We start from the raw sequence: 41,810 nt of genomic DNA on the forward strand, positions 1-41,810 counted from the left end.
CCGGCCTCGGCTTCACGTAGAAAGCCGATGATTTGTTCTTCGGTAAAGCGCTTTTTCACGTCCAATCTCCTTCAGGGTAGGGATTGGACTCCAAATCGCCGCGCTACTCAAAACCGGGGGGACGTCGGGTACACCACGCAGCTTGAACTTGAAACGACCGCAGGCGACTGACAGCTTGTTGTTGTACTCATACCAAGTGATCTTTCCGACCTGGCTCGTCGAAGCCACCACCCGATCCAGTGCGTCCTACGTCATCGTGATCCCTTGCCGGCGGTGCCGGCCACCGTCTTGATAATCTGTGACGATTCACCTTGCTCCGGAGCAACCACCATACACGCGCGTAAGATTGCGTCCGTCAGCACGGACAAGAATCGCGCTTCTCTCAAGTTTTCCGCACTCGCCAAAATGGCTATACAGGACGACTATGGATTCGCCCTCTTGAAAGGCTGAGTAAACACCTGCGGAACTGTCCTTCACCGCACGCACCACATAGAAATCACCCTCCATGCCGGACAAGCGTGGAACTTCGTTCGCCAATTGCTGTGCGTTTAACTTAATCACTGGCGCTGAATCCAAAAGCCTTAATAGATTAACCAATTCAGCTGAGTTTGGAATCACCATTCGAGAATCCTCGACTCGATTTTGCTCAGTCGGGACGATTTTTATCGACGGATCCACCCAATGACTTTCGCCAATCACTGTGGTGCTGCAGGCACTAGAAAGCATGCAGATAAGAAGTAGAAATTTTTTCATGATTCACCTCAATCACAGTCAAGTGCGGCCTTAATGGCATCCCGAACCCGATCGTCAACAGCACCCATGTAATCACCCATGATGTTTCCCTCCCAGCCAGGGACAGGGGTACTGGTTCGCGGATTAGTCGATGTGATGTCGTACATGTCGTAGCGCCCTTGGAACTTGAATTTCATCAAATGACCAGCCTCATGAGCATAAGTCCATGGATCGCTTGCGGTGTACCAAGTTCCCCTGCTGTCACCCACAACATGTGACACTCCCGTACCGGAAACGAGAGTGATCTTGTTTGCTCTCCAGCCTTTTGCTTGGGTGACTGTCACTTGGAAACCTGGAGCGGACCACGTGGATTCAATAGTCGAAATGATCGTGGCTACTATCTCAGGAGTTACAGCGTCTCCCTTAAACTCAATTGGTATGTTGATCGAAACGCCGTTGCCGGTGCATTCGCACTTTGCCTTTAGGCCAGCAGGATCTATCTTGCTGACCGGATTCCCGCCCACATAGGCGTAGGTATTCGCGCCGCCGGCTAGTCCGATCGGGTCGGACTGGATATAGCGACCGGTATACGGGTCATAGTCGCGGAAGCCATTTTGATGCAGCCCCGACTCGGCGTCATAGTACTGCCCAGGAAAGCGGATATTCAGGCTACCCACGCCCCCCAAGTCGTTCTGCGGGATACTCGTATCGAACGCGTAGTTGTTCGCCCGCCAGACCCGGACTTTATTCTGGGCGGTCACGTGTTCAGGCCGGCCCAGATGGTCGTTATGCACGTAGTGCTTGCTTGCAGCATCGTCGATAAACCCAAGGAGTTCCCCACCCAGCCAGACATAGTGCCGCCAATGATGCGTACCGCCGCTGGTTACACCGCCCTTCTCGGCCACCAACTGGCCGCCAGGCCCGTAGATGTAGAACGTATTCTTTGGCGCTCCTTGGGTCTTGTAGACCCTTTGGCCCAACGCGTTGAACACATAGGTCGTCTTGACGCCTCCCTTCGTCACCGTATCCAGTCGGTTGAATGCATCGTAGGTATAGGTACGGAAGCTGCCTTCCTGGATGATGTTGCCGTTGCCATCGTATTGCAGCGCAAGATTGCGCCCGCCCGATAGGTTCATCAGCCGATTGCTGGCAGTTTCTGTGGTGTGGCTGGTCAGCGCTCCATTGCGAACCTGGTCAAGCCGATTGCCATTGGGATCCCAACTGAAAGACTGGTTCGTACTCGGATTGCCTCCAACCGTAGTCAGAAGCCGCCCTACGGCGTCGTATGTCAGGCTTTGGGTTTGCCCGCTGATAAGGCCGTTGGTGATCTTGCTGATCCTTCCCACCTCGTCGTACAGATAGGTCAGCACATGTTCACTGGTGCTGCCATTCTGGGTGTACAGGCCGGTTAACCGGCCATCGGTGTCAAAAGTCCGGGTATGAGTTAGACCATTGCCATAGGTCAATCCAGCCATCGCGCCGAGCGGCCGGTAGTTGATATTGCTGGCCAGCGTGTGGGCGACACCGTTGATCGTCGCCGTCACCGCCTTGACTCGACCGTAGCTGTACCCATAACCGACCGACACGTTACCAGGGTAGCTGATCCCGGTCAGTCGGCCCATGTTGTCGTAGGCATAGCCCTGGTCGAAACCCGCGGTGCCGCCAATCCGCTGATGCTGGGTCGCGAGCAGCCCTTCAGGTGTGTAGGTGTAATCGAGTTGGCCGTACCAGTCCCACACTTGGCATAGGCGTCCCTTACCGTTGGTGCAGGTGTCGTAGGTAAACCGGTGCTCTTTGTCGTTGGTCGTCCGGTTCACCAGTCGGCCTAGGCTGTCGTAGCCGAACGTCGTGGCCACGCCATTCGCGCGCGTCATTTTCATCATCTGCCCGGCCGCATCGTACTCGAACATCGTGGTTCCCGTGTCCGGACTGTGCTGGGCCCAGATCTGCCCGAATCCATCACGAACGTATGTCGTCACGCGCCCACGAGGATCCGTCACCTTGGTCAGCTGCCCAGCCACGTTGTACTCAAAGCGGGTGATCTTTCCGACCTGGTCCGTCGAGGCTACCACCCGATCCAGCGCATCGTAGGTCAGCGTGACCTTCTTGCCGGCAGCATCGGTCACCGTCTTGATATTGCCGTTGTCGTCGTAGGTGTAGGTCGAGCTCGATCCATTGTTGCCCCGGGAAGCGCGTGGTCGGCTCAGCTCGTCGTAGTCGGTCAGGGCCTGGTACTTGAGCACGGGGGACACCACCCACACCTGCTCCGGGATGTACTCGGGCTCGTTGCACTCGCTCTGCGGCGCGCCCCTTGGATTCAGACACTCAAAACGGAACTGGGTTTCGTAGTGCCCCTCAGTAGCGTAGTCCTGCACCTTCGTGACGTTGCTCGCCAAGTCGTAGGTGTACCGGCGCTCTTCCTTGATGCCGTCGCCCGCCAGAATTCCGGACGAGTCGATATACGTCCTGGTCAGACGGCGGCTCCAATCGTACTCGGACTTGGTCTCCATACCGTCCGGCGTTTTAACAGTGATCAGGTCACCATTGCCGTTGTAAGTGTACAGGGTATCGGCGGCCACACCGTTGTAGTAAGTGCGCACTTTGGTGACGCGGTTGCGCGAGTCATAGGTGAAGTCCGTGACCGCACCATTGACGTCAGTAATGCGGCCTGGCTGCCCCAGACCATTGTGATTGCTGTAGCGCCGGATATGACCCAGGCTGTTCTTGACCCAAATGAGGTTGCCGACGCCGTCGTAGCCACTCACCACGGCATCGCCGGAGCCAGGGATCGGGCCGTCGACCGTGATGGTGGCGATCATCCCATTCGTGTGCTTGGTGTACGTGTACGTCGTGGTCCGGGATTGATTCGCCACGCCATTGGCGGACAGGTTGGTCACCGTGACCGAAGCCACCCGGTTGTCCGCTGTGTAGGTGTAGCTGGTGCGGACGTGATTGGTGCCCGAGGCAGTGCCGCTGACCGTCATGCTCGTGATGCGGTTCTTGGCCGCATCCCAGGCATAGGTCGTCTTGCGGGCCGCGGCAGTTCCGTAGCCCTCGACCTTCTGGGTCAACTGGCCCTTCGCGTTGTAGGTGAATGTCGTGTCGTTGCCGTTGAAGTCCGATTTGAGTTGCGGATAGCCGTTGCTGTCGTACGTCGTCTCCGAGTACATCGTGCTCGGACAGTAGGTACTGGGCTGCCCCGTAATGGTCCGCGGCCGGCCGTTCTCGAAGGTGTACGTCGTCTTCTTGCCGAGCGGGTTGGTCTCGACGACGGTCAGCAGGCCGTTCGCCCCGGCCGTGTAGCCGAACGTGAAGCGCTCGTTGGAACCATGCTTGCTCTGGGTGGCATATCCCGAGGAGTTGTAGGCGAAAGTCGAAAAGCGAACGCCATTGAAAGACTTGCCGGTCAAGGCGCCCGGGTACGTGGAGTACTCGTAGTGATAGGCCATGGTTGTGGCCGGCGTTCCCGGCCGGGCACTGGCCGCCAACCGATGCAGTCCGGTGCCGAACTGATTGGCCGTATAACTGTAGCCGTGCTGGTTGCCGGCCGGGTCACGCACCGCCGTCAGTTGGCCGTTGCTCCAGGTGAACTCGACGTAGCGCCCTGAAGTATGGGTCACCCGTGTCGGATAGGTGCCGTTGTAGGTGTAGGTCCATTTGATGCCATGCTCGCTGACAACCTCATGGATCCGCCCCGTGGTGCCGTAGGTCTCGACGAGATTGTCTTCCGCGTAGAGCGTGAAGCTGGAGCCGTTGTTGACGATCTTGGCGATCGGGCTGGGCTTGTCCTCGTAGAAGACGCCATCGGTTCCCTTGATGAATTTGATGATCCGGCCGTCCGGACGCCAGGCATAAATGACCGTATTGGTGCCGATCTGGCAGGCCCCACCGCCCGGGCGCGGGAAACAGGCGTTGATCGCAGTACTGCCAAACGTCAGGAAGTAATCGAAATTGCTGACCCAGTGCTTGCCGAACAGGCCCACGCCTTCCCAGTAATGGTTGTACGTGCGCTTGAGGTGCAGGGCCATCTCGCCACTGGTAGCAAAGTCTTGCTCGGGCTCGATCTTGTTCCCCGTTGAAAGCACGATGGGGTTGCCGCTGGTTATAGGTGCATCAGAGACCGCGGATTTGGGACAGGTCGTACCCGGTGCGGGCGCGACCGCCAGACCGTTGTCGTTTTTAATCCCACCATTCTGCTCGAGTTCGCTGCCGCCTCCTCCATGCCCGCCTTCGTTTCCTCCATGACCACGGCCACCACGGACACCACCGTCATAAGTGCGCTCGCACGAGCGCCCGTCAAAATAGGTGGCGATCTTATCGCCATTGCTGTAATAGTCGGAATAGTGCACATAGCAAGTAACACCGGCTTGTGCGACACCGCTTGGGAAGAAGCTCGCCAAAAAGAAGGCAGATACCGCAATGAACGCGCGGGCCGACATCGAAATTACTTTACTCCTTCTCATCCTTGTTCCTCTTTTCTTAGCTTACTTGTAATCGACCTCATGCCCACTTGAGTTGGCCCGCTCAGTAATGACGAGAAAATCGCGCCGAACTCAATACAAAAGCATGCAACTGCGGGATTCCGCTCTTCGGGCAACTCGATAGTTCGCCGCCAGGCCGATGGAATCAGTTCGGATACGGTGCTTCATTGAAAGGCTTCCCCATGTCGATGTTGAGCGGCCGCTACGCAGCGAAACGGCATGCGTTCGCAGCAGGCGCCGATAGGACATGACACGGCGCCGCACCGCAGGTGATGTTGATATTGACGGTGCCGGCGACGATGCTGCCGGACACGAATTGGCCGACAGCGACGCGGTACGTCACTTCTTCTTCCCCCCTTTTTTGCCGCCGACGTTGAACGTCAGAGGTGCGGTGATGGTCTGGCCGCCCTGCATCACATTGCCGATCTCACTGCTCTGGATGGCAAACGAGGGATCCGTCTCCTGGCTGACCGCCACGGTCCCTAACGCCGCCGCGACCGCTGTTCGCACTGCCGGCGGCGCCGCGCGATAGCGACGCAGCAGCTCGGCCTCATCGGTCTTGAGGGTTGGGGCCGGAACACCGGTCAGCACATACAACACATCCACGCCGATGCCCGCCAGCGCTGTGAGGTAGTCGGAGTCGGGCGCGCGTTCGCCCTTTTCGTAACGGATCTGTGCGGTCCGGTTCAGGCCAGCGGCGACCGCCATCTCTTCTTGCTTAAGCCCGAGGCGAGTGCGTTCTTCCCTAAGCCTCTCGGCCAAAGTTCCCATTTGAAATCAATACCCCTTGACAATGTTCTCAAACGGAGACATCATCTGTCCCGAATTGAACCATTTCACACTTTTTAGCCTATGCATCATGTGAAGAGCAATCGTGTCCGGTCAGCCGATGAGGTCCGCAAGGACTTCGAGCGGAAAGGCATCACGATCATGAGCTTTGCCCGTGATCACGGACTAAGCCCGGGCATCGTCTACCAGCTGCTGAGCGGCCAGAAGAAAGGTCGCCGCGGCGAAGCGCACCGCGCGGCGGTGCTGCTGGGCATGAAAGAAGGGGTGATCGAACAGGGGGCCGATGCATGAGCGCCGCGAAGGGGCCGGGCATGCGCTGCCCGCATTGCTAATCGCGCTGCGATATCCGCAGCAGTCGCGTCCTGACGCCGGTGTACCGCGAGGTCACCTACGCCTGCCGCAACTTTCACTGCGGTCACGTCTTCGTCTGCAACCTGGAGGCGGTCCGCACGCTTTCGCCGAGCGCGATCCCCGACCCCGAGGTGCAGCTCCCCCTGTCCTCCCACGTGCGCCGCGACATGCTCGCGCACCAGTTGCAGCACCACGTCGAGGCCGCCTATGAGCCCGCATGACCCCACGATCAGCGCCCGGGGCCTGATACGCCTGATCCGACATCACCGAATGGCCGCATCAATGGTACCGGAGGTGGGACTCGAACCCACAAGGTTTTTAGGCCGGCGGATTTTGAATCCGCTGCGTCTACCAGTTCCGCCACTCCGGCGCGGCCCGGCAGTATAGCCGAGTGCCGGTGGCGCGGGAACGTGGCGGATGCCGCCGTCCCCCACTACATCACCTCCCAGCGGTCATGGCTGCGCCGGTGTCGAGATGCAGGTGGAACGCGCCGGACAGGAGCCGTATCTGGCCGGACCGCCCGGATGGATGCGGGCGACCCGGCGCGGAACGGGCCCGGTGTGGCCACAGGGCCGGCAATGAGAAGACCCGGTCTCCCAAGTCTCCGTCGCTTGGTCGGCCGGGCCTTCTTGGCCGGGCAGGTTGCGCAGGCTTGTGCCTGTGTCAGGCTTTACCTGAGTCGCCGTCCTGTCCGGTGATCCGATCCTATGCCGCTCACGCCCGCCCATCGTTACAGTCCTGTGAATGAACGGGGACCGCTCGTCGGCCGGTTGCGGAGGCCGGCGTCCGCCCCCCGGCCATGCCGCACTGCCCTGCCGGCATCCCCGCCCCGTCCTCTGCACACGCGCGGCCGTGGCGGCTGGCTCGCGGCATCGATGCTGGCGACGCTGCTGCTCGCCGGCTGTCGTACGCTGGGCTACTACGCGCATGTCGGCCACGGCCAGCTCGCACTGATGGCACAACGCCAGCCGGTCGCAGCGCTGATCGCCGACGATGCCACCGACCCCGCCCTGCGCAGCCGCCTGGGGGAGCTGCACGATGCCCGGGCATTCGCATCCGACCGCCTCGGCCTGCCGCGCAATGGCAGCTACACAAGCTATGTCGTACTGCCGGGTCCCTACGTGACCTGGAACGTGTTCGCAGCGCCGGAGTTCTCGGTCGAGCCGGTGACCCACTGCTTTCCGGTGGCCGGTTGCGTGGCCTATCGCGGCTACTTCGACGCGGCGAAGGCACGGCGCGAGGCCGGGCGCCTGCAGAGGCTCGGCTACCAGACCTACATCGGCGGCGTGTCCGCCTACTCGACGCTGGGCTGGTTCGACGATCCGCTGCTGAGCAGCATGTTCGCGCCCGGCCAGGACGACCCGGTCGGCGTGATGTTCCACGAGTTGGTCCACCAGTGGCTGTACCTGCGCGACGACACCGCGTTCAACGAGTCGCTGGCCAGCTTCGTGCAGCGGCAGGGACTGCGCGAGTGGCGGCAGGCGCGCAACCAGCCGCCGCCCGACCCGGCACTGGGCGCGCACGAGAAGGCATTCATCGGCCGGGCGCTCGCACTGCGCGAGCGGCTGGCCGCGATCTACCGGCGGCCGATCACCCACGAGGCGATGCGCGAACGGCGCGCGGCGGCGATCGCGGCGTTCCGCCGGTGGCATGCGGAGGCGCGGCGGACGCATTGGCCGGACGACCCCCGCTTCGACCGCTGGGTGTCGGAGCCGATCGATAACGCCAAGCTGGTGCCGCTGGGGCTGTACGACCAGTGGGTGCCGGCGTTCGCGACGCTGTTCCGGCAGTCCGGCAGCGACTGGCAGGCGTTCAGGAGCCAGGTCGAGTCGCTGGCCGCGCAGCCCAGGGCCGCACGCGATGACGGACTGCAGGCCTTGCTGCCGGCCGCACCGGCAGACTGACGGGTTCTCGCCTACCATCGGCGCATGTGTCTGATCGCCGTGGCCTGGCAGGCCCACCCGAGGTACCGGCTGGCGTTGATCGCCAACCGCGACGAATTCCACGAGCGCCCGACCGCCGCCGCAGGTCCGGACCCGGTCGATCCCGATCTGTACGGCGGCCGCGACCTGCTGCAGGGGGGCAGCTGGCTGATGGTGTCGGCGCGACGCCGTCTGGCCGCGGTCACCAATGTCCGCACCGGCCCCGCCCCGGCCACCGCGCCGCGCTCGCGCGGGCGCCTGGTGCGCGAATTCGCCGCCACGCGAATGCCCGTCGACGGCTGGCTGGCCAGGCTGTCGATCGAAGCGCAGGACTATGGTCGATTCAACCTGATGATCTGGGATGGCGAAACCCTCGGCTTCGCCAGCAACCATCCCGCATTCGTCCGCGCGGACGTGACGTCCGGCCTGCACGCGATGTCGAACGGCGCGTTCGACGCGCCATGGCCGAAAAGCGGGCATGCGACACGGGCGCTGCAGGAGTGGCTGGATGGCCCGCTGGCGTTGTCGCGCGAGCGTCACGACGCCGACAGCCTGATGCCGCTGCTCGATGCGCTGGCCGAAACCACGCCGGCACCGGACGGGCAGCTGCCCGACACCGGCGTTGGCCTGGAACTGGAACGGATGCTGTCGCCGGCATTCGTCAGCGGCGATCGTTACGGCACCCGTTGCAGCACGGTGGTGCTGGTCGAGGACGACGCGATCACCTTCTTCGAGCGCCGATTCGGCCCGAACGGTAAGCGGCTGGGCGACACACTCGAGGTGCTGTAGCGGCACCGCACCGGGCGGCTCGCGCGCCGTCTGCGACATGGCGGCGACGACCGCGTCGGGGGGCCGGGGACCTCCGATCCATTCCCTTCCCCCAACGGGTCCATCGTTGGGGAAGCGCATAGGCCTTGCCGCTGTCCTTCAGCTCCTTGAAGAAAGACAACCGCCGCGCCAGTGCCTGCGGTCTCCGTCGCTTCGCTCCAGCCCTGTCCACGATCCCGACCAGGGACGGCGGAGCCGGCCAGAACTCTCCCTAGCGCCGGCCGCTCCCGTCCCCGCGCGACCACGGCCACCAGCCGCGGCCGCTGCGCGCGTACCGGTCGGCGGCACGTTCGAAGCGGTTGCGCACGCTGACGCCGCCGCACAGTAGATAGAGCGGCAGGAACAGCGGGCCGAGCACCATGTACTGGTATACGTGGGCGCGCTCGTGGTCGGCCAGGACGATCCCCGGCTCGTCGCCGTGGCCGGCACGATGAGCGTAGGTCAGGCAGCCGCTATCGAGGCTGGTGCCGGTATGCAGGATCACGTTGCCGAGGGTCAGCGCCCCGCCCGGCCCCCAGGGCCAGCACTGGAACACCAGCGCGCAATCGCGCGGACGCAGGCGGGCATGGGCGCCGAATGCCAGCCCGACCGCGCCGGCCAGCAGGCCCAGTACGGTGTTGGGCGCGGTCCAGACGACGCCCAGGACCAGCAGCAACGTTCGGACGCAAGGCTTCAGTCGGTTTCTTCCGGCATCAGCAGCCACAGGATCAGATACACGATGATGCCGGGGAACGCGGCGGATGCGATCGAGACGATCACGAACACGATCCGCAGCAGGGTCGCGTTCCAGCCGAAGCGCCGGGCGATACCGCCCATGACGCCGGCGATCATCCTGTCGTGTCGGGACCGCGTGAACGGTCGCGCTTTGTCGGTCATGACTGGGGGCTCCTTGGTACTCCGAGTGGCGCGAGTCTCGGACTGTCAACGTGACGACGGCGTTCGTTTGCGGATCGCGTCGAGCGCCCGTTGCAACCAGCTCGCGGAGGGTTCGGCTTCCTTGCCCGGACAGCGGACCTGGTAGGCACGTCCGCTGATACTGCTCTGGGTTCCGGCGCGCACGATGAACTGCTCGGCCGACGCGATCATGTCACGCTCGACCAACCAGTCCAGCTTGCGACGCAGGTGCGACTGCGCGCGCTCCGGACCGTACCAGCGGCCATTGCGCTGGAACTGGCAACCGGAGGCGCCAAGCACGGCGATGAGTCGTTCGATCTCGGCCGCGCTTGCCGGCGACAATGCGGCCGCGGCGGGCAACGGCGCAAGCATCGCCACACACGCCAGTGCGGCGATCCGCAAGCGCCTGCTCCTCGTGCGTCCGCCGGTCAAGGCCCGCGTGCCTGCAGCCAGTCGTGGACCGAGTCCGGCACCTCGCGCTGGGCGCGGCTGGAAACATAGATGCCGATATGGCCGCCGCGGAAGGAATGCTCGGTGTAGTCGGCCGTTCCGACCAGTCCACCGAGCGCCTGCGACGCGGCTGGCGGCACCAGATGGTCCTGCTGGGCATAGATGTTCAGCACCGGCATGGTGATCCGCGCGAGGTCGACCTCGCGACCGCCGATGCGGATGCCGCCGTTCACGAACCCGTTGCCCTGGTAGAACATCTTGATGAACTGGCGGAATGCCTCGCCGGCGAGATCGGGCGAGTCGAAGATCCACTTCTCCATCCGCAGGAAGTCCTCGACCGCCTGCTTGTTGTCGAGGATGTCGACCAGGCCGACGTACTTCTGCACGAACAGCCGCCACGGCTTCAGCGTCAGGTAGCACCAGTTCATCAGGTCGGCCGGAACGTTGCCGAGGGTGTCGACGAACTGATCGACGTCGATGTTGCGGGTCCAGTGCGAGAGCATGTTGTCGTCGGTGTGGAAATCGACCGGCGTCACCATCGTCACCAGGTTGCGCACCTTGTCCGGGTTCAGCGACGCGTAGCACAGCGAGAACGCACCGCCCTGGCAGATCCCGAGCAGGTTGATCGCGTCCTGGCCGCTCGCCTGGCGCAGGTGGTCCACGGCGCCGCCGAGGAAGCGCTGGATGTAGTCCTCCAGCTCCAGGTAGCGATCGGAACGGTCCGGGTAGCCCCAATCGAGGATGTAGACGTCCTCGCCGCGTTCGAGCAGGCCGCGCACGATCGACTTGTCGGCCTGCAGGTCGGTCATGTAGGGCCTGTTGACCAGGGCGTAGACGATCAGCAGCGGCACCTTCGAGGTCGGCGGTTGCTCGCCGCGGAAGCGGTAGAGCACCACCCGGCCATCGCGCCAGACCTCCTCCTTGCCGGTCGCCCCGTAATTGACGTCCTCGACCTGGCGCAGCGTGTCGAGGCCGGCGCGCAGCTTGTTCTGCAGCTCCATCGCCTCCCTGGCCAGGGATTCGGCGGTGAAGTTCAACGGCGCATTGATGTCGATACGGCCCATCTCAGCGGCCTCCCTTGCTCGCGGTGCGGCTGGCCGGGGTCTTCTTCTTCGCGGCGGCCTTCCCGACCGGCGCCTTCTTCGCCGCAACCTTCCCTGCCGCCGTCTTCTTCGCGGGCGGCCGGGCCGCCCGGCCCGTCGATGACGCGCCCGCGACGTTGCGTGTCGTCGTCCCCTCCGCGGCAACGGATGCCGCCTCCGCTTGCCAGGCATCGCGCAGTCGCCGCAGCTCGCGCTCGAGCTGGACGATCTTGCGGTGCGCGGAGTCGATCTCGGTCCGCGACGGCATTCCGAACAGCCCGGCGACCAGTTCCACCTCGTGCTGGATCGCCGCGCGCAGGCGCATCTGCGCATTGACCATCTCGCCGAAGTCCTCGCGGTAGCGGGCCGACATCGCGACCTCGGCGTAGGCTTCCTCGGCGGCATCGATCCACAGGTCGAACAGCGCCCGTGCCGAACCCAGTTGGCGGCCGGGTTCGGCATGCGCCTCCAGCTTGCGCTCGAAGTGCCGGAAGGCACGCTGGCCGGCCTCGGCCATCAATGCGTTGCAGGCCTGGCTGCGCTGCTGGTAGTCCAGATGCAACCGGGCGATGCGCTGCCAACGCTGCTGATGCTCGCGGCTGAAGCCGAACGCGGGCATCCCCAGCCAGTTGCGGCCCTCGCCCTGCAGTGCGGCGATGAACGGCGCCGCCTGTTCCATCCACTGGTCGAAGCCCTGCTGGCCGCGTCCGCCCATGCTGGCGAACACGTCGGCGAACGGATTGGCCTGACCACCGCCGAGCATCTGCTTCCAGGTTTCCACGATCTCGGACACGGGCGGATTCTGGCCGGCGAAACCCGCGGCGAGCTGCTGGATGCGGCCGAACCAGTCGCGGGCCTGACGGTCGAAGCGCCCGACCGCGGCATTGGCGTCGGGCTGCGCACCGCGCGCCAGCTGCGACCACCAGCCGATCGCCTCGTCCCAGCCGGGAACGCCGGTCGGCGAGGCGGAGCCCGGCCGTGTCGACGCCCCGCCGTCGGGAACGGCCGCACCGGTGCGCATCATCTCGCCCCACTGGTTCCAGTACTGCTTCGCTAGCGACTCGAAATCGCCGCCGAACGGGTTGTTTGCCATGGCGCCCTCCAAGACTGGGGCCGATCATAGCAATCGCATGTTCATTCCACGTGCCAGCGCCATGCCGGCAGCGCGGGAACTGCCGGTTCAGGGCTTCGGGATGTGCAGGGTCTTGCTGATCATCAGCGAGCCCGACAGCGCGAACATCAGCACCAGCGGATGCAGCTGCCAGGGACCGAGCTGGACGACGCCCAGCCAGATGTCGGCGCCGGTCGCGCCCTGCCACGCGGCGATCGCCAGCACCACGACCAGCAGCAGACTGGTCGGAATCGGCGTGCCCTCGAAGTGACTGACCTTGTCGTCCTCGCCGGACAGCTGCTCGGCGGTGACGTTGTAGCGGGCCAGCCGGCTCACCCCGCAGCCGACGAAATAGCTCAGCACCAGCCAGTCCCAGCCCCCCTGCAGACCGCATGCATAGGCCAGTGCCGCCGGCGCGACGCCGAACGAGATGATGTCGGCCAGCGAGTCGAGTTCGCGCCCCAGGGTCGATGCCGACTTGCGCCAGCGCGCGATGCGGCCGTCGAGCGCATCGAACACGAACGCCAGCGGGATCAGCGCCATCCCGACCAGCAGATCACGCAACTGTCCGCTCTGCAGGTAGCGCATCGAGGCGAATACCGCGCCCGTGCCGCAGATCGCGTTGGAGAGCGTGAACCAGTCCGCGAGGTGGAACTCGCGGAGCATCGAGAAATGGCGCGGCATCGGGACCATCGTGCATGCGGCCGGATCGGCCCTCGGCGCCAGCGTGCCAAATGTTGCCGCAATGCTGCAAGACTCCTGCGATCCGTGGCTGGAAGCGGCGATCACCGCATCGCCAGGACGGTCAGATCATGTTCTGTGAAAGCCGGCACGGCGGGCCTGCCGGGCACCGCTATAGTCGCGGAGTCGGATACACGTTCACTGGGGAAACGCACCGATGTCCATGCTCGAGAAGGTCCTGCAGGGCCTGCGCGACGACCGCGCGCCCCGTCCGGACCGCGAACCGGCGGTCGCCGACGTCCGCCCTGCCATTCCCGCACCGTCGCCGTCGCCGTCGCCTGCACCGGCGCTCCGCGCGGACGCCGGATTCCTCGCCCGCCGCTATGGCGACGGTCTGCGGATCGCGACCCAGGCCCATCTGGGCGACAACGCCGGCGGTCCGACGTCGACCGCGGCGCCCTACGAGGGCCGTCGCAGGATCGCGCGCAGCTCGCCGCCGCAGCTGCTGACGCTGGCGCGGGCACCGTTCGCGGTGCGGATGCTGTCCAACCTCAGCTACGGCATCACGCCGCAGAGCCTGGCCGAGTTCAATGCGCTGGGCGACAACGATGCCGAGCGTCTGGCCAACTACGTCGACTGGCAGCTGGACTGGACCGCGATCGACGACAGCGCGCTGGAGAGCCGGCTCTCCGGCGCCGGCTACGGCACGCTCGACAAGCCGCTCACCCGGCTGTGGAGCGAACACGTGCTCGGCAATCCCGAATACTCGGTGCGCATGCGGCCCGCGTGGGAAGTGCAGCGCGCCGCTTTCGTGCGTGCGACCTATTCCAGGCGCCAGCTGCGCGAGGTCGTGGTCAACTTCTGGCACGACCACTTCAACGTCACCGCCGGCGACTATTCGGCGGGGCCGGTCTACGTGCACTACGACCGCGACGTGATCCGCCGGCATGCGCTGGGCAACTTCCGCGCGATGCTCGAAGCGGTCGCGACCAGCCCGGCGATGCTGTACTACCTCGACAATGTCTCCAACACCCGCGCCGGCCCGAACGAGAACTGGGCGCGCGAGCTGCTCGAACTGCACACGCTGGGCGCGGAGAACTACCTCGGTTTCATGGACCCGTTCCAGGTGCCGCCGGATCCGGTCGATCCCGATTATCCGTCCGGCTACACCGACATCGACGTCTACGAGACTTCCTCCGCCTTCACCGGCTGGAGCCTGAAGAACGGGCACTGGGAATTCCCCGACGACAACGACGGCACCTTCGTTTATCGCCAGTCCTGGCACGACGCCGGCCCCAAGTTCGTGCTCGGACGGCTGCTGAACCCGGAACAGCCGGCGATGAAGGACGGCCGCGACATCCTCGACCGGCTCGCCAGCCATCCGGCAGTCGCGCGCTTCGTCTGCGGCAAGCTGATCCGGCGCTTCGTCGACGACGACCCGCCCGCCTCGCTGGTGCACAGCGCCGCGCAGGTATTCCGCCAGCACTGGCGGTCCGCGGACCAGATCGAGCGGGTGCTGCGCCACGTCCTGACCTCGACCGCGATGTTCAACGCGTGGGGCCAGAAGAGCCGGCGCCCGTTCGAGGCGATCGTCGCGGCGATGCGCGCGACCGGCAGCGACTGGACGCTGCGCCTGGACAACGGCACGTCCGATACGTTCATGTGGCGGCTCGGCTTCACCGGTCACGAGCCCTACGCGTGGCCCGCGCCGAACGGCTACCCGGACACCGAGCTGGCCTGGTCGGGCGCCAACAGCCTGGCGATGGGATGGAAGCTGCTGAACTGGCTGACCGAGGCCAAGGACAACGACGCGCCGGTACTGCCGATCCTCGCGATCAGCCGCAGCCAGGTTTCGCAGTGGACCGCGACCCGGCTGGTCGACTACTGGTGCAACCGCCTGCTCGGACGCAGGCCGGGCAACGCGCGCCGGCAGACCCTGATCGGCTTCATGGCGCAGAACGGCGACCCAGCCAGCCACGTGATCGCCGATACCAATGCCTGGGCCGGCAACGACCTGAAGAACCACTACAACCAGGAACGGTTGCGCAGCATGGTCTCGCTGATCCTGATGTCCCCCGAGTTCCTGAGCCGTTGAGGAGGCGACGATGAATACGATCGAAGAAAGCCGTCGCCGTTTCCTCAAGGGCTGCGCCGCCGCCTCGGCGATCGGCGCGGTCGGACCGGGGCTGTTCTTCTCCGGCAGCGCGCATGCCGCCAACGGCCACGACACCGTGGTGTCGGTGTTCCTGCGCGGTGGCATGGACGGGCTCAACGTGGTGATCCCGGTCGCCGGCGAAGACCGCGTGCACTACGAGCAGGCGCGCCCGGACCTGGCGATCGCCGCCAGCGGCACATACGGCGCGCTGCCACTGACGCTCGCCACCGGCAGCGCCACCGGTTTCGGACTGCACCCCGCCGCCAGCGGCCTGCGCGACCTGTGGAACGACGGTCTGCTCGCGATCGTGCAGTGCTGCGGCCTGTTGACCTCGGTGACCCGCAGTCACTTCGACGCGCAACTGTCGATCGACCTAGGCACGCCGGGCCAGCAGGGCATCGGCAGCGGCTGGCTGGCGCGTGCGCTGGCCACCCAGCCCGGCATCGGCGGCACCCCGCCGCTGCCCGGACTGGCGGTGAACAGCCGTCAGCCGGCCAACTTCAACGGCAGCACCAGCGCGCTGACGATGAGCAGCCCGGGCGACTTCGAGCTCAATGCCGGCGCGTGGTCCTGGCAGCGGGCCCGCGACAACTCGCCGGCCGGGCTGGTCGGCGTCAATGACGTGCTGGAATCGATGTGGTCGCCAGGCGCGACCGGCCTGGAGCAGCACGGCGCCCGCGCCGAACGGGCGCTGCGGGTGATCGCCCAGCAGCCCTACGGCGCCCTGCCCGCCGACTGGCCGACGACCGCGTTCGCGCGCCAGCTGTGGACCGTCGCGCAGTCGATCCAGATGAATCTCGGCCTGCGCTACGCGACCGTCGACCTGGGCGGCTGGGACACGCACGAGGGCCAGGGCACCGCAGGCAGCGGCTATCACTATTTCCAGAACAAGATCCAGGAGCTGTCGCAGGCATTGAGCGCGTTCAACCGCACCCTCGCGGCGAGCGGTCACCTGTCGCGGGTGACCACGGTCGTGCAGTCGGAATTCGGTCGGCGCGTGCGCGAGAACGCCAACCGCGGCACCGACCACGGCTACGGCAACCCGATGCTGGTGATGGGCGGCACCGTCAACGGACGGCGCCTCTACGGCAACTGGCTCGGCCTGGATCCTCAGGTGCTGTCGCCCTACTACGGCGACGTACCGGTCACCACCGACCATCGCCGGGTGCTGTCGGAGATCCTGATCCGGCGGATGCGCAACCCGAACCTGGGTGCGGTTTTCCCCGGCTACGGCGGCTACACGCCATTGGGCCTGATGAAGGGCACCGATCTCGCCCCGGTCGGCATGGCCGTGGCCGCGGCGCCGGCGGCGGTGGCCGCTCCTGTCGCGGGAAGCCGCCCGCGACCGGCATCGCCGCGCCCGCCGCGGCCAGCATCGCCCCGGCCGGCTACGCCGCCTCCCTCGTCACGGCCCTCACCGTCTCAGCCGCGCCAGGAGCCTCCACGCGGCTGGAGCGGGCGGCTTCAGCGCGAGGTGATGCGCCTGCAGGGCCGACTGGAGCGCTGGTTGCGTGAAGTGATGCCTTGACGACACCGGCGGCGGCGCACGTTCCGGACCGCCAGGCCCTTCCCGGCTCACGGCGTCGCTGACGGCGCGGGTCGCCTCGATCGAACGACCGGAGCGGAAGGGCCGACCGGGGCGCCTGTCGTCTCGTTGGCGCCCGGCGACCCCGACCGGCCCTATCTCGGCATCGCCAGGTGCGCGGCGGTCAGCGGCTGGCCGGAACCCCGCGGCGTGGTTTCGATCAGCGCATCCGCCGGCAGTGGTGCGCCGCTCTCCAGATGCGCATCGACCCGATCCAGCGCCGCATGGACATAGGGCAGCAGCGGCACGTAGCGGGCCGCGTAATCCGGCAACCCGAGGAAGGCGTCGAAATGCTGTGCGTGGCGCACCCGCCAGAAGCGCACGTCGCGACCGGCCGCACGCGCCATCGCCACATAGGGGCGGCTGCTGAACGCCATCGGGATCAGGCCGTCGTCGGTGCCGTGGATCACGATCACCGGCAGGCCTGCGCGCGGGGCACCGGCGCGGATCTCGGCAACGCCCTTGCGCACGCGTCCGGCGGCGTCGCCGTCGCCCGTCCATAGCTTGCGCAGGCAGGTCAGTCCGGGCAGGTGCGGGTCGATCGCCGCGATCGACGTCTCGGCGATGCCGACACCGGCACCCGGCGGAATGCCGCTGCCGTCGGCCCACCACGCCGCACGCTCGGCATCGCTGGCCGGGCGTGGCGTCTGGCTGCCGTCGAGTGCGGCGAAAGCCAAGCCGCACGGATGCTCGCCGGGGGCATAACGGCCGTAGGCCGACGCATAGGTGACCGCGATCGCGCGCCACAGGTCGAAGCCGGCCGACGCCGCGCCCGCCCGCAGCGCCTCGTCGCTCCAGCCGCTGGCGTTGAGCCGGCGATGCGCATCGACCGCCTGGGCGCTGGGATCGGCACCGTCGACCAGCCCGGCGTCCTGCAGACGTCCGCAGCGCGCCAGTGCCGTAGCGCCGATCTGCGCCGCCAATGGCGGTTGCGGCAACGGGGCCAGCGCCGGATCCAGCAGCGCGCACGGCATCAGCAAAGCCGCCTCGGTCGCGAAGTCATACAGGCTGCGTCCACCCTCGGCGTCGATGTTCGGTTCGCCGGCGACGACCGCATCGAGCCAGCCATCGGAACCACTGCCATCGGCCTCGGCCGCGCGCAGCACCGCGCCGCCGCCGTTGGAGATGCCGACCGCGATCACCCGGGTGTTGTCGAAGGTGAACGGTCCCTCGCCCGGCCGCGCCTGGTCGAGCGCGTGCAACGCGAACTCGGCGGCCTGGCGGACATGGCGGCCCCAGTCGGCCTCGGGATTGTCCTGCGAGTGGGCGTGCTTGGCCGCGATCCCGCGCACTTCACCGGCGCCGGCGCCGGTAGCCGGCGCGTCCGGCGCGAACGCCAGCCCGGCGGCACCGGCCGCGGCCACGGTACCGTCCGCGCTCACACCCTGGCCGCTGTCGAGATCGAAGTAGTCGGTGCCGGCTCCCTTGTCGGTATAGGCGATCGCACATCCCTTCGGCAAACCCCACCCAGCGGCGACCGCGATCGCGCCGTAGATGCCGCGCGAGCCCGACGAGGCGGTCACCACCACGCAGCGCTTGCCGGCATCGAAACCGTCGGGGACCTGCACCAGCACGCGGTGCGGCTGGCGCGCGCCGTCGACGCGCGCGAATGCGCTGTACTCGCGCCCGGGCACGTCGGCGGTGCTGCCGTACAGCTCTCCGTAGCCGCCGCCCGGAGCCAGGTCGGCGATCCCGCGCCAGTTGCTCCAGATCGCGCGGCGACGCAGTTCGGCCGCGGTCGGGCGGGCCGGATCGGCGAACACCGGGGGCGCCATCGCACGCAATCCGCCGAGGCCCAGGCCGGCGGTGAGCAGGTCGTCGCCGTCACGGTGCTCGGTCACCCGCATTTCGCTGAAGGGGCTGGTCGCGGCAGTGGAGGCCGGCATGTTCGGATCCCGGTCGGAGGATGCGCCGGTCGTCGCGCAAGCGGACAGGGCCAGCGCGAGAGCCGACGTCTGCACGACGGCACGAAGTATGGGCATGTTCATGCCACTCAGCCTAGCAAGGGGCGACGCGGTTCCCATCGTACTTAGGTACGAGCGGATGCGACCTCCGGAAGACGCACCGGCCTGCTAGGCTGGCGGCGTTGCCGGGCCTGGCCCGGAGCCCGATCCGCCCCGATGTCCAGTTTGCTCATCGCCGACGACCACCCGCTGTTCCGGGCCGCGCTCCGCCAGGCCGCGGCCGATGCCGTCGCCGGCGCGCAGGTACGCGAGGCCGACACCCTAGAGGCGGTGCTGTCTGCGCTCGACGACGCTCCGGACACCGACCTGGTGCTGCTCGACCTGCACATGCCGGGCAATCACGGCCTGGCCGGACTGGCCGCGATCCGCGCCCAGTATCCGGGCGTCGCCGTGGTGGTGGTCTCGGCCAATGACGACCCTCGCGTTGTGCGGCGTGCGCTCGACCACGGTGCCGCCGGCTACCTGCCCAAAAGCGCCGGCCTGGACGAGCTGCGCGACGCGATCCGTGCGGTGCTGGCCTGCGAGCAGTGGCTGCCGGCGTCGCTGCGCGGGGCGGTCGCGCGCACCGAGAGCACCCGCGCCGACGCCGACCTCGCCGCGCGCCTGGCCAGCCTTTCGCCGCAGCAGTTCCGCGTGCTGACCCTGGTCGCGCAGGGCCTGCTCAACAAGCAGATCGCCGACCGTCTCGATGTCCAGGAACGCACGGTCAAGGCGCATCTTTCGGCGATCTTCGAGCGTCTGGGCGTGCGCAACCGCACCCAGGCCGGCGTCGTGCTCCGCGAACTGGAGCTGGCCGACCCGTCGCGACAGCTTCAGGACTGAGCAGCTGGCGATTTTTTCGCCAGACCGTCCGCAGCCTCGGCAGAGCCGGGCCTGCGGCCACTTGTCCACAGCTTTGCGAACCACCGGTCCACACCGGTTGTGGAAAAGCCTCGCTGGACACGGCGCGGCCGCGCGCCGATCATCAGCGGCCGGTCACCGACGGGAACGCACTTGACGCCCGAACAACTGGCGGCGCAACTGCGTTGTCCCAGCGGCGAGCATGCCGTGGAAGTCGCCGACCGCATGAACGAGGCCAACGGTCCACTGACCGTGAGGGCGATCGGCGTGCTCGACATCCAGTCCGGCGACGCAGTGCTGGAGATCGGTCCCGGCAATGCCGCCTTCGCGCCGGACGCCCTGCGCCGGCCCGGTACGCACTACACCGGCGTCGACTGGTCCGGCGACATGGTCGCTGCCGCGCAACGGCGCCATGCAGGGCTGGTCGCGCAGGGACGCGCCCGCTTCCTGCGTGGCAGCTCCGACGATCTGCCGTTCGCGCCGGGCAGTTTCGATCGCGCGCTGGCGGTGAACACGCTGTACTTCTGGGAACGGCCGCAACGCCACCTCGCGGCGATCAAGCGCATACTCAAGCCCGGCGGCAGCTTCTGCATCGTTTTCGGCGACCCCGGGTTCATGCGCGACCTGCCGTTCGTACCGTTCGGCTTCACCCTGTACGAGCGCGAAATGGTGGAGCGGTTGCTGGACATCGCCGGCTTCGTCGACGTCCAGGCCCACGACCACCACGAAACGGTCACCGGCAACAACGGCGAGACCGTCGCCCGACTTCCACCTGCTGTGCGGCCGTGCCGGCTGAGCCGGCCTGCTCCGGCCATCGAAGAGGGCCGGAGCCCTCCTAAAGATCGAACAGCCGGCGAGCGTTGCCGCTGCGGATCTTTGTCTTCTCCTCCTCGGTGAGATCCAGCTTCTCGAAGGCTTCCAGCGTCCGGGCCAGCGATATCTGTGGATAGTCCGACCCCAGGATCAGGCTGTCGATGCCGACGTTGCGCAGGGTCCAGAGAAATTCCTTCTCGATCGGCGAGTCGGCGGCCAGCAGCACGGTCCCGGAGATGTCGAAATAGACGTTCTCGAGCTCCAGGCCCTCGGCGGTGCGCGCCAGCGGCAGGATGTTCCAGAAACGGAAGTTGAGGCCTCCGGCATGGGCGAACACGAACTTCGTCTGCTGCGCCCGTATTGCCAGGGTGAACAGGTTCTCGCTGTCGCCGGCGACGATGTTGGCGTTGTCCATCAGCACGACCATGTCCAGCTCGCCGGCCTTGCGCACCAGCGCCAGCAACCGCGGATCGGTCACGTCGAACTGCTGGGTATGGGCATGCAGCTTGATCACTTTGACGCCACGACCGGCGATCCGCTCCAGCTCGTCCAGTGCCGCCTGGCCGTCGTAGGGATGCACGGTGCCGATCGGCATCGCCCCCGGGTGCTCGGCCGCCAGCTCGATCAGCGCGTCGTTGCGCGCGCGGATGTCGTCGGGGTCGCCCGCCGGCGCCTGGTTCGGACCGCCGAACCACATCACTCCGATCCCCGCCAGCTCCACTCGGGCCGATTCGGCATCGGCCTTGTACGCGCGCAGCGACTCGCCACCGTCGTGCAGATGGACGTGGATGTCGAACACGGGCCGTGCCGCCGGTGCCGGCGCGGTTTCCTGTGCGAAGGCGCCGCAGGAAAACAACAGCAGGGCCATCAGTGCACGCTTCATCGGTCGGTTCTTCCGGTGTGGACTGGCGGTCGAGTCTAGCGGGAATGCGTGCGGCTCACAGGGCATCTGACTTACTCGGTCGATGGAGAACGACGACAGCGTTGCCGCAGGAGGAAGCGACGGCTCGCCGTTTCCGGACGTCATCGACGCCCCGGCATCGATCGGGTGGCAGGTGCCCGGCAGCCCGCGCGACGATGACGCAGCGGAGGGGACAAGGTGCAGGCGGATTCGCTACCCCGGACGCAGGCCCTTCGGGCAAGCGGCTAGACCGCCGGCACCCGCGCACCGCGTGCGGCCAGCAACCGGTCCAGTACCGATTTCAATGCCAGCGGCTTGATCGGCTTGGCGATCAACGGCAACCCGGCCTCGTGCACGGCGCGGCGTACCTCGCCGCCGCCATCGGCGCTGAGGATCAGGGTCGGGCGGGTGCCGAAGCGCTGGCCCAGACGCTCGGCCAGGGCCACGCCGGTATCGCCGTCGTCGAGGTGATAGTCGAACAGCCACAGCGACGGCGTGCGGCTCCGCAGCATCGCCGCCGCGGTTTCACCATCGCCCGCGGCGCAGACCCGGTACCCCCAGCCGTCGAGCACCTTGGACAGTGCGGCCAATGCCTGCGGATCGTTGTCGACGACCAGCACTTCCAATCCCGCCCTGCCGGCGCCATCGGCAACGACCGCGCCGCCGGCGTTGGCGGGCCCCGCGACCCGCATCACCCGCACCGAGAACACCGCGCCGCGCCCCGGCGTGCTGCGCAGGCCGAGCGGCACGTGCAGCAGCTGCGCGATGCGGTCGGCGATCGACAGCCCGAGCCCGAGTCCCTGCCCCGGCGCGTCGGCACCGCGGCGGAACTCCTCGAAGATCACCCGCTGCTGCGATGGCGCGATGCCGGGGCCGGTGTCGTGCACCTCGACGCGCAGGCCATCGCGATCGCGGCGCACGCCCAGCAGCACGCTGCCGGTGGCGGTGTAGCGGACCGCGTTGGCGAGGAAGTTCTGCAGCACCCGCCGCAACAGCTGCGGGTCGCTGTGCACCCAGGCGTCGCTGCCGACGAAGCGGAAGCGCAGGTCACGGTCGGCCGCGATCGCGCCGAACTCCGATGCCAGCGGCTCCAGCACCTCGGACAGCGGGAAATCGCGTGGCTGTGGCACCAGCCCGCCGGCTTCCAGCTTCGACATGTCGAGCAGCCCGGTCAGCAGGTCGCCGGTGGAATCCAGTGCACCGATGATCTGGCGTGCGGTTTCGCGCCGGGCCGGTTCCAATTGCTGCTCGAGCGCGTCGGCGAACAGCTGCGCGGCATGCAGCGGCTGCATCAGGTCGTGGCCGACCGCGGCGAGGAAGCGGCTCTTGGCCTCGTTCGCGCGCTCGGCGTCGCGCTTCGCCGCCTCCAGGTCGGTGGTGCGTTCGGCCACGCGCTGCTCGAGGGTCTCGTTGGCCTGGATCAGGCCGGCCTCGGCGCGGCGGAACGCGGTGACATCGGTGAACGTCGCGACGAAGCCGCCGCCGGGCATCGGGTTGCCGCGGATCTCGATGATCGTGTCCTCGGCGGGGCCACCTCCCGGAAGCACGCGCTCGCTCAGGTGCACGGTACCGGCCCGCATGTAGGCCAGCCGCCGTTCCAGCGCACGCTCGAGGTCGCCTTCCGGCGGCACCTGCTTCATCGCCCAGCGGGCAAGGTCGGCGATCGGCCGGCCGACCTGCAGCAGTTCGTCGGGAAAGCCGAACAGCTCGGCATAGCGGCGGTTCCAGGCGACCAGCCGCAGGTCGGCATCGACGACGCTGATGCCCTGGCTCATGTTGTGCAGCGCAGCCTCGAGCACGCGCTGGTTGAAGCGCAGGTCGGCCGAGGCCTCGCCGACGATCTGGGCGACGGTGTCGAGCGCACGGCCGGCCTCACGGCGGGCGGCGTCGAGCAGCACGCGCGCCGAGGCCGAACCCAGCACCGCGGCGAGCTCGCGCTCCAGGTCCGCTTCGACTCCGGCCGGCACCGCGCCGGTCGCAGGGGCGTCGCCCAGCAACTGCTCGACGCGCTCGCGCGGCAGGAAACGCAGACCGGCATCGCGAAGGGTCTTGGCATCCAGTCCACGCCGGGTCGAGCGCGGCGCCTCGCGGCGCAGCACCGCGGCCAGCAGGGTAGCCAGCGTGCCGGCGAACAGGCTGGCGCCGACAGCGCGCGCGAGCCGGCTCCATCCGGTCAGTCCGAACAGCCCGTCCGGCGACAGCCAGCGCCAACCCAGCGGGCCCGTCTCGAGCCAGCCGGGCGACAATCCGCGCGCGGACAGGAACATCGGCACCAGCAGCACCCAGGCCCAGACCGCGAACCCGGAAAGCACGCCGACGACCGCCGCACGCGGCGGCGTCTGCGGCCGCCACACCGCGAACGCGAGCGCCGGCGCCAGCGTGGCCAGCGCCGAGAACGACACCGCGCCGACGTCGGCCAGCGCGTCGCTGCTGGCGACCAGCCGGCTGTAGCCCCAGGCCAGCAGCATGATCACCACGATGCCGATCCGGCGCAGCGCCAGCACCCGGCCGCGCAGGTCGCTGCCGTCGTTGCGCGACCAGGCGCCGCGCAGCAGGCCCGGCGCGAACCAGTGGTTGCCGATCATCAGGCTCAGAGTCAGGGTACTGACCACGACCATGCCGGTGGCCGCGCTGAGCCCGCCCAGGAAGGCGACCAGCGCCAGCCCGTGCTGCCCCTGCGACAACGGCAACGCCAGCACGTACAAATCCGACGGCACTCCGCTGCCGCCCAGCAGGGCCGCTCCGGCCCGGGCCAGCGGCAGCACCGGCAGCGCGATCAGCACCAGGTACAGCGGAAACAGCCAGCGCGCGGTGTGCACGTCGCGCTCGTTGCGGCACTCGACCACGCCGACGTGGAACTGGTGCGGCAGGATGAACATCGCCAGCGCGCCAAGCAGCACCAGCGGCACGAAACCGCCACCGGGCGAGGCTTCGGGGACCGGCACCGGCGCCGCCGGCAGCGCCTCGGGCCAGCCGTCCAGCCCGAACCAGACGAAGGCGCCGATCGCCAGCATCGCCGCCAGCTTGAACAGCGACTCGAACGCCATCGCCAGCACCAGCCCGCGGTTGTGCTCGGCCGCGCTCGCCCGGCGGGTACCGAACAGCATCGCGAACAGCGCCATAGCCAGTGCGACGTACAGCGCGCTGTCCTGCCAGGCCGGCAGCGTCGAGGCGTCCGGCGCACGTATGGTCAGCATGGAGAAGCTCATCGCGACCGCCTTCAGCTGCAACGCGATGTACGGCACCAGCCCGAGCGCCGCGACCAGGGTCACGGTCGCTGCCAGCCACGCGTCCTTGCCCAGCCGCGTCGCGATCAGGTCGGCCAGCGAGGTCGCGTTGGTCTCGCGCGCCAGCCGGACCAGCCTGACCATGAAGCCGACCGCAAGCGCGTAGAACAGGATCGCGCCGAGGAACGTCGGCGGCAGCGGCCAGCCATAGCGCGCGGCCTGGGTGACGGTGCCGTAGAACGTCCAGGACGTACAGTGCACCGCCAGCGACAACGCGTAGACGTGGCGCCAGTGGCGGGCCCATGCGGTGGGCCGGCGCTCGGCATACAGCGCGGCCCCGAACATCAACGCCAGCCAGGCCAGGCTGGCGATCGCGACCGTGGTCAGGCTCAGCATGGGAAGGACATCGGCCGCATCGTGCGGCAGCATAGCGCAGCGCGGAGGGGGCCCGTCCCTGAACCCGTCCCGCGCCAATCAGCCGGGCGCCACCCGCCCCATACGGTGTCCGGCGGGGCGGCAGCGGCCGCCCGGATCAGAAGTCGTAGCGGGCGGTCAGCCAGTACTCTCGCGGCGGTCCGTAGAAACCGGTGAGCACGCCGAGAACGCCGATGTTGTAGCCGGTCGTGCGGTACTCCTCGTCGAGCAGGTTCTTGCCCTGCAGAGAGAAGCTCCAGGCGTCGTCCATCCGCCAGTTGACGCCGGCGTCGAGCAGACCGTAGCCCTCCTGCCTGATCGCTTCCGACAGGTCGGTGGTCGGATAGACCTCGCTCTGGTAGCTGTAGCCGACCCGCGCCGAGAAGTCGCCGCCGTTGGCCAGCGGCATCCGGTACTCGACGTTGATCGCACCGGAGAACTCCGGCGCATTGGTGAACTTCTGGTCGCCGGCGACGTTGACGCCATTGGTGATGAACTCGTCGTACCCGGCATCCAGCCAGGCCAGGTTGCCGTTGATCGCCCAGTTCGGGCTCGGCAGCCACTGGTACTCGATCTCGACGCCGTCGACGGTGCCGGCGCCGGCATTGGTGAAGTCGCCGAAGAACGCATCGTCGACGCCGTCGCCATCGGAATCGTAGGCGGTGAAAACCGACAGCTGGATGTCCTTGTACTCGTTGTGGAACGCCGCGAAGTTCAGGAACAGGGTCTGGCCCAGCAGCGCCATCTTGCTGCCGATCTCGTAGCTGTCGACGATCTCGTCGTCGAACGGCTCGGCCGAACGCGGCACCGCGGTGGCATTGGCGCGGATGTTGAAGCCGCCGGACTTGAAGCCACGCGACGCCGAACCGTAGACCATGATGTCCGGCGTGACCTGGTAGTCCAGCGAGACCTTCGGCGAGGTGTTCTTGAAGTTGATGGTCTTGTCGAAGTCCGCGACCACCGCTATCGGCGTGGAGTAAGTGCCGTCGCTGTAGCTGCGGTTGAGCACCACCGCGTGCTTGTCCTCGTCGGTGTAGCGGGCGCCGACATCGAGCTTGAGGCGGTCGGTCAGGTCGAAGGTCCAGTCGGCGTACAGGGCGATGCTCTCGGTGTAGACCGTGCCCTGGGTGTCGCCGAACAGGCTGTTGATGAAGTTGTTCAGCACCTGGCCGCCGGCCTCGCCGTCGAACCAGTACAGGCCCATCACACCGCGGGCGCGACCGCCGCCGTCGTAGTTGACCTGCAGTTCGTTGCTGACCTGCTGGTCGCGGTAGAACGCCTTGACATCGACGATCGGCGCGGTGGTCAGGTCGAAGTCGATGTTGGTCTCGGTATCGGACTCGCGCTTGGCGATCACGTACTTCAGCGACCAGTCGTCGTTGACGCGCCAGTTGGCGGTCGCCGACAGCCCCTTCATCGAGGTGTCGTTGACGTTGGGCATGCCGTTGCGGACGTCGTAGCGGTCGTCCAGCGGCGGGAACGCGCCGTACTGGGGGAACAACAGCGCGTTGAACGGGTTCGGCGCCAGCATCCGCGCGCCGCGCACGCCGGACTGGTCGTCCATCCAGTCGTAGGCGAACTGGATGTTGAAGTCGTCGCTGACATAGGCGCCGAGCTGGCCGCGCAGCGCCAGGATCTCCTTGTCGCTGACCTTCTGTCCGGTGACGAGGTTCTCGCCATAGCCGTCGCTGTTGAGGCTGGCGACCGAGATGCGGCCGCGCAGCGCATCGTTGCCGGCCAGCGAGCCGCCGAGCGCGGCCTTGACGTCGAGCTTGCCGTGGCTGCCGACGGTGACCGAGGCGAAACCGTCGGTCTCGGTCGGCAGGCCGCGCGAGATGTACTTGATCGCGCCGCCGATGGTGTTCTTGCCGTACAGGGTGCCCTGCGGGCCGCGCAGCACCTCGACCCGCTCGACGTCGAACACGTCCAGCAGCGCGCCCTGCGGACGTGCGATGTAGACGTCGTCCAAATAGATGCCGACGCCCGGATCCACGCCCCACAGCGGGTCGGCCTGGCCGACGCCGCGGATGTAGGCGGTGACCGTGCTGCTGGAACCGCGCGCGGCGTAGATGGTCAGGTTCGGCACCTCCGCATCGAGATCGGAGATGTCCTCCACGCCGAGCTTGTCGAGCGCATCGGCGGTGAATGCGGTCACCGCGACCGGCACTTCCTGGAGGGTCTCCTCGCGCTTGCGGGCGGTGACCGTCACCGCATCGAGGGTGGCTGCGGCACGCTCTCCCTGCGCGGCCCCTTCATCGGCATCCTGTGCCCAGGCGCTGGGCGCCAGCAGCGCGCAGGCAATCGCGATGCTCAGGTGTCTGCGGTTCATGTCGTGTCCTCTCCCCAGGGTACAAGTACGGGCCGGTGACGGCGTGGTCGGTTCGTGGCGGCGCAACCCGCCATGCCGCCACAGACTAGGTTCGGTGCCGGGCGCGGACAGCTGTACCTTCGGACAATGCCGGGTCGTGATCGGCTTGCCGAGACTCTTGCGAAACGAGCTTCCGTCATTCCGGCACGCGTCGCCGCGTCCGGTACCCGTCCGCGGGGATGGAGGTCCATGGGACAGGCGGCCTTGCCGTCTCCCGCATACCGGGGATTCTCGATGTCATTCCTGATCGTTCTGGCCGCACTGTGCTTCCTGATGTTCGTCGCCTACCGCGGCTACAGCGTGATCCTGTTCGCGCCGGTCGCCGCGCTGGGCGCAGTGCTCCTGACCGACCCGTCGCTGGTCGCGCCGATGTTCACCGGCCTGTTCATGGACAAGATGGTCGGCTTCATCAAGCTGTACTTCCCGGTATTCCTGCTCGGCGCGATCTTCGGCAAGCTGATCGAGATTTCCGGCTTCTCCAAGGCGATCGTCGCCTCGACCATCAAGCTGCTCGGCGCGCAGCGGGCGATGCTGTCGATCGTGGTCGTCTGTGCGCTGCTGACCTACGGTGGCGTCTCGCTGTTCGTGGTGGTGTTCGCGGTGTACCCGTTCGCCGCCGAACTGTTCCGGCAGAGCGACATTCCGAAACGGCTGATTCCCGGCACGATCGCGCTGGGCGCGTTCACCTTCACGATGGACGCGCTGCCCGGCACCCCACAGATCCAGAACATCATCCCGACCGCGTTCTTCGGCACCGATTCGTGGGCGGCGCCGGTGCTCGGCACGGCCGGCGGTGTGTTCATCCTGATCGTCGGCATGGCCTGGCTGGAAACGCGCCGACGCAAGGCCGCGCGCGCCGGCGAGGGCTACGGCGACCCGGCGACCCTGCTCAACGAACCCCCTGCGTTCACCGGCGGCAAGCTCGCCAATCCGTTCCTCGCGATCCTGCCTCTGGTGCTGGTGGGGATATCGAACAAGCTGTTCACGGTCTGGATACCGCAGCTCTACGGCGACAGCCACAGCTTCGACCCGGCGGTGGTCGGCAATGCCGCTCCGGTGGTGCAGGAAGTGTCGAAGATCGCGGCGATCTGGGCGGTCCAGGGCGCGCTGCTGGTCGGCATCGCCACGGTGATCGCGTTCGCCTGGAAACCGGTGATGGCGAGCTTCGCCGAAGGCACGAAGAGCGCGGTCGGCGGCGCCCTGCTCGCCTCGATGAACACCGCGTCGGAGTATGGCTTCGGCGCGGTGATCGCCGCCCTCCCCGGCTTCCTCGTCGTCGCCAACGCGCTGGGCTCGATCCCCAACCCGCTGGTCAACGAAGCGGTCACCGTGACCGCGCTGGCCGGCATCACCGGCTCGGCCTCCGGCGGCATGAGCATCGCACTGGCGGCGATGGCCGACACCTTCATCGCCAACGCCGATGCCGCGGCCATCCCGATGGAGGTCCTGCACCGCGTCGCGTCGATGGCCTCCGGCGGCATGGATACCCTGCCCCACAACGGTGCGGTGATCACCCTGCTCGCGGTCACCGGCCTGACCCACCGCCAGGCCTACAAGGACATCTTCGCGATCACCGTGATCAAGACGATGGCGGTGTTCGTGGTGATCGGCCTGTTCTACGCCACCGGCCTGACCTGAACGACACGTTGCGATGCTGACGTAACGATTACGTCCCGCTCACGCGACGCATCCCGCGCCCGCGGCAGAATCGGTGTCCGACACCGCTTCAGCCGCGGGCGCATGGCTTCGTTCAACGTTCTGACCGTCAATGCACACATGGGCTTCAACCTGCTCAACAGGCGCTTCGTGCTGCCCGAGCTCCGCGAAGCCATCCGCGACGTGTCAGCCGACGTGGTGTTCCTGCAAGAGGTGCTTGGCGAACACGTCCTCCATGCCGAACGCCACCCGGAATGGCCGCAGGCGACCCAGTACGAGTTCCTCGCCGACACCCTCTGGCCGCAGTTCGCCTACGGCCGCAACGCCGTTTATCCACACGGTCACCACGGCAATGCACTGTTGTCGAAATTTCCGATACTCCGTCACCGCAACCGCGACGTGTCCGTACGGGGGCACGAACAGCGGGGGCTGCTGTACGGCCTGCTGCAACTGCCCGGACTGTCGTTCAAGGTACACACTCTCTGTGTACACCTGGGACTGCGCGAACCGCACCGGCACAGGCAGCTGCGATTGCTGTGCGACATGGTCAACGAGGAGATTCCGGCCGATGCGCCGCTGATCGTCGCCGGCGACTTCAACGACTGGCGCGTGCGCGGCCACCCGCTGTTGCGGGACTGCCGGCTGCAGGAAGCGTTCGAGGTGACCACCGGCCGCGTCGCGCGCACCTTTCCGGCACGCTGGCCGCTGATGCCACTGGATCGCATCTACGTGCGCGGCCTGCGCATCCGCAGCGCCCGCGTCCCACGCGGACGGCCGTGGTCGCACCTGTCGGACCACCTGCCGCTGCTGGCGAAGGTCGCGCTGTGAGCGCCCTCGGGCGACCGGCATCAGCGGCGGCGCCCTGGCGCGCCGGCAACAGCGCGCGCCTGCTCGAGAACGGCGAGGCGTACTTTCCCGCGGCCTTCGCGGCGATCGACGCCGCCGCCCGCGAGATCCTGCTGGAAACGTTCATCTGGTTCGAGGACGAGGTCGGCTGGGAACTGCACCGACGGCTGCTCGAGGCGGCACAGCGCGGCGTGCGCGTGGAGGTACTGGTCGACGGCTATGGATCGCCCGGCTTCACGCCGCAGTTCCTGCAACCGCTGCTGGAGGCGGGCGTGCGGTTGCGCGTGTTCGATCACCGGCCGCGCCGGTTCGGCGTGCGCCTGCATGTGTTCCGGCGCATGCACCGCAAGCTGCTGGTGGTGGACGGCAGACGCGCCTTCATCGGTGGCATCAACTATGCCGCCGACCACCTGGCCCACTACGGCCCCGGAGCCAAGCAGGACTATGCGGTCGAGCTGGAAGGCCCCATCGTCGCCGACGTGCATTCGTTCGTCGAATGCGCGCTCGCCACGCACGGGATCGGCCATCCCTGGCGGCCGCAGCCGAAGATCGAAGTCCCTCAGGCGGGCGACGCCCGGATCATGTTCCTGCCACGGGACAACGACCATCGCAGCACCAGCATCGAGCACGAGTACCGGCGGGCGATACGCGCGGCGCGGCGTGAACTGATGCTGGCGAACGCCTATTTCTTTCCCGGCTACGGCTTTCTGCGCGATCTCCGTCAAGCCGCCCGCCGCGGCGTGCGGGTGACGCTGATCGTGCAGGGCGAACCCGATACGCCGATCGCGCTGACCGCGGCACGGGTGCTGTACGCGCACCTGCTCGATGCCGGCATCAGTGTCCACGAGTACTGCGAGCGCCCGTTCCACGGCAAGGTCGCCTATGTCGACGACGAGTGGTGCACCGTCGGCTCCAGCAATCTGGATCCGCTCAGCCTGTCGCTGAACCTGGAAGCGAACATCTTCATCCACGACCGCGCCTTCGTCGACGATCTGCGCACGCGCCTGCAGGCGCTGATCCGACAGCACTGCCGTGCGGTCGACCGGGCGAGCGTCCCCCGCCAGCGCTTCTGGCAGCCGCTGACGCGACCGCTGCTGTTCCATTGCCTGCGCCGCTTCCCCGACTGGGCCAGCCGCCTGCCGGCGCCGCCGCCGCGCACCGCGCTCATGCATCCGCCCGAAGCCCCGGGGCCGGAGAAAAGCTGATGACGCGGCGATCGCGGTGGCACCGTGTCCGTCGCTGGGCGTTCGCCGCCCTGCTGCTGGCCGCCGCGGTGCTGCTGGTGCGCTATGCGCGTGGTATCGACTGGCCGCAGGTCGGCGCCGCGCTCGCCGGCTACGCGCCGTCGACACTGCTGTCGGCTGCGGCGCTGGCTGCGCTGTCCTACCTGCTGTACGGCAGCTACGACCTGGTCGCCCGCGTCCACGCCGGCCATGCCCTGCCCGCGGGAAAGGTCCTGGCGATCGCCTTCACCTGCTATGCGTTCGGACTCAACATCGGCGCTCTGGTTGGCAGCACCGGACTGCGCTACCGGCTGTATTCCCACGCAGGACTGGGCGCCGGCTGCATCACGCGGATCGTGGTCTTCAGCACGGCCACCAACTGGCTGGGCTACCTGATGCTCGCGGGCGCCCTGCTGGCGATGGGCGCGATCGCGCCGCCGCCGCACTGGGGACCGGCCGGGGCCTCCTTGCGCTGGCTGGGCGCCGGAATGTTTGCCGCGGCCGCCGGCTACCTGCTCGCATGCCGCTTCGGCCACGGGCGCATGTTCCATCTGCGCAGTCACCACTTCCGCCTGCCGCCGCCATCGCTGGGCGCTCTGCAATTGCTGCTCGCGGGCACCAACTGGGCGCTGGCTGGCGCCGTGCTTCACGTGCTGATGCCGCCCGCGATCGGCTACTTCGATGCGCTCGGCGCACTGCTGATGTCGGCGCTGGCAACGCTGATCGTAAGGATTCCGGCAGGTCTCGGAGTGCTGGAGGCGGTGACGCTGGCCGCGCTGGGCCATCTGGAGTCGACGCCGCGACTGCTGGCCGCCGTGCTGGCGTTCCGCGCCTGCTATTACCTGCTGCCGCTGCTGGCAGGACTGGTCCTCTACACCGTCCTGGAGACACGGGCGCTGCGCGCGGTGCGGGAGTCCTGAGCCGGCCCAGGCAGGCGCCGATGGGCCAGCGCTGGCCTCGCATGCAGGCTGACGTTAGTATTTTGACTAACGCCCTGCCCGCACCACGTTCCGAGTGTCTCCGCCGCTCCGCAAGATCCTGCACATCGACATGGACGCGTTCTACGCGTCGGTGGAGCAGCGCGACGATCCGGGCCTGCGCGGCAGGCCGGTGGTCGTGGCATGGCGTGGTGCGCGCTCGGTGGTCTGCGCGGCCAGCTACGAGGCGCGCAAGTTCGGCGTGCGTTCGGCGATGCCGGCGCTGCGGGCGGAGCGGCTGTGTCCGCATGCGGTGTTCGTCGCGCCGGATTTCCCCCGTTACAAGGCGGTATCGCGACAGGTCCGCGGAATCTTCGCCCGCCACACCGAGCTGATCGAGCCGCTGTCGCTCGACGAGGCCTACCTCGACGTCACCGAGACCAGGACCGGCTTGCCGTCGGCGACCGCGACCGCCGAGGCGATCCGTGCCGCGATCCGCGAGGAAACCGGTCTGACTGCATCCGCGGGGGTCGCACCGAACAAGTTCCTTGCCAAGATCGCGTCCGACTGGCGCAAACCCGACGGCCTGTTCGTGCTCAAGCCGCACCAGGTCGAGGCGTTCCTCACCCCGCTGCCGGTAGGACGCCTGCCCGGCGTCGGCAAGGTCACCGAACGCCGGCTCGGCAAGCTCGGCATCGCCACCGTCGGCGATCTGCGCACGCTGGGGCAGGACCGGCTGGAAGCGATGTTCGGCCGTTGGGGTGCGCGTCTGCACCGGCTTTCGCACGGGATCGACGACAACCCGGTGCAACCGGAGCGGCCGACCATGCAGGTGTCCTCCGAGGACACCTTTCCCGACGACCTTCCGCTGGACGCACTGGACACGCACATCCGGCGACTGGCGGAAAAGACCTGGGCCGGCTACCAGCGCGAGCGGGAACGCGACCCACAACGGATCGCGCGCACCGTGGTGCTGAAGCTGAAGACCGCCGACTTCCGCATCCTGACCCGCAGCCTGACCCTGCCTGCACTGCCCGCCGGCGCGCAGGCGTTGGCCGCTGTGGCGTGCGGGCTGCGCGAACGCGTCGACCTGCCGGCGGACACGCTGTACCGGCTGGTCGGCGTCGGCATTTCCGGCTTCACCGGGACCGAGGACGCCGTCGCGCAGAGCGACCTGTTCGGCGCCGACGAACCTCCCCTGCCCTGAACCTCAGCGTCCGCCGCCCGTGGCTTCCGCGCCGAACAGCGCCGCGACCCGCAACGCGGTCGCATACGGCTCGGGATCGTTGCGATTGCTGAGCAGTACGACAGTGAGGCGTCGCTGCGGGAAACGGACCAGGACGTTGCGGAAGCCGATGCTTTCGCCCGAATGCCACAGGCTGTCGCCGGTGATCCGCCATCCGAAACCATAGGCGATATCCGGGTCATCGGTCGGCGTCGTCGCAGCGAACGCGAGCCGGCGCGAGGCGTCGCTCAACAGACGGTCGTCGTAGAGCGCGGCGTCCCACCGGGCCAGGTCGTCGATCGACGAATAGATGCCGCCGTCGCCCAGCACGGCGCTGGTCAGGCTCTGGTCGGTCCGGACCCAGCCGGAATCCGTCCGGCTGTAGCCGTAGGCGCGCTCCGGCACGGCCGGCCCTTCCCTGACGTAGGCGAGGGTCGCATCCATGCCCAGCGGCGCGAAGATGCGCTGGCGGAGGAACTCCGGGTAATCGACGCCGGAAGCGCGCTCCACGACCAGTGCGAGCAGCGCGTAGCCGCTGTTGCTGTAACGGTAACCGGTACCCGGTACGAAATAGGTTCGGTCCTGCCGTTCCAGAATCGTGAGCACATCGGCGTCGCGCAACTGGTCGGACAGGTCGGCGGGGTCGAGGTCGGCGGGCATCGCCTCCTCGTAGTCGACAAGACCCGAGGTATGGGTCAGCAAATGGCGGATGGTGACGGTATCCGTCGCAGCCGGCAGTGTCGGCAGCCAGCGCCTGACCGGGTCGTCCAGGTCGAGCCGGCGGTCCTCGGCCAGCAACAACACGGCCGCCGCGGTGAACTGCTTGCTGATCGAGGCCAGGCGGAAATTCGTCGCCGGCGTCACTGCACGACCGGTTTCCAGCTCGGCCAGGCCGTAGCCGCGGCGCACGACCGCCTCGCCGTCGCGGATCACCATCAGGGCCGCGCCGGGGACCTCGCCCTGGTAGCGCGCCATCAACGCATCGACGCCTGCATCGGTCGACGTACGGGGCGGCGGCGGCGCGGCCGGATCGAGTCCGCGACCGGCGCATGCGAGCAGGACGGCTGCGACGACGGCAAGCAGAACGGCGGCGAAAAGCCGCTGCCGTCCGGCCGGTCCCGCCGATGTGGGATCGGAACGCATCGGGCTATTCCACCGGCACGTCGTGGTAGGTCCGCGGCGACGGCTCGGGGTCGAGCGTGTAGTGCCACCATTCCTGCGGATAGTTGCGGAAACCGTGCCGTTCCATCGCCGCACGCAGACGATCGCGGTTGGCGCGTTGCTCCGCGGTGACCTGCGGCGAATCGGTGTTCGCACGCGGATCGAAGAAGTCGAACGGCGTGCCCATGTCGAGCGGACGGCAGGCGCGGTCGCGGTCGCATTCAAGCAGGGTCAGGTCCACCGTCGCGCCCCTGCTGTGCCCGGACAGCGGCGCGATGTACTCGCCGCGCAATGCGCTCTTGGGCAGGTTGGGGTGATAGCGGGTGCGGATGGCCGGGTCGGCATCCTCCTCGACCCAGCGCATGAAGCGGCGGACCGCGCGCACCGGCCGGTAGCAGTCGAATATACGCAACCGCAGCCCCTGCGCGCGCAGCTCTGATTCGACCGCGGCCAGCGCATCGGCCGCCGGCGCCAGAAGATAGCAACGCGGATGCCGATAGCCGTCCACCGGGGCACCGGTGAAGTTGTCATTGCCGGCATACCGGATGTCCAGGTCGATATCCGCCACCCGCTCGCGGATGTCGACCAGTCCGGCCTGTTGCGGCGTCGTGGCCATGGAAAACATCGGCGGGCTGGCTGCCGCGTCGTCGGCGGCACGCCCCGCGCAACCCGTCGCGGTCGCGGCAAGCAAGGCCGAGAGCATGGCCTGTCGAAACCCGCCGCGCACCGCCCTAGCCTCCACAACCGCCGACCCGTTCGAACGCCAGGTCCTCGTAGTCGGAGCTGAAGTCGCCATCGGGATCGACCTTGGCCATCGTCATCCGCGGCGGCGAAACGGGCGTGGCCCCGTGCAGGTCCATCCACGCCTCGGGATCGATGGTGTCATCGTCCCAGTCGACCAGCGCACGACCGTGCACCTGCATGACGCGACCGGACAGCCGCGGCGACCTGGCCGAGGCGAAACGTACGCCGCCGTCCGCATCGCACAGCGACACCTCGCCGAACCACGGGTCGCGATAGATGCCCAGGTAGGCCGCCATGTCGAGCGCGTGAGCCGGGGTGCGACCGGAAGTGTCGGGCATGCGCGAACGGCCTGCACCGTCGCGCTCCCGCTCCAGCCGATCGGCAAGCGCATCGACACGGGTGTCCGCCTCCGGCCGGACGAAGTAGTCGAGCAGGGCCGAGGTGATCACCGAGCGCGCGTCGCTGCCATCGCCGTTGATCATCACCACGAATCCGGAACGGCGGTCGGGCAGCAGCATCAACACCGAGTACATGCCCGCCAGGGTGCCGGTGTGCGAGATCGTCCACTCGCCGTGCACGTCGGCCAGGCGCCAGCCGTAGCCATAGGCGCGGATATGGGTGCCGTCCCATTCGCGGCTGCGCGCGGAAACCGGCAGGAGCGTATGCGCCGTCCACATCGCCGTACGCTGCTCCTGCGAAAGCCACTGCAGCTGCTCCGCCGTCGGCTGCAGCCAGTTGTGCGCCCACAGCAGCATGTCGTCGAGGCTGCAGCGTATTCCGCCGGCCGCAGCGGAGGTGATTGCCGGCACGACCTCGCCATCGGCACGGATCACCGCATTGCCCTGCTCCGTCCGCATGTGCGGCTGGGCAACGCTGCCGGCCCCGGTCCGCGTCCACTCGCCCACCCGGCAGCCGGATAATCCCAGCGGATCGAATACCTCCCGGCGCACGAGCGATTCGTACGATGCCCCGCCCGCTGCCGCGGCGACTTCGCCTGCGACCACGTACAGCAGGTTGTCGTAGGCATAGCCGGAACGGAAACTGCGCTCGGGCCTGAGATGGGCCAGCCCGGCGATGATGTCGGCGCGTCCGAAATCATTCGGCTCCGGCCACAGCATCAGGTCGCCGGCGCCCTCCGGCAGGCCACTGTTGTGGATCAGCAGGTCGCGCACCTGCATCTCGCGGGTGACCCAGTCCTCGTACATCCGGAACCGCGGCAGGTGCCGCGTGACCGGATCGTCCCAGCGCAGCTTCCCGGCGTCGACCAGCCGCGCCAGCACCGCAGCGGTCATCGCCTTGCTGTTCGACGCGATCTTGAACAACGTCGCGGAGGTCACCGGGTCGTCCGAACCGGCGGCGGTCTCGCCCCCGGTCCGGACATGGACGACCTCGCCGTCCTCGATCACGCCCATCGCCATTCCAGGAAGCCCGAACCGCATCATCGAGTCGTCGAAGATGCGGTCGAGGGCGGCGGGGTCGCGAGGCTCGGGCTGAACCGCCGCAGCCGGCATTGCGGCCAGGAGCAGCAGCAAAACCGCACATGCATGGGCGACCCGACCCAACCAGGATCGTCGCGGCGCAACGTGGCGCCGCGGCAAGTCTGCGGAGAGAACGCTCAGAAGCTCCACGATACGATCAGCTGCCCGTACCTCGGCGACTGCAGAAACCGTTCCTTGCCAAAGAACTCGTCGCGATCGCCGACGCCCGGTTCCAGTTCCTGATAGACCCACACTGGCTCCTGGCGGTTGAACAGGTTGTAGACGGAGAACTTCGCTTCGAGCTTGCCGGCGTCGAAGGTGCGTTCATACGCCAGACTCAGCCCAAGGTCGATCACCCACGGCATGCGCCCCGCGCCACCCCGTGGGGAGTGTTCAAAGACGCGATCGTCGGTACTCCAGGTATCGCCTTCCTGTGCATTCTCGGGCGGCGCGCAGTTCTCGACGCAGATGTAATAGCTGTGATAGCTCTTCCAGTTGTAGGGATTGCCCACCCCGAAAGCTGTAATCGGACCGCCCGAGCGCGCATCCAGCGTTGCGCCGACACGCCAGTTGTCATTGAAGGCATAGGTACCACGGAGCTTGAGCTGGTGCCGGTGATCGTTGGCCAGCGGGCCATCGCCCCGATAATTGACAAACGGATCGTCAAAGTTCTCGGTGCGGCCGGTATCGCCGAAGTTGGTGTCGGTATTGACCGGCCCTTCGGCATTACCCTCGTTCCAGGACAGCGTATAGGAAGCATTGAGGGCCCATCTTCCGTCCCAGGCACGATCGACCTGGAACTCAAGCGCCTTGTAGGTCCGATCCGGCTTCACCCAGCCACGCTGGCCGGTTGGCGTCGAGCCGACATATTCCCATTCTCCGTTGATGTACTCGTAGTTGTCGGCTTCGGTCCAGTAGCCTGCCTTTGAGGTATCGATGGTCAGATAGCCGTCATCGACTCCATCGCAATCGGTGTCACCCCAGACCGTGACGTCCTCTCCCGGATTCGCCATCACCCAGCGGCTGGGGATGCGGCCGCAGTGGGTGGCGGTGATGTTCATGTCGTCGATTGCATTCTCCAGCTTGCGGTATATACCGCGTACGCCCCACGACCAGGTCGCATTGATCTGCTGCTGGAAGCCGAGAATCAGCTCGTCCTGATAGACCGGATCCATATCCTTGTCGACCTCGGCGCGCAGATCGCCTACGGTCCCGTCGCCTTGGCTGTTGTCAAAACCGAACTCGGTGCCGAGGATCGGCACGGCATACTGGACGCCGTCGCGCTCGCGGATTTCCCAACCGTCGAAGCCGTAGTACGTGCGTTCGTCGAGCAGTGCACCGCCCTGCTTGATATTGATCACGTTGGCGACCGGCAGGAAATAGCGGCCAATATTGCCGAACAGCTTGGTCGTGGCATCTCCCTTCACGTCCCACGAGAATCCGACCCGTGGTGCCCACATGTCATCCATTTCGATGTAGGTACGTCCCTCGGCATCGCGGTTGTCGAAGCTCTCGTTACGGATACCAAGATTGAGCACGAGGTCGTCGCCGATCGACCAGCTGTCTTCCAGATAGAACGCCTCGTTGATGCTCTCGAACTCGCCGAATATCGAGTAGCGGCGGGCACGGACATAGGCGGTGTATCCAGGTGGAACGATGCCCGCACCCGGTATCTGGGCCCCCGGCGTCGTCGTATATACGTTGTATTGGATCCCACCGGGACCTGCATAGACCTGGTCCAGATCGGAAGTGTTGCTTTCCCTGTCGACGCCGAAGCGCAGCAGATGATTGCCCAGGGACCACTCGAAGTCGGCCCGGGTCTGCTCGCGCTGATCGTTGCGGTCGTAGATCGTCGAATTGTTGGTGCAGCCCAGCGGCACGCCAGGATCGGGCACTCCCGAAGCGCGGGTCACGTAATTGCAGTCGCCGTCATTGGGAGACGCGGTGATACTTTCGCGTTCACTGCTACCGTGCATCAACTTCATCGACAGATTGTCTGTGATGTAGGAGGTCCAGGTCAGCGCCCAGTTATCGCCACCACTCTCGGAATAGGACTCGCTGAGTTTTTCGCCAACCTCGCCGGCATCGTAGTCGTAGGTAAAGGTCTCGTTGTCGATGCGGTTCTTGTTCGAGAACGCCATTAGGCTCAGGAGGTTGTTGTCCGTCACCTGCCAATCCATCGTCGTGCCCCAGAAGCCATCGTCGGACTCGCCCCTGGTGAAGCTGGTACCGGCATTGTTGGTGCTCTCGGGTTCGATGTCACGGCCTTCGTACATCGCGAAGAAGAACAGGCGATCACGAATGATCGGGCCGGACGCCCAGAGGTTCAGACGCGTTGAGTCGGTGCTGTCGTGGCTGCGGGCGATATAGCGATCGCCGTCGAGATAGCTGTCCCGAGCCGACGACTTCCATGCGCGGGGCGAAGCCACCAGCTTGGCGCCTCCATGAAATTCGTTGCTGCCCGACTTGGCGATGGCATTGACGACGCCACCGGTAGTGCGGCCGAACTCCACCGAATAGCCTCCCGTCTTGACCTGGAATTCCTGGTAGAAGTCGAACGGCGCTTCCGAGAAGCCGACCCGGTTGTAGAAATCGGTGACGTTGAGGCCGTTGATGTAGAACGCGTTCTCGGCCACCGAGGAGCCACCGAACGAGATGCCGCCGAAGCTTGCGGAACCGCCGGCGACGCCCGGTGCGAGCAGCGCGACCGAGGTCACGTTGCGGTCGACCGGCATCCGCTCGATCTCCTCGGCGGTGATGTTGGTCGCCGACTCGGTCGAAGTCACGTCGACCGGCGAGATCACCCGCGTACCGATTACCTGTACCGCCGCCATGTCGACCACGCCGTCGGCATCGAGATTGACCGTTGTGGCGTTGCCCAGCGAGACACTGACGTCGATCGCCTGCCCTACCGCTTGGCCGTCGCGGCGGACCTGCAACGTGTAGTTGCCTACCGGCAACTGGGACAGGCGATAACTGCCATTGGAGCCGACCGACACCGTCCGGGTCAGGCCAGTGTCGGTGTTGGTGACCGTGACCGTGTCCCCTGCACTGGCGCGGCCGGCAATGGCGCCATTGACGTTCTGGGCCAGCGCCGCGCCCGGCGCCATCGATGCCAGGCACACCCCCATTGCCATATAGAGCGCTGTCTTACGCAAAGCCGTGCCGTACATGTCGTCTAGTCCCCCGAGCTTTTGTAGTGGTTGAGATGTGCAGCGTCCCTGCCGGGAAAGCCCGTACCAGGCCATCCCGTGCCTGACCGGGCAGCCGGATCCGGAACAGGCCCGGGCCCGGCCTCACCGGTCCGGCACCCATCCGCCGGACCGGTGAACGCACCGTCCATGGCACGTGCGGCCTTCGTGCCGGCGAAGGCCGCTAGCGCGTTGCCTGATCGTTCCCGACCTGGTCGTCCACGGTCCGGCCGCCGTCCAGGACTTCCGCACTGAAGCGGTAGTCCCATTGATCGAAGTAGAGGTTGCCCCCCTGCCACTCCACTTCGCCGCGCTGCGAATCCACGGTCTCCGACCGGAAATGCCGCTTGCGCGGAAACAGGGGCTGCGAATAGTCGTCGTTGAAGGCGATGCGATAGGCATCGAGTCCACCGAAGTAGAACCAGCGCAGCTCCTCGTCGTCGCTGTCCAGCAGCCCGGTCGTCACGTCCATCGGCACCCAGCCATACGGCGCCAGGTACATCCAGCCCCAGTCGTGCAGGTTGTCGTAGTCGCCGTCGGAGTAGACCATGCCCGACTGCCAGCGGGTCGGAATGCCGTTGAGCCGCAGCAGGGCCATCAGCAACAGGGTCTGCTGGCCGCAGTCGGCATGGCCGGCGCGCAGCGCGTAGTCGCTGATGTTGGAGATCGTCGAGTATTCGCGCGCCGATGCCCATGGAATGCGGTCGACAGCGGCGAACAGCCTGCGCGCGATGCGGTACGGATGGGTCTCGTCGCCGACGACCTGCTGCGAGAAGCGCCGCAGGTCGTCGGTGAACACGATGTGCGGCGGGCGTTCGGCGAGAAAGGGGACGAGCGTGTCGGCGACGACGGGAACGACCCGCTCGGGATCGATCGCATGGTACTGGCCGCGCACGGTGAGCTCGTACTCGACCGAGAACTCGGTCGGCTCGCCGGCAACCGCCGGGCGTGTCATGTGCACGGTGCGCTGCCGGGCCGATTCCGGGGCCAGCACGTGCGTGGCAGGCGTCGTGCGCAACAGCCGGATGTCCTCCTGCTGGCCCGGAATGGCGCGCGGATAGGGAATCCATGCCTTGACCGTCTCGCCCGCGGGCACCGCGTCGGCATCGACGATCAGGGACTGACTGACCCTGATCCGGCGCGGCGCCACGTGGACCTGGCCGGTCGCGAGCGCCGCGTCGCGGACTTCGGCGTGGTGGGGGTTGAGCGTTTCCATCGGCCCGAAGACACCATTGCGCGGCGTCGCACGGCGGGCCGCCGCCTCGGCGTTGACCCGGAACAGGTTGGGCACAGTGCGCGCGAAGTAGCGCCGTTCGCCGTCGATGACCAGGTGCTCGAGCGCACCCGCCGTGTCCCAGGCGGCGAACTCGCCCGCCTGCAGATCCGGAATCTCCTCCTGCAGCTTCGCCCGCACCGACGTGACGTCGTGGGGAAAGTCCAGGCGGATCCGGCGCATCCGTTCTCGTTCGAACGCCAGCGCCTGTCGCTGCGCAGCAGGACGGTCGTCGTCGGCCAGAAGCGCCACGATCCTTGCCTCCGCCTCCGCGAAGCGGCCGCCATCGACCAGCGCCACCACTTCACGTACGGTGTCGTCGGCCATTGCGGAGGCAGGCAGAACCATCGACGACATGACGGCGAGCACCATCAGGGCCGTGACGGCATGCGCCAGCGTCCGCCAAACGCGCGCGGTCGCCGCGGGGGGGGGGGGGGGGGGCCCCCCCCCCCCCCCCCCCCCCCCCCCCCCCCCCCCCCCCCCCCCCCCCCCCCCGCGCCCCCCCCCC

General features: G+C 67.1%; 31 protein-coding genes and 1 tRNA gene. 13 read left to right on the forward strand and 19 right to left on the reverse strand.

Features of this window, described 5'->3' with window-relative positions:
* Nucleotides 1–306 precede the first annotated feature (306 nt).
* From L3V18_RS15090 to L3V18_RS15100, 3 genes are all read right to left on the reverse strand, one after another.
* Nucleotides 307–753: a hypothetical protein gene (locus tag L3V18_RS15090; protein WP_237055970.1), complete on the reverse strand. Its 447-nt coding sequence runs from the start codon at nt 751–753 to the stop codon at nt 307–309.
* A gap of 8 nt (nt 754–761) precedes the next feature.
* Nucleotides 762–5,171 (reverse strand): RHS repeat-associated core domain-containing protein, encoded by a 4,410-nt coding sequence (locus L3V18_RS15095; RefSeq protein ID WP_237055972.1) that lies wholly within the window; start codon nt 5,169–5,171, stop codon nt 762–764.
* Between the two features lie 381 nt (nt 5,172–5,552).
* Nucleotides 5,553–5,984: a helix-turn-helix domain-containing protein gene (locus tag L3V18_RS15100; RefSeq protein WP_255784026.1), complete on the reverse strand. Its 432-nt coding sequence runs from the start codon at nt 5,982–5,984 to the stop codon at nt 5,553–5,555.
* Nucleotides 5,985–6,074: 90 nt separating this feature from the next.
* On the opposite strand from L3V18_RS15100, the gene L3V18_RS15105 reads away from it, so the two are divergent.
* Entirely contained in the window at nt 6,075–6,293 is a 219-nt protein-coding gene (locus L3V18_RS15105) for a DNA-binding protein (RefSeq protein WP_237055974.1), read from the forward strand.
* Between the two features lie 53 nt (nt 6,294–6,346).
* Nucleotides 6,347–6,574: an ogr/Delta-like zinc finger family protein gene (locus L3V18_RS15110; RefSeq protein ID WP_343226347.1), complete on the forward strand. Its 228-nt coding sequence runs from the start codon at nt 6,347–6,349 to the stop codon at nt 6,572–6,574.
* 62 nt (nt 6,575–6,636) lie between these two features.
* Here L3V18_RS15110 and L3V18_RS15115 read toward each other — a convergent pair.
* Nucleotides 6,637–6,723 (reverse strand) — tRNA-Leu (locus tag L3V18_RS15115).
* Nucleotides 6,724–7,228: 505 nt separating this feature from the next.
* On the opposite strand from L3V18_RS15115, the gene L3V18_RS15120 reads away from it, so the two are divergent.
* Nucleotides 7,229–8,257, forward strand: a complete 1,029-nt coding sequence (locus L3V18_RS15120) for an aminopeptidase (RefSeq protein WP_237055976.1) — start codon at nt 7,229–7,231, stop codon at nt 8,255–8,257.
* A 24-nt stretch (nt 8,258–8,281) separates the two neighbouring features.
* The gene (locus L3V18_RS15125) at nt 8,282–9,064 is read left to right on the forward strand and encodes an NRDE family protein (RefSeq protein WP_237055977.1); all 783 of its coding nucleotides are present in this window, start codon (nt 8,282–8,284) and stop codon (nt 9,062–9,064) included.
* Between the two features lie 250 nt (nt 9,065–9,314).
* Here L3V18_RS15125 and L3V18_RS15130 read toward each other — a convergent pair whose 3' ends face one another.
* From L3V18_RS15130 to L3V18_RS15155, 6 genes are all read right to left on the reverse strand, one after another.
* Nucleotides 9,315–9,758 (reverse strand): hypothetical protein, encoded by a 444-nt coding sequence (locus L3V18_RS15130; RefSeq protein ID WP_237055978.1) that lies wholly within the window; start codon nt 9,756–9,758, stop codon nt 9,315–9,317.
* Between the two features lie 17 nt (nt 9,759–9,775).
* Complete coding sequence (locus tag L3V18_RS15135; protein ID WP_237055980.1) at nt 9,776–9,979, reverse strand: PspC domain-containing protein; 204 nt, start codon at nt 9,977–9,979, stop codon at nt 9,776–9,778.
* Between the two features lie 45 nt (nt 9,980–10,024).
* The gene (locus L3V18_RS15140; protein WP_237055982.1) at nt 10,025–10,399 is read right to left on the reverse strand and encodes a DUF5329 family protein; all 375 of its coding nucleotides are present in this window, start codon (nt 10,397–10,399) and stop codon (nt 10,025–10,027) included.
* A 26-nt stretch (nt 10,400–10,425) separates the two neighbouring features.
* Nucleotides 10,426–11,496 (reverse strand): class III poly(R)-hydroxyalkanoic acid synthase subunit PhaC, encoded by a 1,071-nt coding sequence (locus L3V18_RS15145; RefSeq protein WP_237056012.1) that lies wholly within the window; start codon nt 11,494–11,496, stop codon nt 10,426–10,428.
* Nucleotides 11,497–11,512: 16 nt separating this feature from the next.
* Complete coding sequence (gene phaE / locus L3V18_RS15150) at nt 11,513–12,622, reverse strand: class III poly(R)-hydroxyalkanoic acid synthase subunit PhaE (protein WP_237055983.1); 1,110 nt, start codon at nt 12,620–12,622, stop codon at nt 11,513–11,515.
* A gap of 87 nt (nt 12,623–12,709) precedes the next feature.
* A complete protein-coding gene (locus L3V18_RS15155; RefSeq protein WP_237055984.1) occupies nt 12,710–13,324 on the reverse strand; it encodes a CDP-alcohol phosphatidyltransferase family protein in 615 nt (204 codons plus the stop codon).
* Between the two features lie 214 nt (nt 13,325–13,538).
* Here L3V18_RS15155 and L3V18_RS15160 point away from each other — a divergent pair, with 214 nt between their 5' ends.
* Nucleotides 13,539–15,416: a DUF1800 domain-containing protein gene (locus tag L3V18_RS15160; protein WP_237055985.1), complete on the forward strand. Its 1,878-nt coding sequence runs from the start codon at nt 13,539–13,541 to the stop codon at nt 15,414–15,416.
* Between the two features lie 10 nt (nt 15,417–15,426).
* Nucleotides 15,427–17,004 (forward strand): DUF1501 domain-containing protein, encoded by a 1,578-nt coding sequence (locus L3V18_RS15165; protein ID WP_237055986.1) that lies wholly within the window; start codon nt 15,427–15,429, stop codon nt 17,002–17,004.
* Nucleotides 17,005–17,156: 152 nt separating this feature from the next.
* Here the strand turns inward: L3V18_RS15165 and L3V18_RS15170 are convergent, their stop codons facing one another.
* A complete protein-coding gene (locus L3V18_RS15170; protein ID WP_237055987.1) occupies nt 17,157–18,947 on the reverse strand; it encodes a D-(-)-3-hydroxybutyrate oligomer hydrolase in 1,791 nt (596 codons plus the stop codon).
* Between the two features lie 234 nt (nt 18,948–19,181).
* Here L3V18_RS15170 and L3V18_RS15175 point away from each other — a divergent pair, with 234 nt between their 5' ends.
* Together L3V18_RS15175 and L3V18_RS15180 are read left to right on the forward strand one after the other, a co-directional pair.
* Entirely contained in the window at nt 19,182–19,847 is a 666-nt protein-coding gene (locus tag L3V18_RS15175) for a response regulator transcription factor (RefSeq protein ID WP_237055988.1), read from the forward strand.
* 171 nt (nt 19,848–20,018) lie between these two features.
* Nucleotides 20,019–20,762, forward strand: a complete 744-nt coding sequence (locus L3V18_RS15180; RefSeq protein WP_237055989.1) for a class I SAM-dependent methyltransferase — start codon at nt 20,019–20,021, stop codon at nt 20,760–20,762.
* Here the strand turns inward: L3V18_RS15180 and L3V18_RS15185 are convergent.
* The 3 genes from L3V18_RS15185 to L3V18_RS15195 all read right to left on the reverse strand — a co-directional run bounded on the left by L3V18_RS15185 (nt 20,701) and on the right by L3V18_RS15195 (nt 27,549).
* Complete coding sequence (locus L3V18_RS15185; protein ID WP_237055990.1) at nt 20,701–21,561, reverse strand: amidohydrolase family protein; 861 nt, start codon at nt 21,559–21,561, stop codon at nt 20,701–20,703. The two genes, L3V18_RS15180 and L3V18_RS15185, sit on opposite strands and share 62 nt — an antisense overlap.
* Before the next feature lie 263 nt (nt 21,562–21,824).
* The gene (locus L3V18_RS15190; RefSeq protein ID WP_237055992.1) at nt 21,825–25,202 is read right to left on the reverse strand and encodes a hybrid sensor histidine kinase/response regulator; all 3,378 of its coding nucleotides are present in this window, start codon (nt 25,200–25,202) and stop codon (nt 21,825–21,827) included.
* Between the two features lie 136 nt (nt 25,203–25,338).
* Nucleotides 25,339–27,549, reverse strand: a complete 2,211-nt coding sequence (locus L3V18_RS15195; protein ID WP_237055994.1) for a TonB-dependent receptor — start codon at nt 27,547–27,549, stop codon at nt 25,339–25,341.
* A gap of 273 nt (nt 27,550–27,822) precedes the next feature.
* On the opposite strand from L3V18_RS15195, the gene L3V18_RS15200 reads away from it, so the two are divergent.
* The 5 genes from L3V18_RS15200 (at nt 27,823) to dinB (ending at nt 33,437) form a co-directional block, all read left to right on the forward strand.
* Entirely contained in the window at nt 27,823–29,226 is a 1,404-nt protein-coding gene (locus L3V18_RS15200) for a GntP family permease (protein WP_237055996.1), read from the forward strand.
* A gap of 102 nt (nt 29,227–29,328) precedes the next feature.
* Nucleotides 29,329–30,072 carry an endonuclease/exonuclease/phosphatase family protein gene (locus L3V18_RS15205; RefSeq protein WP_237055998.1) on the forward strand — a complete coding sequence of 248 codons (744 nt, stop codon included), beginning with the start codon at nt 29,329–29,331 and terminating at the stop codon, nt 30,070–30,072.
* The gene (gene clsB, locus L3V18_RS15210) at nt 30,069–31,295 is read left to right on the forward strand and encodes a cardiolipin synthase ClsB (protein WP_237056000.1); all 1,227 of its coding nucleotides are present in this window, start codon (nt 30,069–30,071) and stop codon (nt 31,293–31,295) included. The genes L3V18_RS15205 and clsB overlap by 4 nt, the downstream gene beginning before the upstream one ends.
* Entirely contained in the window at nt 31,295–32,233 is a 939-nt protein-coding gene (locus L3V18_RS15215; RefSeq protein WP_237056002.1) for a lysylphosphatidylglycerol synthase transmembrane domain-containing protein, read from the forward strand. Before clsB ends, L3V18_RS15215 begins: the two co-directional genes overlap by 1 nt.
* A 94-nt stretch (nt 32,234–32,327) precedes the next feature.
* Entirely contained in the window at nt 32,328–33,437 is a 1,110-nt protein-coding gene (gene dinB, locus L3V18_RS15220; protein WP_343226344.1) for a DNA polymerase IV, read from the forward strand.
* Between the two features lie 3 nt (nt 33,438–33,440).
* On the opposite strand, the gene L3V18_RS15225 is transcribed toward dinB, so the two are convergent.
* The 5 genes from L3V18_RS15225 to L3V18_RS15245 form a co-directional block, all read right to left on the reverse strand.
* A complete protein-coding gene (locus L3V18_RS15225) occupies nt 33,441–34,598 on the reverse strand; it encodes a serine hydrolase domain-containing protein (protein WP_237056004.1) in 1,158 nt (385 codons plus the stop codon).
* Between the two features lie 4 nt (nt 34,599–34,602).
* Nucleotides 34,603–35,319: a M15 family metallopeptidase gene (locus tag L3V18_RS15230; protein ID WP_425493542.1), complete on the reverse strand. Its 717-nt coding sequence runs from the start codon at nt 35,317–35,319 to the stop codon at nt 34,603–34,605.
* Between the two features lie 28 nt (nt 35,320–35,347).
* Nucleotides 35,348–36,892, reverse strand: a complete 1,545-nt coding sequence (locus L3V18_RS15235; RefSeq protein WP_343226346.1) for a serine hydrolase domain-containing protein — start codon at nt 36,890–36,892, stop codon at nt 35,348–35,350.
* An 83-nt stretch (nt 36,893–36,975) separates the two neighbouring features.
* The gene (locus L3V18_RS15240) at nt 36,976–40,011 is read right to left on the reverse strand and encodes a TonB-dependent receptor (protein ID WP_237056008.1); all 3,036 of its coding nucleotides are present in this window, start codon (nt 40,009–40,011) and stop codon (nt 36,976–36,978) included.
* A gap of 202 nt (nt 40,012–40,213) precedes the next feature.
* Entirely contained in the window at nt 40,214–41,659 is a 1,446-nt protein-coding gene (locus L3V18_RS15245) for a transglutaminase-like domain-containing protein (RefSeq protein WP_237056010.1), read from the reverse strand.
* Nucleotides 41,660–41,810 lie beyond the last annotated feature (151 nt).

The organism is Marilutibacter chinensis (genome assembly GCF_021725675.1).
GTDB classification, from domain to species: domain Bacteria; phylum Pseudomonadota; class Gammaproteobacteria; order Xanthomonadales; family Xanthomonadaceae; genus Marilutibacter; species Marilutibacter chinensis.

Coding starts and splice junctions, on each gene's coding strand:
- L3V18_RS15135 (WP_237055980.1), bottom strand. CDS start 9,979: ATGACCGACAAAGCGCGACCGTTCACGCGGTCCCGACACGACAGGATG.
- L3V18_RS15225 (WP_237056004.1), bottom strand. CDS start 34,598: ATGCGTTCCGATCCCACATCGGCGGGACCGGCCGGACGGCAGCGGCTT.
- L3V18_RS15165 (WP_237055986.1), top strand. CDS start 15,427: ATGAATACGATCGAAGAAAGCCGTCGCCGTTTCCTCAAGGGCTGCGCC.
- L3V18_RS15230 (WP_425493542.1), bottom strand. CDS start 35,319: ATGCTCTCGGCCTTGCTTGCCGCGACCGCGACGGGTTGCGCGGGGCGT.
- L3V18_RS15190 (WP_237055992.1), bottom strand. CDS start 25,202: ATGCTGAGCCTGACCACGGTCGCGATCGCCAGCCTGGCCTGGCTGGCG.
- L3V18_RS15100 (WP_255784026.1), bottom strand. CDS start 5,984: ATGGGAACTTTGGCCGAGAGGCTTAGGGAAGAACGCACTCGCCTCGGG.
- L3V18_RS15170 (WP_237055987.1), bottom strand. CDS start 18,947: ATGCCGGCCTCCACTGCCGCGACCAGCCCCTTCAGCGAAATGCGGGTG.
- phaE (WP_237055983.1), bottom strand. CDS start 12,622: ATGGCAAACAACCCGTTCGGCGGCGATTTCGAGTCGCTAGCGAAGCAG.
- L3V18_RS15160 (WP_237055985.1), top strand. CDS start 13,539: ATGTCCATGCTCGAGAAGGTCCTGCAGGGCCTGCGCGACGACCGCGCG.
- L3V18_RS15240 (WP_237056008.1), bottom strand. CDS start 40,011: ATGTACGGCACGGCTTTGCGTAAGACAGCGCTCTATATGGCAATGGGG.
- L3V18_RS15245 (WP_237056010.1), bottom strand. CDS start 41,659: ATGTCGTCGATGGTTCTGCCTGCCTCCGCAATGGCCGACGACACCGTA.
- L3V18_RS15090 (WP_237055970.1), bottom strand. CDS start 753: ATGAAAAAATTTCTACTTCTTATCTGCATGCTTTCTAGTGCCTGCAGC.
- L3V18_RS15215 (WP_237056002.1), top strand. CDS start 31,295: ATGACGCGGCGATCGCGGTGGCACCGTGTCCGTCGCTGGGCGTTCGCC.
- L3V18_RS15185 (WP_237055990.1), bottom strand. CDS start 21,561: ATGAAGCGTGCACTGATGGCCCTGCTGTTGTTTTCCTGCGGCGCCTTC.
- L3V18_RS15200 (WP_237055996.1), top strand. CDS start 27,823: ATGTCATTCCTGATCGTTCTGGCCGCACTGTGCTTCCTGATGTTCGTC.
- L3V18_RS15120 (WP_237055976.1), top strand. CDS start 7,229: ATGCTGGCGACGCTGCTGCTCGCCGGCTGTCGTACGCTGGGCTACTAC.
- L3V18_RS15155 (WP_237055984.1), bottom strand. CDS start 13,324: ATGCCGCGCCATTTCTCGATGCTCCGCGAGTTCCACCTCGCGGACTGG.
- L3V18_RS15205 (WP_237055998.1), top strand. CDS start 29,329: ATGGCTTCGTTCAACGTTCTGACCGTCAATGCACACATGGGCTTCAAC.
- L3V18_RS15195 (WP_237055994.1), bottom strand. CDS start 27,549: ATGAACCGCAGACACCTGAGCATCGCGATTGCCTGCGCGCTGCTGGCG.
- L3V18_RS15175 (WP_237055988.1), top strand. CDS start 19,182: ATGTCCAGTTTGCTCATCGCCGACGACCACCCGCTGTTCCGGGCCGCG.
- L3V18_RS15125 (WP_237055977.1), top strand. CDS start 8,282: ATGTGTCTGATCGCCGTGGCCTGGCAGGCCCACCCGAGGTACCGGCTG.
- L3V18_RS15095 (WP_237055972.1), bottom strand. CDS start 5,171: ATGTCGGCCCGCGCGTTCATTGCGGTATCTGCCTTCTTTTTGGCGAGC.